Genomic DNA, 55,345 nt, shown 5'->3' on the forward strand with positions numbered 1-55,345 from the left:
TCTACCTGCTCGCCACCAGCAGCGGCTGGAACACCCGCAAGGCATTTGAAGTGTTCTTGCTGGCCAACCGCCTCTACTGGGGCGCCAACACCAACTACCAGCAAGGGGCCTGCGGCGTCAGCCGGGCGACCGCCGATCTGGGTTACAGTCAGGCGGATGTAGCACGGGCCTTCCAGACCGTCGGGGTCGATGCCAGCTGCGGCACCACGCCGCCACCGAGCGACAACGTGCTGCAAAACGGCGTGCCGGTGAGCAACCTCGCCGCCAGCAAGGGTGGCAAGCTCAACTACACCCTGAACGTACCTGCGGGCACCAGGTCGCTGCAGATCAGCAGCAGTGGCGGCACCGGAGATGCCGACCTCTACGTCCGTTTTGGCAGCGCCCCCACCAGCAGCAGTTACGACTGCCGTCCCTACAAGGGGGGCAATAACGAAAGCTGCTCGTTCACCAATCCCAAGGCGGGCACCTGGCATGTGCAGCTGTCAGGGTTTTCCGCGTTCAGTGGCGTGACCCTCAAGGCCAGCTACTGATCCACCCGATGCGGGCCTTGTCCCGCATCGCTCTACTCATTGCGCCACCGTTTCGCCAGCGTGCGGGCGGTGGCCAACACGGTTTCCCGGGCCGGATTGGGCCGCTTGCCACCGCGCCACGCCATCATCACATCCCAATGCTCTTGCGGCAGATTGCGCACATCTAGCCTGACCAGCCGCCCCACCTCCAGATCCCGCTTGATGGCCAGCTCCGGCATCAGGGTGATAAACCCGTGTTCCAGCGCCAGATCCCGCGCCGCACTGGCGGGCTGCACCGCATGCAGGGGGCTGGCGGCCCGCCGCAGCCGCCGCAACTGCTGGATAAAGACGTCACACCCCGGCCCCCAGACCTGAGGCGCCAGCCGCTGGTCGGCAATATCCTCCAGGGTGAGGCCGTGACAACCGGCCAGCGGATGCAATGGCGAGGCGATAGCGATAATGGGGGAGCAGCAGAGCAGCTCCATCTGCAGGCCCGCAACTGGCGGACGCTTGAGTACAAAGCCGATATCGGCCTCGCCGGTCAGCAGCGACTGCATGATCTCGCCGGAGTGATCCGTGGTGCAGCGGATCTCGAACGGCTCATCCACCAGCTCCATCAATAGCGAGCCAAACACCACCGAAGTGAGGGAGGGCAGGCTGGAGAGACGGATACAAGGCAGCGCCGGTGCCCCCTGCAGTGCCAGCCGCCCTTCGCTCAGGATCGCTAGCGCAGAGCGGGCCGATGGCAGAAACTCCTCGCAGGCACGGGTCGGCGTCACCCCGCGTCGATGACGCTGAAACAGCGGCGCCCCGAGGCTCTCCTCCAGCTGGGCAATCCGCTGGCTCACCAGCGGCTGTGACCAGCCACGAATGGCCGCCGCCTGACTGAAGCTGCCCAGCTCGGCCACATCCAGCAGCAGTTGCAGATCGTCCAGATCCATAGACATAAATAATCCTGATATGAAATATAGGTAGTTGTCGTCTACCACTATATCTAAACCCTCTCCAGAATGAAGATATCTTTGAATGAGAGGGCGTTATGGTCGATAGGGCGAGGTTTTGGGGACGCTGGTTTCTGGCGCTGGATACCACACTGGTGATCCTGGGTTTCTTTGTGGTGATGCCGATGATCAGCCTGCGCTTCGTCGATCAACTCGGCTGGGCGGCCGGTCTGGTTGGGCTGGCCCTCGGCCTGCGCCAGCTGACCCAGCAGGGACTGGGGATCTTCGGCGGCTCCCTCGCTGACCGCTTTGGCGCCCGCCCGCTCATCGTCACCGGCATGTTGTTGCGCGCCGTCGGCTTCGCCACCCTGGCCTGGGCCGACAGCGGCGCCATGCTGATCTTCTCCTGCTTCCTCTCCGGACTGGGCGGTTGCCTGTTCGACCCGCCACGGGCCGCACTGGTGATCAAATTTACCCGTCCCCATGAGCGGGGCCGCTTTATCTCCCTGCTGATGATGCTTGAGAGTGCGGGAGCCGTCACCGGTGCCCTGCTCGGCAGCTGGCTGCTGCGCTTTGACTTCACCTACGTCTGCCTGCTGGGTGCCGGGCTCTTCACCCTGGCGGCTCTCTGCAACTGGACCCTGCTGCCCGCCTACCGCCTCTCGGTCAAACCGACTCCGATGCGGGAAGGGTTGGGGCAGGTGCTGGCGGATCGCGCCTTCTGCCGACTGGTGCTGATCCTGAGCGGCTACTACATGCTGTGGGTACAGGTGATGCTTATTTTCCCCATTCTGGTCAAGCAGCTCTCCGGCACCACCACGGCAGTGGGCTGGATGTACAGCCTGGAAACGGCGCTGTCACTGGCGCTGCTCTACCCTATCGCCCGTTTCAGCGAGCGGCGCTATCGGCTGGAGAGCCGGCTGATGGCGGGTATCCTGCTGATGACGGTGGGGATCGGGCTGGTCGCTTTCGTCAGCACCCTCTCCGGTATCTTCGTACTGCTGGCCTGCTTCTATCTGGGGATCATCATCTGCGAACCAGCCCGGGAGACCCTGATGACCCGGCTGGCCAACCCCACAGCCCGCGGCAGCTACATGGGCTTTAGCCGCCTCGGACTGGCGCTGGGGGGCATGACCGGCTATGTGGGCGGCGGCTCCCTCTATGACTTCTCGCTGCAACAGGGACAACCGGCCCTCCCCTGGCTGGTGCTCGGTACCATAGGCGTCGCCACCATGTTGCTGCTGGCCCGCTGCTTCTCCCGCCGCCCGGAGCTGGCTATCAGAGCCGCCGCCTGACGACCGCCCCACCTGCGGCAGCCCAATCAACGGGGCTGCCGCTCACCTCATATTCTGCAAGTCATCACAGCAAAAGGTTGCGAATTACAACTTTTACGCTATTTTAGTTGTCATGCACAACTAAAAAAGGAACCCACGATATGGATCCCCGTCCCCTGCGCGCCCTGTCGCGCGATCTGGTTCGCGAACTCGGCATGCTCTCCCAGCAGTGCGGCAATCTGGCCCTCACCCCCATCGAGGCTCACCTGCTGATCGAGCTGGAAAACGCCCCGGCCACCAACCAGCAGCTGGCAGAAAAGCTGCACATCGACAAATCCAACGCCAGCCGCCCGCTGGCCCGCCTCGCCGAGCGGGAGCTCATCAGCTGGCACCCGCACCCCTCCGATGGGCGCAGCAAGGAGGCCCGCCTCACCGTCAACGGTCAGGGGATGCTGCTGGAGTTGCACCGGGAGATGGACGGGGCGATGGAAGAGATGCTGGCGCAGTTGAGCCTGCCCGAGCGGGAGCTGCTGTGGCAAGGGCTGCGGCTCTATCGCAGCGCCCTCTCCCGCGCCCGTCGCCAGCGGGGCTACCGGATCCGCCCCATCACGGCGGCAGACAATGCCCAGATCGCCTTGGTGATCCGCGCCGTCTCGGCCGAATATGGCCTCACCGCCGACAAGGGCTATGGGGTATCCGATCCCAATCTCGATACCCTCTCCCAGAGCTATCAGGGGGAGAAGAGCCGCTACTGGGTTATCGAAGGGCCGGACGGTTCCATCCTCGGCGGTGGTGGTATCGCGCCATTGGCAGGAGAAGAGGGAGTCTGCGAGCTGCAGAAGATGTACTTTATGCCCGCCCTACGCGGACTGGGCCTTGGCAAACGGCTGGTGTTGCAAGCGCTGGATGCCGCTCGTGGTTTGGGCTACCGACGCTGTTATCTGGAGACGACTGAGGTCTTACGCGAAGCCACCAGCCTCTATGAATCACTGGGCTTTGAACACCTGCCCGGCCCCCTTGGCTGCACCGGCCACGGGGATTGCGAGATCTGTATGGTGTTAGACTTGGCGATCTAAAGTGATAGCGGCAAGCAGAAGTATCCCCTGCTTGCCGCTTTGTTTACTATGGCAGCGCCACTACCCGGAATCGCTCCAGCACCAGCGTGGCGTGCTCATCAAATTCTCTCCCTTCCGCCTTCATCTCGCGTTCGAAGAAGGCCTTGTGCGCCTCGTGCCACCAAGCCAGAGAGCCATCGCCCTCCCCCTCCTCGGCGGCAAACGCAGCATCAATCTCATCGAATGGACACAAGGTGACTGACACCAGTTCAACAAGAGCCTTGGGCAGACCACTCCAGTCGGTCACCACCAGTAGGTCCCCCTGTTCCGGCATCCGCTCGCCCTTCTCCAGATACCAGTAAGCGAGGCTACAGGTTGCTCGCTTGCGGCCTGCTACTACCAGCGCGGCACAGAGGTTGGCATTGTGTGCATCAGCACAGAAGTAGTCCGCCGAGACATGACGAGCCCGTGCTGCCACCGGCAGGGATAACAGATAACTCTCAGCCAGAGCCGAGCAGGCAGGATTCATCGATTCAACCATCACCTCTCCTTGATGCATAAAAAAATCCCGCCATCTGGCGGGATTTGGTAAGCAGTATCAGTGCTCGCGAGTCTGGCGGAACTCCACGTCCGGGTGGCGCTCCTGTGCCAGGCGCAGGTTGACCATGGTCGGTGCGATATAGGTGAGGTTGTCACCGCCATCCAGGGCCAGGTTGACCTCGTTCTTGCGCTTGAACTCTTCGAACTTCTTGACGTCAGTCCCTTCCACCCAGCGGGCGGTGGAGACGTTGACCGCCTCGTAGATGGCCTCGACGTTGTACTCGCTCTTGAGGCGCGAAACCACCACGTCAAACTGCAGCACACCGACCGCGCCGACGATGAGATCGTTGCTGATCAACGGACGGAACACCTGCACCGCCCCCTCTTCGGAGAGCTGGACCAGCCCCTTGAGCAGCTGCTTCTGCTTGAGCGGATCGCGCAGGCGGATGCGGCGGAACAGTTCCGGCGCAAAGTTCGGGATACCGGTGAACTTGAGATCTTCACCCTGGGTGAAGGTGTCGCCGATCTGGATGGTGCCGTGGTTGTGCAGACCGATAATATCACCGGCGAAGGCGTCTTCCGCCTGCTCACGGTCACCGGCCATAAAGGTCACGGCGTCGGAGATGTTCACATCCTTGCCGATACGCACATGGCGCATCTTCATGCCCTTGCTGTAAGTACCTGACACGATACGCATAAAAGCGATACGGTCACGGTGCTTCGGATCCATGTTTGCCTGGATCTTGAACACGAAGCCGGAGAACTTCTCCTCGGTCGCCACCACTTCGCGGCTCTCGGCCTTGCGCGGCATGGGAGACGGCGCCCAGTCAGTCAGGCCATCCAGCATGTGGTCGACACCGAAGTTACCCAGTGCAGTACCGAAGAAGACCGGGGTCATCTCGCCAGCGATAAAGGCATCGTGATCGAACTCGGGAGAGGCGCCCTGCACCAGCTCCAGCTCGTCACGCAGCTGCCGGGCCAGATCTTCGCCGACGGCGGCATCCAGATCCGGGTTGTTCAGCCCCTTGACCACCCGCTTCTCCTGGATGGTATGGCCCTGACCGCTCTGATAGAGATAGGTCTCGTCCTTGTAGAGGTGGTAGACACCCTTGAAGGATTTGCCACAGCCGATAGGCCAGGTGATCGGGGCGCACATGATCTTCAGCTCGCGCTCCACCTCGTCCATCACTTCCATCGGATCGCGCACTTCGCGGTCCAGCTTGTTCATGAAGGTGAGGATGGGGGTATCACGCAGACGGGTCACTTCCATCAGCTTGCGGGTCCGGTCTTCAACACCCTTGGCTGCGTCGATGACCATCAGGCAGCAGTCGACCGCGGTCAGGGTACGGTAGGTATCTTCGGAGAAGTCCTCGTGACCCGGGGTGTCGAGCAGGTTGACCAGACAATCGGCATAGGGGAACTGCATCACCGAGGTGGTGATGGAGATACCACGCTGCTTCTCCATCTCCATCCAGTCGGATTTGGCGTGCTGGCCCGAGCCACGGCCCTTGACGGTACCGGCGCGCTGAATGGCCTGTCCGAACAGCAGGACTTTCTCGGTGATGGTGGTTTTACCCGCATCCGGGTGCGAAATAATCGCAAAAGTGCGTCTCTTGGAGACTTCACTCAGAAATTCAGCTGACATAATTCAACGTTCTTCTATTGAGCGGTGGCATCAGCCACCGTGGGAATAAATCCGGAATGCCGCTCACGGCACATGTATACGCAACGAAAGCCACGCCAGCTGGCGTATTGCCAACCTGGTGGAGAGAGGGAGGAGGGTTGCGTTACATGGGTCTTCTCGCCTGAGTCAAAGCAAAATTGCGCGACATTATACCCGCGCGAGTGAAAAATACCCAGCCTGACAAGAGATGATAATTTGGCCGTCCAGCCGTTACACAGGTTCCAACTGAACAGAAAATCAAACGCTCCGAATCGGATGGCAGCATCCGGACCACGTGGACTTGGCCCCCTCCTCATGCCAGCAACAACCACTCTTGATAAATTTTCATACTTGGACTTTCCCTACCCAGCTACAAATATGTAAATCGTATCTACATAATGGAGAGGTCATTACATGAAACATTCCACCCTGCACAATCAACAGATCGTCATTATCGGTGGTACCTCGGGTCTTGGCCTGGCCACCGCCCAGCAAGCGATCGAGCAAGGCGCCAAGGTCATTATCGGCGGTTCCAGCCGTGAGCAGCTTGCCACTGCGCTGGCTGAACTGGGCCCAAATGCCAGTGGCCATCAACTGGATATTCTCGACGTCGACTCCGTCAATCACTTTTTCAACCAGCTGGATTCGCTGGATCATCTCGTCATCACCGCCGCCGTCATGCGACCAGGCAGCTTTCTCACCGCTGCCATCGAAGACTTGAAAATCAACATGGACAGCCGCTTCTGGGGAAGTGTTCATGCGATCCGCGCCGCAGCACCCAAACTGTCCGAACGCGGCTCCATCGTGCTCACGTCCGGGATGGTGACGCGCCGCCCACAACTAGGTAAGGCACTCCCTGCCGTTGCAGCTGGCGCGGTTGAAACGCTGGCTCACAGTCTGGTTACCGAGCTGACCCCCCGTCGGATCAACGTTATCAACCCAGGCCCCATGCGCACTCCCATGTTGCTTAAAGCGCTGGGCAATGACCCACAAAAAGTGGCTGCCGTGGCGCAAAGCCTGCCGTTGAAACGCTTGGGAGAGGGAGAGGATTATGCGCAGGCCGCACTGTTCCTGATGAGCAACAACAACATGAATGGTGAGGTGCTTCACCTCAATGGCGGCAGCGCCTGGGCATAACGCCCTTCTAACGGTCTTCTGCGCTCGCGCTTGCCAATCTGCCATCTCAGGCAAGAACGAGCGAAGGGGACGAGCATCATCGCCGTATCAGAGTGCTCCCCAATAGCGATGACACCCTGGTGAGTGACAATACCCAGCCCGTCACTCGTCTGTCTCCACCCGGTTGCGCCCCGCCTCTTTCGCACGATACAGCGCATTGTCGGCACGCTGGATCAAGGCCGCCAGATCCTGATCATCGTCTCGCAGAGAGGCACACCCGATACTGATGGTTACCGGGTACGACATGCCGGGCAGCGCCCGGTTGGCGACCAAGTGACGGATCCGCTCAGCCACCCGGCACGCCTCTTCAAGGCTGGTATCCGGAAGCAGGATCAAGAACTCCTCTCCGCCGGTACGCCCCAACTGATCCTGGTGCCGCAGCTGACGATCTGCCGCTCGAGAGACCCATTGCAGCACCCTGTCTCCCTGATGATGGCCCAGGGTATCGTTGATCCGCTTGAAGTGATCGATATCGAACACCAGCAGACAAAATGGCGTGCCCTGCCTGCGAGCCAGCGTCAGCATATCGCTGCCCTGCCGCAGCACCCGACGGCGGTTGTTGATGCCGGTCAGCTCATCGGTAAAGGCCAGACGACGCATCCGACGGTTGCGATCCAGCAGCCACCCCATCGTCAGCAGCGCCAGTACCCCGCAGAGCACCATCACCACCAGCAGCCAGAAGCGACGCTCCTTGACCTGCTCCAGCTCCTGCTGCTGCAGTTTCTGCTCGACTCGCAGTCGCTCGTTCTCCCCCTCCTGACGGGCCAGCTCGAACTCGCCGCGAACCCAGGCAGTGCTCTGTTCCCGTAACAGCTGATCGAGCCGCTGCTCCTGCACAAGATGCTCCCGCAATGCGCTCAGCGCCGCCGGATAGTCGCCTTGCAACTCGAGCGCCCGACTGCGTACCCAGTAGAGCTCGAGCAAAAAACGTACGTGCCCTTCCACCTTCAAAATCGGCTCAATCTTCTCAAGCGCACGCAAGGCTGGCGCCGGTTCCTGCTGTTCGACTCTCAACCTCGCCCGCACCAGCTCGAGATGCGCATGGAGGATGGGGTCAACATCGGGAGAGAGCACCTTCGCCGCTTGTGCCAGCAAGCGTCCGGCATCAGCGGGGCGATTCAGCCCGAGCAGAGCCTCGGCCTGCATCACCATGCGTTCAGCATGCTCAATCAGATATTGAGGCTGATTATAAAAGGCCGCACTGCGTTCAAGCTCGCCCAGCGCATCCTGATAACGCCCGGTCTGCAGATAGACCATCGCCAATTGATCACTTAGCCTTGCCGAGCCAAACCCGTCGTGACTTCTGGCAAAGTGCTCGCTCAACCGGTTGAGGGTGGCGAGCGCTTCGGCATAGAGGCCCATCCGGCGAAATGTGGCTGCAATCTCGAGCTGCGCCTGGTGATACCAGGTGGGCAACCCCAGCTGTTCGTAGATATTGTGCGCCTTGGTGAGATCCATCAGCCCCTGGCCTGAGACCCCCTGAAAAGACAGCATGGCCCCCCGGCGGGCCAGCGCCAGCGCCTCCAGCTTCGGCAAGGCGGCCTCTCTTGCCAGCCGCAGCCCCTCATCGTAATCGTGACGAGCCTTCGCTACCTCGCCGAGCAGCTGATTGAACCAGCCGCGGCAAATCGTCAGCTCCGCCACGGCGGCGTCATCACCCTGCGCGCGCGCAATGGCCAGCATCCGCTCCGCATTGGCGATGGCGGTACGGGACTCCTGCATGTCATCGGCCGATTGGGCCCAGCAAGCCAGACGACTGATCCGCATCTGCTGCGACGGCGGATAGGCGTTGCCGTCCCGCTGCAAACGGGCAAGGCGCTCCCGCAGCAACTCGATCGGCTGGTAGACCCGCTCCATCCCTCCCAGTTCATTTTCCAACTGCTCGGGGGACAAGGGTTTGGCTGCCAGCCCGAACACCGCCAGCAACAGCAGCAAGGCAAGTCGGCTCATACACACTCCGGATCAATGGGAAAGATCATCGGGCAAGCCGATGCCGGAAAATCATCATCTTTTCCCCTGTAACAATGGTTGTAAAGGCTATCACCCGGACAGAGAGCCCGAATGGCAGGCTAGTCACATTTTACTGCGATATCATCGCGTTGGAATGAAAGTGGGGACGCACAGCGAAAAAGAGGGGGCGGGATAACAACCCAAGAGGGGTTGCCCCCTCCCGGTCACTAGTGATGCTGCCAGCGCCGCAGCAGCCGGCCGCGCAAGCCGCAATCGAGCAGCCAGCTGTTGTCAAATACACGCAGCAGCGCCTGCTTGGCGTGGCGGGACATGGCGACGGCGTGAAAACGGGTCTGGCGCTGGCGATAGCGGTTCATCTGATCGAGCAGGGGATGAGGCAGGCTCTGGGCGATAAAGTCGGAGATGACCAGCACATCCGCCTTGGCAAAGGCGGGATCATCGAGCTTGGCCAGCGCTTTTTCCAGGCAGGGCACCAGATCGGTACCGCCGTGAAAACTCATGGAGAGGAAGCGCTCCGCCTTGTCCAGCCCGGTATCTGCAGTGATCTCGAGGGTCGCCACCTCGGTGGAGAAGAGCATCAGGTAGCAGCCGCGCTTCTCATCCATCGCCACCTTGAGCAACGCCAGAAACAGCGCCTTGGCACACTCCTCGGGATATCCCCCCATAGAGCCGGAGGTATCGACGCAGACGATAAAGGGGCCTCGCTGCTGCAACTGCTGCCCCCCCTGCTCCGGAGTGCGCAGCATGATGCGTTGACGCGGCAAGGTGCCACGTGACTGGTAGCTGAGCAGACGCCGCTCCAGATAGCGGCGGTAGAACTCCAGCTCCAGCTCCGGCAGCCCCAGCATCACAGCTTCACTTGGCAGTAACCTCATCAGATCGCTGGCCTGATGGATCCCCACCAGATCGTCCGGCACATCGTCGCTGGGTGCTGGCTCCAACTCCAGCACCTGAACCGGCGGCACAGGTTGCTCCTGCGCCCGCCGATCCCGCTCGCTGCGCCCTAGCAGACCGGCAATCTCCGCCAGCAAAGGCTCGCGCTGCAACATGCGGGCGTATTGCTTGACCAGCACCAGACTGCGCTTGTGCCAGTGCCCTTGCGCCAGATCCCACAAACCACCGGCGGAGATCTGGTTGGGATCGAGGGCATCGGCCAGGGTGCGGCTCGCCAGCAGCTGATCTTCAATCTCCTGACGCTGCTTCTCCCGCTCCGCTTCGGCGATCTGCTGCTGCAGTTGCAGCAGGCTCCCCACCAGACTGGCGCGCCACTTGTCGATAAAGAGCTGGCGCAGCCCCTCGGTGGGGTGGGCCGTCAGCTGACGCACCAAGGAGCGGGCCTCACCGGCGAAGGGGCTGTACTGCTCCAGCGACTCCAGCAAGCCGGGCAGGCGACCAATCAGCTCGGTCATCGGCAGTTGCCGATGCGCCTGATAGAGCAGGTACTCCTGCTCCAGCGCCACCGGCACCGGCTTGTGACGGATCTCCTCACCAAGCTGCTCGCCCCAGCTCTGCAGGCGCTTTTTCAGCAACTTGCCCTGTAGCGGGGAGCGTTTGATAAATTCGGAAATCTTGGGCGAGGCCGCCAGCAGGAGCGCCACCTCACCCGCAAGCTCCCCTTCGCCAATCAGCAGTCCCAGATCCAGCATGCCGATCTCAAGCATGAGCGCTCCTTACTCGTCCAGCCTTGGCAACCGCTCGCGCCACTGGGTCAGCTCGCTGCGCAGCAGTTCGAGATCCCGGTTCAGCACGAAGAAGCTGTCCTCCACCTGCTGCAACCAGCGTGAGTCGATAAAGAGGTGTTGTTGGTGACGCTCGAACAGGCTGCGCTGCTGCTTGAGCTCCTGCATCACCTTGCCAACCTGAACCAGTTGCTCGTCGAGCGACTGCAACCAAGGCGCCAGCACCACCTCGGGGATGGCGTTGCGCTCCATCAGCACCAACGGGATCTGCTGGCGCTGGATATCGAGCACCTGCAGCCGCAGTTCATCGTCCAGCACCAGCTCGTAATGCCCCTCTTTCGGGTTGCCGAACTCATAACCCACCAGCGCCTCACCGGTGGGATGCCAATGGGAGAGCAGGGTGCGATCGAACACCAGGGTGCGGGTGAGACGTTCGGGATCGCTGCCATCCAGCGGCGCTGGGGTGAGCAGATGGAAGTGCACCTGCTTGCCAAAGGGTCTGGCATTGGCAAGCGGGATCTCGATACCCCGGGCCCGCCGGCCAAACCACTGCTTGCGTTGCCGGGCCTTTGTGCAAAGGCGTTGGGCCACGCTCTGTTTGAGCTGTTTGAACTGATCCCGCAACGCCAGCAGCTGACGGGTCATCGCCAGTTGCTGATAGCCGTAGAGACGAGAAAACTCGGTCATCATCTCCAGCAGGGCGGTGCGGGACTCCTCGTCATGCCAGAGACAATCCTTGAACAGCAGCAGATCTACCGGTGCGACCTCATCGCGGCCATTGAAGAAGGCGCTCGCCTTGATGAGCCGTACCGCCTTCTTCCAGCGGCGATCCGACACATAGCAGCGATGGGCCAGCTGGCTGTCGAGCTGCTGGCGCAGCTGATAGATAAGCTCGAAACAGGCATCCGGCAGGCGCACCTGTTCAATCTGGCTCTGCCACTGCTCGTACTCATCCCCCCGGATCTGCAGGGATTCCGGCAAGTTCTGGTGGGCGTGACCATCGCTGGCCAGCATGGATTGAAAGTTGGCTTTCTCCTGCACCCGATCCATCCAGATCCGCACCAGCATCCGGTCGTAGAGCGCTTCCAGCCCGCTGTCCGGCGCCGGCAGCTCGTTGGAGGCAGTCACCAGCAAGCGCATCGGTATGGGGTGCTGGCTGTCTCCGTTGCGAAACTGCCGCTCGTTGATGGCGGTGAGCAGGGTGTTGAGGATGGCAGGGCCCGCCTTCCAGATCTCGTCGAGGAACACCACTTCAGCCTCCGGCAGATAGCCGGTGGTGAGGCGCAGGTATTTGCCATCCTCTTTCAGCGCCTGAATAGAGAGGGGGCCGAACACCTCCTCCGGCGTACTGAAACGGGTCATCAGGTATTCAAAGTGGCGGGCGTCGTGAAAGGCCAGCTTGAGGCGGCGGGCAATCAGGCTCTTGGCAATACCGGGTGGCCCCAGCAAGAAGACACTCTCGCCACTGAGGGCCGCCAGCAGACCGAGGCGCAGGGCATCCTGCCGTTCGTAGAGCCCCTCACCGAGGGCGGCCAGCAGCCGGGGCAATCGCTCCTGGATGGGAATAAGACGCGCAGGATTCTGGGCTTGAGCTAAAGACGACATAGAGAGTGTTCCGAAGCTGGGATGATGTTAGCCCCAAGGCGCGATATCCATTTGCTCGACCTTGGGTTTTGTCTTGTTATGATGTTTATTCTGGTATCTCTTGCCGCACAATACCCGCCTCTGGCAGGGAAAAACGCAAGGGCAGTGCGATACCGTATCGACAGCGTGCTGCGCCCATGCATGGCCAGTGTCGTGATGAGTACCATGCCCGCATGCGCCAGATGATGCGTTGCAAAGGGTGCAGCAAAAGCGGTTCGAGTGTACCCTGCGCAACACAATTTTCCCCAATGCAGATCAAGAGTGAGTCGCCTCAAATGCAAGATCCCGTTCGTCAGAGCATGTTGGCCCGCATGGGCATTCAAAGCTGGCAACTGCGTCGTCCGGCATTGCTGGGCGCAGCACCCGCTCCCGAGCTTGAGCAAAACGCCACACAGCCGGGCCAGACGGCACCGGCCACCAGCGCTCCGCTGCCCAGCGGCAAACTCTGGCTGCTGGCGCCTCAGCTGCCTGCCACCACGCTGCTGGCGGATATCTGCCAGTTGCTCGGCATGACTCCCGACGAGGTCTCACTGCTCAGCGAGCTGCCGCCTGCCGATCTGCAAACGGCGGGCGCCTCCCCTCTGCTCTGGCTGACGGAGGCCAACCCCGCGCGGCCAAATGCGCTGATCTGCCCGCTAACCCCCAGTGCCGCACAAAAGCGCGCCCTGTGGCAACAGCTGCGCCAGCACCTTGCGGCCAGCGCGGCGTGATCCTGCATCATGCCGCCAAGTTCCACTGTGATGCCGCTCTTTTTACCTGATTTTACAAATGCCGCCTCTGCAACCTCTGCTAACCCCAGTGCCCAACATCTTGCCATCCGGAGCCCCCATGCCTGAGTTTCGTCCCCTACTCGAGAGCGATTTCGACCTTGTCTACCCCATCGAGCAAGCCGCTCACAAGGAGCCGTGGAGTGAGGCCAACCTGCTCTCCTGCTTCGGTCCTCGCTATCTCAACGGTTTGATGTTGGTCGATGGTCGCCCGGCGGGCTTCTATATCTCGGATCTGGTGGCCGGTGATAGCTCGCTGATGAATATCTGCGTGCATCCGGCGTTTCAGGGCAAGGGGTTGGGACGGGCGCTGTTGCAGGCCTATCTGGCGCGCAGCAAGCAAGCCGGGGCTGAGGCCTGGTTTCTCGAGGTACGGGCCGGTAACCAGACCGCCATCAACCTCTACGAGAGTGCCGGTTTTGCCGAGTATTGCCGCCGCGCCGACTACTACGGCACCGGCAACGACAGGGAAGATGCGGTGCTGATGTCGCGACTGTTCGATTTCGGCTGATCCAGCCTTTTTGTCCCCCCTCAATCGAGGGGGGCGTTGTCCAGTGCGGGATCCTGCAAGGCCAGAGTGGTATGCACTACCGCCTCGAATCCGGCACCGGAGAGCGGCATATAGAAGCCCCGCTGCCAGGTTTTTCCCGGCATCCAGATCTGGTCGATATCCACCACTATCTTGATGGGCCTGAGGGGCTGCCCCGGCTGCTGGATATAGATGCCGGGCGGTGTGGCGACTTTGGGAAAGCGGCGCAGGATCTGCTCGCTGCCATCCCCCTTGCCCGGGTTGAGCCGCACCTTCACCAGCCGGGCAAGCGGACCAGCCATCTCCTTGCTCTGCCAGAATTTCTTCTCCAGATCGCCGCAGCGGCGGCACTTGGGGGTCTCCAGCACATAGAGCAGCGGATAGCCCAACGCCAGCGCCTGTTGCTGCGCCTGCTGATACCCCTCGGCCCCCTGATACCAGGGATTGGCGGGCCCCTGTGATGACGTTCCGGCAAAGAACCAAAACGCAGCGCCCCCCACCACCATCAGCCCGACCGCGGCCAACGCCCCTTTCACCCACAGATTCATATCGTTAACCCTCTCTCTGCCTCCTAGCAGTATCGGCCAGTCTGCGCAAAGGGAGAGCTATTTGCGCTCTTTGTGATCCAAGACAAACAGCGAACACTTGTAAGCCGTAATGTTGGAGTTTAAACTCTAGCCCGATTTTTAGTGCCCTCGCGGGCGTACAACTGTAATTAAAGGATGTTTAACTGATGCCGAAGCTTCATCTGGTTCGACTGATGCGTGAACGTATTGCCCAGCTTGGCAACAAGGCTGCCCTGCGGGTTCAGCAGGATGGCCAGTGGCGCGCCATCGGCTGGCGTACTCTGGGCCAGGCCATGGACTACTGCGCACAGGCGCTGATCCGTGCCGGCCACCAGCCAACCGAAATGGTCGGCATCTATGCCCGCAACATGCCGGAGTGGACCCAGGCCGATCTCGGCATCCTTGCCGCCCGCGGCGTCAGCGTCCCTATCTACCCCACCAGCACACTCGATCAGCTGCGCTACATCGTCAAAGATGCCGGCATCAAGGTGCTGTTCGTTGGCGAACAACCTCAGTTCGATCAGGCGCTGCAACTGATTGAAAGCGGCGAGATCCGCCAGCTCATCGCCCTCGACGGCAACGTCAACCTGCGCGGCTGTGAGCAGGCGAGCCACTTCCAGACATTTCTGGTCTCCGGCAACCATCAGCCCAGCGAGCAGGAGCTGCGCGAGCGAGAAACCCAGTACCGGATGGATGATCTGCTGACCCTGATCTACACCTCCGGCACCACAGGCGAGCCCAAGGGGGTGATGCTCGACTTCAGCAACATCGCCGCCTGTTTCGAGATGCACAACAGCCGCCTCGACCTCAATCAGCAGGATGTGTCGCTCTGCATGCTGCCGCTCAGCCACGTGTTCGAGCGGGCATGGAGCTACTACGTGCTCTACTGTGGTGCCGAGAACGTCTATATCCGCGATCCGCAGAAGGTGATGGATGTGATTGGCGAGGTGCAGCCGACCGTGATGTGCGCCGTGCCGCGCCTATACGAGAAGGCCTATGCCATGATCCAGGCCAAAGTTGCTCAGGCTCCGGCTCTGCGTCGCGCCCTGTTTGGCTGGGCGACCAAGGTCGGAAAACAGATGGTTGCCACCCGTCAGGCGGGCAAGTCCGCTTCCCTGCTGCTCTACGGCCAGCTCTGGCTCGCCGAGCGACTGGTGTTTCGCAAGCTGCGCGCCCGCTTCGGCGGTCGTACCCGCTTCCTGCCAGTGGCGGGCGCCCGCTTGGCCGACGATGTGAACCTCTTCTTCCAGGCGATGGGGCTCAACCTCAAGTACGGCTACGGCATGACCGAGACCACCGCCACCGTCTGCTGCTACGAAGACAGCCAGTTCAAGCTCGGCTCCATTGGCACGGCACTGAACGGCATCGAGGTGAAGCTGGGTGAGAACAACGAACTGCTGGTGCGCTCCCCGACCGTGATGCGCGGCTACTACAACAAGCCGGACGCCACCGCCGAGGTGATGACCGAGGATGGCTTCCTGCGTACCGGCGATGCCGGTGAGCTCGACAGCCAGGGCAATATCTACTTCACCGAGCGCCTCAAGGAGCTGATGAAGACCTCCAACGGCAAGTACGTGGCACCACAGCTGGTGGAAGGGACCATCGGCAAGGATCGCTTTATCGAGCAGATCGCCATCGTCGCCGATGCCCGCCACTTCGTCTCGGCGCTGATCGTGCCCTGCTTCGAGTCGCTGGAGGAGTACGCCCGCTCCATCAACCTGCAGTACCAGTGCAAGACCGAGCTGCTGCGCCACTCCCGGGTGATGGAGTTTTTCGAAGCCCGCATCGCCGACTTGCAAAAAGAGCTGGCCAAGTTCGAGCAGGTGAAGAAGTTTACCCTGCTGCCGAGCGCCTTCTCCATGGAGCTGGGTGAGCTGACCCCCACCATGAAGCTGCGCCGCAAGATCATCGAGGCCAAGTACCAGAGTGAAATCGAGGCCATGTATAACCATGTCTGAGTACAACCACGTCTGATATCGCTCAGGTTCAGAGAAATCAAAAAGCCGCTCACTCGAGCGGCTTTTTGTTGGCACTTTGGTTGGTACGAACCCGCCTTCAGACCGAAGTGGTAGTGGTACCGAAGTAGTCGGCCAGGAAGTCATCGAACGACAGGCTGTCGCTGCGCTCGCGTTCGCGCTGCTTGGCCAGCGAATCCTTCGCCTCACCGGCAAAGTAGGCCTCATCCCAGTACTGCAGCTCCCCTGCCAGCAGCTCCTCGCGATAGCGGGTCGCCAGCTTGTCACCGTAGCAGCCGTTGTCCTTGCCGCTCTCCAGCAACTCCCTGAGCATGCGGGCGGAGTAGGTGAGCTCGGGGTTGAGCAGCTTCTCGCGATGCATCGCCAGCGTCTCGCGATAGCGGTTGCGGCCGCAGCAGCGATCCAGCAGATCGGCCACCTGAGCCAGCTCGTCGAACAGTTTGAGGCCGTACTCTTTGAGGCCAATGGCATTGCCCTGCTCATCTTCCAGCGTCAGGCCGGGACGACGCCCTTCCAGCACCACCTTGTTCTGGTTGCGGCGGTTGCGGGCAATCTCCTCGTCACTCAGCACCGGAGAGGGGCGCAGCAGGCACCAGACCAGGAACAGGTCGAAGAAGCGGATCTGATCCGCATCGATGCCGAGCGGGGTGAAGGGGTTGACGTCCACGGTGCGCAGCTCGATGTATTCGATGCCGCGCTGATCCAGCGCATCCGAGGGCTTCTCGCCGCTGCGCGGGGTGCGCTTGGGGCGGATCGGGGCGTACAGCTCATTCTCCAACTGCAACACGTTGTCGTTAAGCTGACGATACTCCCCATCCACCTTGACCCCGATCTTGGCAAAGTCGGGATTGTGGGTGTTGATGGCGCGGCGCAGACTGCTGACATAGGCCGGCAGATTGTCGTGGCTGATCTTGAGCCCAGCCTGGGCGCTGTTGGTATAACCCAGATCAGAGAGACGCAGCGCGGTGGCGTAAGGCAGATAGAGGGTACCCTTGCCGGTCTTCTCGAACGGCAGGTTGCTCTTGCGCCCTTTGAGGAAGGATTCGCAGATGGCCGGGGAGGCACCAAACAGATAGGGTACCAGCCAGCCGAAGCGGTAGACGTTGCGAATAAGCCCCATGTACTTGTCGGAGATAAAGCGCTGGCTGCAGCACCCTTCGCACACCAGATCCTGCCACTCGCTCCAGAAGCTGTCTGGCATGGAGAAGTTGAAGTGCACTCCGGCGATCACCTGCATCAGGCTGCCGTAGCGGTTCTTCAAACCCTGACGGTAGAGAGTCTTCATTTTGCCGATATTGGAGCTGCCGTACTGGGCCAGCCGGATGCTCTCTTCCCCACCGACGAAGCAGGGCATGGAGAGCGGCCAAATCCGCTCGTCACCCAGATGCTGAATCACATGGTGATGGATGTCGCCGAGCTGCTCCATCAGGCTGTCGATGGAGTCGGTGGCCGGGGTGATGAACTCCAGCAGGCTCTCCGAGTAGTCGGTGGTGATATTGGGATGGGTCAGGGCCGAGCCCAGCGCCCGGGGATGGTCACTCTGGGCGAGTCGGCCATCCGGCGTGATGCGCAGGCATTCACGTTCGATCCCGCGCCGGATCCCCTTGAGCGCGGTGAGGCGCTCCGGTGATCCCAACGCATTCAGCAACTCGGTGAGCGACAAGCTTGTTGTAGTCATATTCACGGCTCATGTGAGGCCGCCCCATCCGGGGCGGCTCTTGATTTTTATAAAGCGTCAGTTACGGCAACTGCAGCGGATAGATGGGAAGATGAAGCTCCTTCAGGGGTTTTTCAAGCTTTTGCTTGTCTCCCACCACCACGATCACCATGTCGGCCGGATTGAGCCAACGGGCCGCACTGGCCTTCAGCGCATCGGGCGACACCGTTTTGATCAGGTTGTTCTGGGCCTGCACATAGTCCGGTTTCAGGTCATACATCACCATCTGCAGCAGGAAGCCCGCCTTCTGGCCCAAGGTCTCGTAAGAGAGGGCATCCTGCTGGGAGACAGCGCTGCGCATATAGGCCAGCTCGACCGGGGTCGGGCCGCTCTTGCGGTAGTTGTCCATCTCCTTGAGGAACTGGCGGATGGCATCCACAGTCGCATCGGCCCGCACATTGGCGCCGGTGGCGAAGGTGCCCACCTCGCGGTTGGCGGAGAAACCCGAGCTGGCGCCGTAGGTGTAGCCCTTGTCTTCCCGCAGGTTGAGGTTGATGCGGCTGTTGAAGTTGCCACCCAGGTTGAAGTTCATCAGCCCGGCGGTGAAGTAATCCCCCGTGGTATCGAACGGCATGGCGCGACGACCGATGCGGATCACCGACTGAGGCGCCCCCGGCTTGTCGACCAGATAGATGCCAGGCTTGGCCTGCTCACCCTTGAGCTTGAGATCCCCCAGAGTCGGCGTTGCCCCCTTCCACTCGGTCAGGAAGCCAAGTTGCTCCTCTATCTGCTTCTGATCCACATCACCGACCACCACCACTTTGGCGTTGGTGGGGTTGTAGTAGGCCTGATAGAAGTGCTTCACGTCCGCCAGGGTCAGCTTGGCCACATCGGCAGGTACCCCGTCGGTAGGTTGACCGAGGCGGTTTTGCTTGCCGTAGACCAGCTCGCGGAACGCCTGCCCGGCCAGCCACTCGGGCTGTTGCTGGGCCTGTTGCATCCCTTGCAGCAGCTGCGCCTTGACCCGCTCGAAGTCCGCCTCCCGCATGCCCGGGCGCTCCAGCACCTCGCGCACCAGCGCCAGAGTCTGGGGCAGCTTGTCCGCCAGCGAGCTGACGGTGATGAGGTTGTTGTACTGGGCGCTGGAGACATCAATGCTTGAGCCCAGCTTTTGCAGCTCATCGCTCAGCTGAGCCTCGGTCAGGCGCACCGTGCCCTGCCCCATCATGGCGGCGGTCAGATTGGCCAGTCCAAGCTGCCCCTTATCTTCGGCACGAATACCGCCCGGCAGGGCGATCATGATGGAGACCGCGGGGATCTCGTCACTCTTGGTGCCGATGATCTCGATGTTCTTGTCGAGCTTGCCGTGCCAGATGGCGGGCACCTTGACGCTCACCGCCTCGCTCGCCTTGGGCTGCACGCTGCGATCGAAATTGTCTTTTACCGGTCGTTCGGCCAGCGCCTCGTCATGCTTGCTGTAATCCGGCAACTCGCGCTTGGCGGGGGTAAAGTTCGGGGTGGCAACCTGCCACTCTGTCTTGCCCTTGGGCACCACGCTCAGCACCACCGCAGGCTTGTCGGCGATGAACTTGTCGTAGGCGGCCTTCACCTGCTCCGGTGTCACCTTGCCGATGGCATCCAGCGTCTTGAACACATAGTTGGGATCCTGGGCAAACACCTGACCCATGGCGAGCTGGCTCACCTTGCCGGATACGCTATCCAGACCCCAGATGGCGGAGGCGCGGTACTTGGCGATCGCCTTCTCCAGATCTTCCGGCTTGAGGCCGCGCTGGGCGAACTCGCCGATCACCTTGTCCACCTCCCCCTTGAGGGTCTTGAGGCTGCCATCCTGCGACGGATTGGGGTAGGCGTAGACGGTCAGGGTACAGGCCAGCTCTTCGCAGTAGTGGGACGCCCCCACATCGATCGCCTTGCCGGTTTTAACCAGCGACTGGTAGAGCATGGAGCTGGCGGAACCGCCCAGCACGTCGGCAAACATGTCGAGTGCCGGCTCCTGCGGGTCACCAAGGGAGACAGTGGGGTAGCTGATATAGAGCAGCGGCAGGTGCACCTTGTCCTGCAGCGTCACGTAGCGGGTCTCGGGCAGGGTCACCGGCTTTGGCGTCGGCTCGGCCACGTCCGGGCCGCGCGGTATGGAGCCAAAGTACTTCTCGATCCACGCGAGGGCCTGCTTGCTGTCAAAGTCGCCGCCCAGAGTCAGGGTGGCGTTGTTGGGGCCATACCAGCGCAGGAAGAACTGCTTGAGGTCGTTCACATCGACCCGGTCGAGATCTTCCACGTAACCGATAGGCTGCCAGGAGTAGGGGTGAGTGCGCGGATAGAGCGCCTCCCCCACCTTCTCGCTCACCAGCCCGTACGGCTGGTTATCGACCCGCTGGGCCCGCTCGTTCTTGACGGTGGCGCGCTGGATCTCGAACTTCTTCTGGCTCACCGCATCGAGCAGGAAGCCCATCCGATCTGCCTCCAGCCAGAGCACTTTTTCCAGCTGGTTGGCAGGCACGGTCTCGTAGTAGTTGGTGCGATCCTTGTTGGTGGTGCCGTTCATGTCGCCACCGGCCTCGTTGATGATCCGCATATGCTCCTGATCACCGACGTGTTTCGAGCCCTGGAACATCATGTGCTCAAAGAAGTGGGCGAAACCGGACTTGCCGACCGTCTCGCGGGATGAACCGACGTGATAGGTCACATCGAGGTGCACCAGCGGATCGGAGCGGTCAGGGGCCAGGATCACGGTCAGGCCGTTGTCCAGCTTGTACATCTGGTAGGGGATGGCGAGCTTGCCCTCCTCCTTGCCCTGTTCGGCGATCAGGGTCGGTGCCGCCAGCACCGGCAGGGTGAAGCCCAGCAGAATCGTTAAAGGTATGACTTTGTTCACGGTAACCTCGTGAGTGACAAAAACAGGCTAGAAAATATGACTGGCCAGCAGAAAGACCAGGGCATAACGCAACAATTTGCCGAGCCCGATGAGAATGAGAGAGCGCCAGAAGGAGAGGCGCAGCCAGCCGGCCAGCAGACAGAGACCATCGCCGATCACCGGCGTCCAGGCCAGCAGAAGACACCAGTGGCCATGTTGTTTGAGCCAGCCGAGGGCTTTTTGTTCCCCACGCCCTTGAAAATCTTCCGGTTTTTTCTTGAAGGTGGCGAGCCAGCCGAGCCACCAAGTGGTCATGGAGCCGAGGGTATTGCCCAGCGTCGCCCACAGTAGCAGGCTCGCCATGCTCCACTCCCCCTTGGCCGCCATGGCCCCCAGCAGCACTTCGGAGCTGCCGGGCAGCAGGGTGGCTGAGGTGAATGCGCTTAAAAAGAGCCACCCCAGCCCCATCTCCATCATCTCGCTCATCCGGGATAGCCGTCGGCCGCAGGCATCCGCAGCAGCAGCTTGCCGCGCACATGGCCCCCTTCGATGGCCTGATGGGCCAGCGCCCCCTCGGCCAGGGGGAATTCACCGGCGAGGGTGACCTTCACCTCCCCCTGACGCAGCAGCATCAACATCTGACCCAGCTGCTTCTGGTCGGGGTGCACCAGCATGCCGACCACTTCGATCCCCGCCGCAGCCCCAGCATCCTTGATCTGCTGGGCAGTGATGGTGGGCACAGTCACCAAGCGGCCATCCGGTTTGACACAGGCCAGCGCCGCCTTGCCACTCTCGCCACCCACCAGATCCAGCACCAGATCGACCTGACCGGCCTCTGCCACCACAGCAGCTGGCCAGTTTGCGTCGTGGTAATCCACCATCCAGCGCGCCCCCAGAGCGTGCAGGAAGCCATGGTTGTCGGGGCTTGCGGTAGCCACCACCTCGGCGCCATAGGCGCTGGCAAACTGCACCGCCAGATGGCCGACGCCACCGGCACCGGCGAGGATCAAGACCCGCTGACCGCTCTGGAGGCCGCCGTGCTCAAGCAGCCCCTGCCAGGCTGTGAGACCGGCCAGCGGCAGCGCCGCCCCCTGCTGCAGGCTCACCCCGTCGAGCTTGACCAGCTCGCTCTCGCTTGCCACCACAGACTCCCCGTAGCCACCGGCAGCGAGGGGAAAACCGACCATGCCGCACACCCGATCCCCCTCGATCAGCGAGGTCACACCGGGGCCCACCTTCTCTACCACGCCGGAGATGTCATAACCCGGTGTCCAGGGCAGCTTGTCCTTGTTCTGGGCCGCCGCCCAGCCGAGACCGGCGCGAGTTTTGGCATCGATGGGGTTCACCCCCGCAAAGCAGATGCGCACCCGCACTTCGCCATCGGCTGGCACCTTATCGAGGGAAGGGTTGAGCTTGAGTACCGAGGGGTCACCGAATGCGGTAATCTGTAGTTGCGTCATTGCACAATCCATCCTGTTGATTGATCAAGGGTCAACAGAATAACAGCGAGGACACCATGGCTCGAATGTTTCTTATTCCTCTGTTGCTGGCACTGGGGTGGTGGGCGTTTCTGCTCTACTTCCGCATCCCGCTCAAACAGGGGGCCAAGGGGTTTTACTGGATCATCGGCATCGGTGGCGGACTGGCCGCCTTCCTCAGCCTGATGATGGTGCTGACTCACTGAGTGCCACAGCCACTCGATAACGAAAAAGGCCACCGAGTTCCGGTGGCCTTCTCACTATCCGGCTTGCTGCTCCAGCGCCGGATTGAGGTAGTAGTGGCGATTGCTCCCCTGCCCCAACACCCCTTGCGACAGCAGATGGTGGAACACCCGATCCACCTCCTCCAGCGAGAGTGACAGCGCCTGTGCCACCGAGCGCTTGCTGCACTTGAGCTCACCACTCATCAGCGCACCGCGCACCTGCGCCAGCACTTCGGGGGCGGGCTCGGGGGGCATGATGGGCTCTGGCTGGGCTGCCATCGCCAACGCAGCCTGTGCCTCTTCGCGAGCTTGATCCTGCTGCCAGCGCCACATCCGGCGAAAGCGGTTCTCCTCGCCGATCAGACTGACGAAAAAGGCACCGAACACATCGAGCAACACCGAGAGGAAGCAGACCAGCAGGAACTGCACCTGACTGATGCTCATCCCTACCCCGTCCGCCAGACTACTCATCAGCCCCAGCATGGAGGATTGTTCGTTGACCGGCTTGGCATCGCGCTGCTGGCGCAGCTCATCCTGCTGCAAGCGCAGCTTGGTGTTGGCATGCTGCAACGAGGAGACGCCACTGGAAATGCGCTCCAGCTCGATGTATTTGCGGGCCGCCTCTTCGTTGAGCTGGATCTGCCGCTCGATGCTGGCGATCTGCTCGTCGAAACGGGCCAGCTCCCGCTCGTGGCGCGCCTGCTGGCTCAGCACCGTGTTGGTGGCGCTGTTGATGCCACCGATACTACCGCCGATGGAGATGGCCGCCAGCACGCTGTAAAACAGCAGCGACCAGAAGGCACCACTCAGATCCCGCCGCGCCTTGCGCTCGCCGTACTCGTACCAGACGTAAAACTTGCCCAGCTCGAAGATGATGGCCAAGCCGCCGAACAGCCACTTCATCAGCGGGTTGTCATCGATGGAGAGGAACAGCAGCAGGGAGAAGATAATGGAAGCCAGAATGGCCAACCCGGTAAAACTGTATACCGTGGTGAGCGCGAACCATCCCTTGGGATAGCGCAACGCGGAAGCGTCCTGTGTGGTCATGGTGAAACTGTGGTGCAGTGCAGGAAAAGTTGGCTGCCGATTATAGTCGGCAGAGCCGTTCAGAGAAGGGCAAACACCTGAATTCCTTCATATTGCAAACCAGCTGCCCAGAGTGCGACCAAAACGGACAAATCGGCAGCAGAAAAGCGATACAATCCCTCCCTGACTTGATCATGTAGTGAGATGGGGAACAGTTCCGCCCGGGTTCAGCTCCGGTCTGTACACTCATCCACCGTTGCAATTATCCGAGGCCATCATGAACAGTAAGACCACTTTGCTACTCTCCCTTCTTCTGGTTACCGGCAGCGCCGCAGCGACCCAGCAATATCAAGAGAGCAGTGGCTCCGAATTCTCCGTCGATGAGCTTAAATTCAATCTGGACTGGGATGACAAGCAGTTCGGCTGGACCCAGAACGACTGCCTCGACTTGGGGGTCGGCGAAACCTCCCCGGCCGACTGCAGGGCAGTCAAATTCAATCTGGAAGATGAAGAGAACCGCAACCAGCCGCCGCAAACCAACCAGATCCCTGCCAACTCGCAGAGTGGCCAATAACGACAGGAGTACCCTTGCGATGACCCAAGCCAAACACAACCCCGTTATCCAGCGTGGCGCCCTGTGGCTCTCCCTGCTGATGGCGCATGGCATCGCGGTTGCGGCACCGCCAAGCAAAAATAGCGATGGCATCAAGATCTCCGGTGATGACATCAAGATCAATCTCGACTGGGATGACAAAGAGTACGACTGGTGGCAGGACAACTGCCTGGATCTTGGCATTGGCGACAGCCGGATCAAACTCAACTGCGACAAGATGGATGGCAAGTACCGGGATCACTACAACCGCAGTATCCACAGCGGCAATAACCCCGGGCAAGGTCACGACAAACAGAAGGATAAAAACAAGGGCAACGGCAAGAAGAACTGAACGCCCTCTCCTGATGCAACAGGGGCTTGGCGCCCCTGTACTGATTGTTTTACCAATAATTCTCCGCACTGATATTGCCCGGCGCCCGCCGCAGATTCTTGGCCAACCCCAGTGCCAGCAAGGTCTGCTGGGTCTCTTTCACCATCTCCGGATTGCCGCAGATCAGCACCTGACTCAGCTCGGGTGAAAACTCCAACTCCACTCTAGCCTGCAGCTGACCATTGGCAATCGCCGCCGGGATCCGCCCTGCCATTGCATCGGGCCAAGGCTCGCGGCTGACAAAGGGGATATAGCGAAAGCGCGCGCCATATTGCTCGGCAAAGCTGGCAATCAAATCCTGATAGCTCAGCTCTTCGCCTTTGCGCACCCCGTGCACCAACACCAAATTCTCGAAACGGTTGAAGGCCTCACCCTCGGCCAACATGGAGAGGAAGGGGCCGATGGCAGTGCCGGTCGAGAGCAGCCAGAGATCGCGCCCGGCGGGCACCTCATCCAGCGTCAGAAAGCCGGTGGCCTGGGATTGCACCAGCAGGGTATCGCCTGCTTGCAGCGAGCCGAGCGAGGGAGTCAGCTCACCGCTCGGGATCTCGACCAGATAGAACTCGTGGTATGGCGCAGAGGGGGGATTGACGAAGGAGTAGGCGCGTTGAATGCGGCGATCGCCCTGCTCGAGGGCCAGCTTGGTGAATTGGCCTGCCTTGTAGGGAGCCAGCTCGGCCGCTACCCGCAGGGAGAACAGGGTGGGTGTCCATTCGATGCGTTCGATGACGCGGCCTTCTACCCAAGCCATAAGGATCTCCTCCAGTGGAACAGATCTTCACTCTACCCTCGGGCCGGAAAATAAAAAACCCGCGCAAGTGCGCGGGTTTTTTCTGTAAAAGCGAATCGCTATTACAGGGCAACAACCTGGATCTGTACGGTTGCTTTAACGTCAGCGTGCAGCTGAACAGCAACTTCGTAGTCACCGGTGTTACGCAGAACGTTGCCCATGCGGACTTCGCTCTTGGCAACGGCTACGCCGGCAGCAGTGATGGCTTCAGCCACGTCACGGGTACCGATGGAACCGAACAGCTTGCCTTCGTCGCCAGACTTGGAAGCGATAACCACGGTAGCCAGTTCGGCCAGCTTGGCAGCACGCTCTTCAGCAGCAGCTTTGTTGGCAGCCAGTTTGGCTTCCAGCTCAGCGCGACGAGCACCGAAAGCTTCGATGTTGGCCTTGGTGGCCATAACAGCTTTGCCTTGCGGGATCAGGTAGTTACGGGCATAACCAGATTTCACGGAAACTTGGTCACCCAGACCGCCCAGTTTGGCGATTTTGTCGAGCAGGATAACTTGCATTACCTTTCCTCTATAAATTTCGTTGAGTTAGGCTTAAGTGCCGGGCCGATTCTTACTTGTTGTGCAGATCGGTGTACGGCAGCAGAGCCAGGTAACGAGCACGCTTGATGGCGCGTGCCAGCTGACGCTGATACTTGGCGCGGGTACCGGTGATACGGCTCGGTACGATCTTGCCAGATTCAGTGATGTAGTTTTTCAGAGTAACGATATCTTTGTAGTCGATCTCGGTAACGTTCTCGGCGGTGAAGCGGCAGAACTTACGACGACGGAAATAACGTGCCATGGCCTTTATCCTCTAGTCAGTGATCCAGAATTACTCTTCGGAAGCAGCTTCAGTAGCTTCTTCGCGGCGCTCGTCGTCACGACGGGTGAAGCGCTCTTCTTTGGCCTTGGCCATCGGAGAAACTTCAGTCACGGCGTGCTTGGTGCGCATGATCATGTTGCGGATAACGGCATCGTTGAAGCGGAAGTTGGTTTCCAGCTCATCGATAACGGCTTGCTCTGCTTCCACGTTCATCAGAACGTAGTGGGCTTTGTGCAGTTTGTCGATCGGGTAAGCCAACTGACGACGGCCCCAATCTTCCAGGCGATGAATGGTGCCACCGGAGGTGGTGATGGCGCCGGTGTAACGCTCGATCATGCCGGGAACTTGCTCGCTCTGGTCCGGATGAACCATGAAGACGATTTCGTAATGACGCATTTTAGCTCCTTACGGATTAATTCAGCCTCCGCCCAGGTGCAGCCAGACCTCGGAGGCAAGGAACATAAAGGTGTTTAGTCGCTGCTTTTCTAGGGCGGCGTATTGTACGAAATCACATCCCTCACTGCAACTGACTGCCTTAAATGTTTTTCCCGATGGAAATCATCAGAAACAACAATTGATAATGATTATCACTTAGATCTATTCTCTCTCCATATCCCTATGGAGGGTGATGCCATGCAACCCGCACTAACGACTACGATCCCAGCCCGCAAATTCAAACTGACCCTGCTCGGGCCTGCCTTTATCGCCGCCATCGGCTATATCGACCCGGGCAACTTCGCCACCAATATTCAGGCGGGCTCTACCTTTGGCTACCAGTTGCTCTGGGTGGTGGTATGGGCCAACCTGATGGCCATGCTGGTGCAAACCCTCTCGGCCAAGCTCGGTATCGTCACCGGCAAGAATCTGGCGGAGCACATCCGCGACCGACTGCCAAAACCGGCTGTCTGGGCCTACTGGGTGCAGGCAGAGATCATCGCCATGGCCACCGATCTCGCCGAATTTATCGGCGCCGCAGTCGGCTTCAAGCTGCTGCTTGGCGTGACCTTGCTTGAAGGGGCCTGCATCACCGCCGTGGTGACCTGGGGGATCCTGATGTTGCAATCCCGTGGCCAGAAACCGCTGGAGTTCGTGGTCGGCGGCCTGCTGTTGTTTGTCGCGGCGGCCTACATCGTCGAGCTGATCTTCTCCCGCCCCCATCTGCCCAGCCTGCTGGAGGGCGCCCTCTTCCCCGGTTTGCCCAACAGCGATGCCGTCTATCTGGCCGCCGGTGTGCTCGGTGCCACCGTGATGCCCCACGTTATCTATCTGCACTCGGCACTGACCCAGCACACGCAGGATCAGGGCTCGGTCAGCCAGCGGCTGCACACCACCCTGGTCGATGTGGCGATTGCCATGACCATCGCCGGCTTCGTCAATCTGGCGATGATGGCGATGGCGGCTGCCGCGTTCCACAGCTCGGGCCACCAGCAGGTAGCGGAGCTGGAATCCGCCTACCAGACCCTCACTCCGCTGCTGGGTCAGGCTGCCGCCACCCTGTTTGGCCTCTCGCTGGTCGCATCTGGCATCAGCTCTACCGTGGTAGGGACCCTGGCCGGGCAAGTGGTGATGCAGGGCTTTGTCCGCTTTACCATCCCGCTCTGGCTGCGTCGCGCCATCACCATGGCTCCCGCCTTCGTGGTAATCGCTATGGGGCTCAACACCACCGAAATTCTGGTGTTGAGTCAGGTGATCCTGAGCTTTGGCATCGCGCTGGCCCTGATCCCGCTGTTGATGCTGACCGGCGATCGGGCGCTGATGGGGCAACATCGCAACCATCCGGTCACACAAGCCGTCGGCCGCCTTATCGTTGCGCTGGTGATCGGGCTCAATGCCTATCTGCTGGTCGCCATGATCTAGCGAACCGTAAAACCGAGAAGAGAGGCTCATTAACTCTGGTTAATGAGCCTCTTCGCACTTTGGCGTATGCTGCCGCTTTCTCTTCTCATTTATCGTTGCGGGAGCCTTGCCATGGAACATACCCGAGCCAGCTTCGTACTGGGCCATCATCAAGAGCAGGCCAGCGTGGTCTGCTGCCAGCGCGGTGATACCACGTTGCTGGTCACCGACCTCACCCCCTTTCATCCCCAGAGCCACCTCTGGCCCGATCAGCCGGGGGATGTGGGCCATGTTCGCTGGGAAGGGGGCGAAGCAACCATTGGCCCTTGCCGAATGGGCGCCATTAGCCCGGATGGCGAACTGTTCGTCGATACTGCCATTCCGGTCAAACGGGGCGCTGAGGGGTGGCGTTTCGTGGTGGTCCATCCACTGACCGGTGACCACGCACTGGCCGTTGGCAGCCAGGTCGAATTGCAAGTAGATAGCGCTGCCCGCCACGCCCTGAGTCTGGGCCATAGCGGCTGCCATCTGGCGGCGATGGCCCTCAACCGGGTACTCATCCCCTACTGGCGCAAGGAGGTAAGCGAGCGCGATGCACTGGGCCAGCCCGACTTCGATCGTCTTGCTATTCAAAGCTCTCGGGTCGAGCCTTGCGGTTCGCGGGAGCAGTACCGAATCGGCAAGAGCCTGCGCAAGAAAGGGGTCAACAGCGAGGCGCTACTGGCAGATCTGGCGCTGATTGAAGAGAAAGTCAACCAGCAACTGGCCGACTGGATTGCAGCCGGAGGCGAGATCCGCCGCAGCCGCGCTGGCGAGGCGATCATCGATTCCCGTTACTGGCACTGCATGCTGGAAGGCCAGGAGGTGACCATTCCCTGTGGTGGCACCCATGTTGCCTCGCTCGCCGAGTTGGGAGAGGTCAAGGTAAAGCTCACTCAAGTGGAAGAGGGCTTTGCCATGCTGACCCGGGTCACGCCAACCGACGCCTGAGTCGCAGACTTGACCACTCAGGGCTAACGCCCAAGTTGGCAATAGAGAAGTATCGCAAAGAGGGCGCATCATCATGCCCCTCAACGCCCGTCATGACGGGCCGATGCTTCTCTTTTAACCACTCCCTGATTAGAATGCGCCTCCCACAGGAGGCACATCACCCATGAGTAGTACCCAACTACGCACCACCCCGGATCGACTTCGTTATCTGGTTCTCTACGAAGGCATCGGGCTGGCACTGGTCGCACCGCTGATCAGCCAGCTGTTCGGTCAGGGCGTCGCCGAGGTCGGTTCGCTGGCCATCTTCTTCTCCATCGTCGCCACAGCCTGGACCTACGGCTGGAATCTGTTGTTCGACAAGGGGTTGCTCAAACTGTGCGGGCGCACCAACAAGCGACCACTGGATCGCTTCCTGCACGCGTTTGTCTATGAGGCGAGCTTTATGATGCTCTCCCTCCCCTGCGTCATGTTCTGGCTCGATCTGGGGGTCTGGGACGCCCTGATGCTGGATCTCGGCTTCGTTGCCTTCTACCTCGTCTACATCATGGTCTTTACCTGGGCCTATGAGCGGATCTGGCCGCTGCCATCCAACCCGCAAACGGCACAAGGCCTCAGCCGCAACGAGGCTGACAAAAGGAAAAGTCAGGAAGGACTAATAGGCAGGATGGGAGAATCCCATAAAAACAATGCCAGTCAGCAAGCTGACTGGCATTGGACAAAACAGACTTTCGGACTTACTTGACAGCGTCTTTCAGAGCCTTGCCAGCCACGAATGAAGGCACGTTGGCAGCAGCAATCTGGATCTCTTTACCAGTTTGCGGGTTACGACCGGTGCGGCCTGCGCGGTGGGTGACCTTGAAGGTGCCAAAACCGACCAGTTGCACAGCATCGCCTTCTTTCAAGCTCTGGGTAATACCATTGATGATCTCTTCCAGAGCCACTTTGGCCTGAGCTTTGCTCAGATCTGCTTTGGCGGCAATCGCATCGACAAGTTGAGCTTTGTTCATAACATTTCCTTTATGATCGGGCATTTAGCGCTGGGTCACTCTATGCAAAAAAAAACGCACAGGCAAAGCCTTTATCGAGCCGAACGCGTCAAACGCTGGGGTTTTCATCAAGATCTGCGGAAATAGTCACATTCCACACGCGAAAAACCGTGAGCAGGCCTGAAACCTGCTAGCACGCAGACACAATCCACTGACTATTTCTTCGCCACTTAACATTATCCCCCCATGGCTATTGACGCTTGCCCAGATTTTCCCTAGTTATAGGTTGTGTCACTGCTCAAACGGCTCGGAATACCGAACAATCGGCCAGCCTTTGCCCCACGGAGGGATAGGGATTATGTTGACGAAACTGGAACAGACCAAGCAGGCGCTGGCAGGCAAGCATAAAGCTATCGACGACTGGCTGGATGCAAGGCAAGCGTTGCTGGTTGGATACATGCAGCTGGCAGGCCTTACTCCGGCGCGGACCAAGCAACGCAGCCTGCCCAAAACAGAAGAACTGCATCAGTTTTGCGACCGCCTGGTCGACTATGTCAGCGCGGGCCATTTCGAGATCTACCACCACGTCGTCACCGCCTTCGAGCAAGCCAGCGGCGAAACACTGGAGCTGGCCAAGCGCATCTATCCCCATATTCGTAACAGCACTGAATTCGCCCTCGAGTTCAATGACAAATACAGTGATGCCGACGAGGCCCAATTGCTGCTACTGGATGATGATCTCAACGAGTTGGGTCCGGTTCTGGAAGAGCGGTTCAAACAGGAGGACCGCTTGGTCAAGGCGCTTCATGTAGTGGAATCCTTGAGTACCCAGCAAGCCTGAATGCCATTTTCGGAGCAAGTTCAAGATACTGGCAACCAAGGTGGATTACACTCAGAGCAATGACCCTAGCGTCCACACTTATTGCATACAGGAGATGAGCATGTCTGAGCGCCGCCGTTTTGCACGGATCCTCTACTTGACCATGGCAGAACTCACCCAGGGGGAACAGAAGTGGCAGACCCAGCTTGTCGACGTCTCCTTGCAGGGAGCCCTGCTGATCCGCCCCGACGACTGGGAGAGCCGTGACAACAAGGAGTACCAGCTCAGCTTTATCCTGAGCGGTAGCGATATCGAGATCAAAATGCAGGTCGAGCTGACCCACGAAGCCAGCAAGAAGCTGGGTTTCTACTGCCACCACATCGATATCGACAGCGCCACCCATCTCAAGCGGATGATCGAGCTCAACGTCGGCGACGAAGAGCTGCTCCACCGCGAGCTGGAACAACTGCTGAGCGAGCATCTGGAACACAGCCAGCCCTGATGGCAGGTGCCAGCCCATAAAAAAGAGCGCCGAGGCGCTCTTTTTTCGTTGTGCGGTTGTCTCGATTGCAATGCTGAGGGATTACAGCGCCTCGAGTGCCTCAGACAGCTTCTTGACCGGCACCACTTCCATCCCTTCGATGGGGTGCTTGGGGGCATTGGCGTGCGGCACGATGGCTCGACGAAAACCGTGTTTGGCCGCCTCCTGCAACCGCTCCTGGCCGGATGGCACCGGGCGAATTTCACCGGAAAGACCCACTTCGCCGAACACCACCAGATCCTTGGGCAGCGCCTGATCCCGGAAGCTGGAGACCATCGCCAGCAGCAGCGCCAGATCCGCACTGGTCTCCTCGACCTTGACCCCGCCAACCACGTTGATGAAGACATCCTGATCCGCCATCTGCAACCCGCCGTGACGGTGCAGCACCGCCAGCAACATGGCGAGCCTGTTGTGATCCATCCCCACCGCCACCCTGCGCGGGTTGGATAGCTGGGAGTAATCAACCAGCGCCTGCAACTCCACCAGCAGCGGCCGGGTGCCCTCCCAGATCACCATGACGATGGAACCGGGCGCCTGCTCCTGCCCTCGGCTGAGGAAGATGGCGGAGGGGTTGCTCACCTCGCGCATCCCCTGCTCGGTCATGGCAAAAACCCCCAGCTCGTTGACCGCGCCGAAACGGTTCTTGTGGGAGCGCAGAGTCCGAAAACGGGAGTCATGGCCACCATCAAGCAGCACAGAGCAGTCGATGCAGTGTTCCAGCACCTTGGGGCCCGCCAGACTGCCATCCTTGGTCACATGACCCACCATGAAGATGGCCACATGATTCTGCTTGGCATAGCGGGTCAGCAGCGCCGCCGCTTCGCGCACCTGCGAGACAGAACCGGGGGACGATTGCACATCCGCCACATGCATCACCTGAATGGAGTCAATCACCATGATCTGCGGCTGCTCCTGCTGGGCAATCAGGCAGATCTGCTCGACGCTGGTCTCGGAAAGCATCCGCAGCTTGTCGGTGGGCAGCCCAAGGCGGTTGGCCCGCATCGCCACCTGCTGGAGCGACTCCTCGCCGGTGACATAGAGGGTTTTCATCCGCTCAGCGAGACCACACATGGTCTGCAGCAGCAGGGTCGACTTGCCCGCCCCCGGGTTGCCGCCGATCAAAATGGCCGAGCCGGGCACCACACCGCCACCAAGCACCCGATCCAGCTCCTTGAAACCTGAGGTAAAACGGGGAATTTCGGTGGTGGCGATCTCTGCCAGTGTCTGTACCTGACTGCCGACCGCGCCGGCATAACCGGTGTAACGGGCACTCTTGCCAGCGGGGCTCACCGAACCGAGGCGCACCTCGGTGATGGTATTCCACTCCTTGCACTCGCTGCATTGACCTTGCCAGCGTGTGAAGTCGGCACCACATTCGGAACAAACATAAGCAGTTTTATTTTTGGCCATTGATAACTCGGGGACAGGATGAATTCCTGCTTGATATACTTGTTTGCGACCGACAGATCAAACCCAGAATCGGAAAAGTGACTTTCCGTGGCAGGAACAAATGGATTCAGAACACCAGCAACATCTGATTGAACAACTCGTCCCCTTGCTGCGGGAGAAAGATTTCGAGGAGATCTTCAACCGCATGACCCAGGAGGAAAACAGCAACAGCCGTTTTCTGATCAAGATGGAGCTCAAGCGCAAGTGCTCCCCCTGCCGCAGGGTCATCGACATGCGCGATGAGCTTGAGGATGAGTGCCTGGTGCATGAATTCGACGGCATCACTCACTTCATGCCCGCCGATGCGATAGCCCTGTTCCAGTCCCAGTGCTATCTCTACCGCGATATCTATACCCTCGGTGTCTACGAGGCGCTGCAACAGTGGCAAAAACAGCACCACAACGCCCGCGTGGATGCTCAGCTGTCGCCGCCGGCCAGCCCCTTCCGGCAATATGATGTCAACACCATCGCCTTTGCCAGCTACTACGGCCGCCGTCAGGAGCGGATGCACTTCAGCTCGCCGGTGCTGATCAAGTTTCAGGATGGTGAGAAGCTGTTCGCCAAGAGTTCCGATCTCTCGCTGGGTGGCATGCGGGTCTCTGTTCCCTATCTGCCGAATTATCACACCGGCGCCCAAGTGGAGGTCTTCTTTACCGGACTGGAGCGGGACACCCCCAATCCGGTGCTGCATCAGCCGGTCGGCTATCAGATCCTCGGCGAAGAGAGCAAAGAGGGAAAATATTGGCTGCGGCTGGTGCGCTCCGGCGAACAGCCCGCCTTCGATGCCTTCCTCAGCGACTTTATCGACGCCAACAAGATCCGTTATCGGGTCAGCGTCGACTACCTGCTCTCTGCCGCCATCATCAAGGGGTATGAGCAGTTCTACCTGCCGCGGATGACCGGCATGCCGCTCTTCTTCGGCACTGGTGACAGCCCCAATCTCGAGATTGCCCTGCGTACGGAAAACAACCAGCACCTGCTGGAGTATTGGCGCGATGAGAAAAACCGCGATGCCCTCGCGGGGCTTTTCAGCGCAGAGCGGATGAAACGGCTCTGCCCGGCCCCCGGCACCACCACCGAGACCATCATCTACTGCTTTACCCACACGGTGCGCAGCCACATCTACTTCTTCTCCGCCACCGCCGAGGAGCTGCGCCAGAGTGGCCTCACCGCCCTCTTCTTCCAGGTAGGCTCGCGCCGCCCCAGCTGGCGAGTCTACAAGTTCACGCTGGAGGCATGCGATCTGATCGAGGCGGATGTGGGGCAACTGCAAGGGCAGGACAACCCGCAGTTGCAAGATATCCTGCTGCTCGAGCGGCTCAAGCAGATCGGCTATTGCGGCCTGCTGCAGGAGATCGGCCTGGAGTCCCAGCGGGAAGAGTTCCATCAGGAAGGGGTCAGCAACAACGCCAACGAGCTGCAACGCTTTGGTCACGAGCAGGGGGTTGCCCCGTTCGAGATCGAGACCCTGCACTATGTTCAGCTGCGCAAGGAGTCGCGCTACATCCACAAGACCGCGGTCGCCATCCATCACAACGGCAAATCCTGGATCGGCTGGACCCGCGACATCTCGACTCACGGCCTGCAAATCGAGCTGGAAGATGCCTTTATCGGCGAGAAGAACGATGTGGTGACCATCGCCCTGCCCCGCTTGCAGGAGCTCTCCAAGAGCATGGATTTGCAGCGCCTCTCCTACCGGCTGGTCAGTCTCAACATGACCCGCACCGTGCTGCACCTCTGCATCGAAGGGGATTCGGATCGCCATACCGGCCGCCAGTTCTTCAGCCTGCTGATCGAGAGCAACCAGAACAAGCTCAAGGCGGCGCAGGAGCAGCGCCGCTATCGTGGGCTGGCACGGGCACTGCGCAACATCTACACCCACCACTTGTTCAACTCGCCGGTCTACGTCAACAAGCTGAAGGGCGCGCCCAAACCGGCCTCCATCGGCAAGTCTCTGCAACCACGCAGTCTGGAGCGGCTGCTGCAAGCCTGTGCCGAGCTGCCGGAGCAGGAGAACCTCTACCCGCTGTTTCAGGGGGAGTTGCTCAAGGAGCTGTTGATGAACCCGCTACGTGCCATCGAGCGGGAGGACAAACCGAGGGAAGACGAGGTCTATATCGCCAGCATCCAGACCAAGGCCGGCCTGCCCATCTTCAGCAGCCGACTAGCCAGCAGCTTTGCCAATGTCAAAGAGAAGCGTCAGTTCATCGAGCTGGCGCAGCAACAGGGGGAGTTCTACTCGGTGCTGGTCGGCATCTCCCGTACCGGACGGCCCGACACCAACTTCATCGCCAACGAGCTGGACTACATCGCCAAGTTCGCCATCCACAAGGCGCGCAAGCTGGAAGAGGAGCTCTGGAGCGTGGTGGGGGTAGGAGAACTGACCGATACCACCCAGGCAACCCTGTTCCGCTTTGGCATCACGCCGCCGCTGAACTGATGATCCAGAAATAGACAGAAATGAAACAGGGCGCTCGAGGCGCCCTGTTTTTTTGTCATGCCGCCTGCGGGTTGAGCAGCCAGTCGAGGATCTGGGGAAAGTGATCCTCCTGCGCCTGCGGGGCAGTCAGCATATTGATGTGGTCATAATCGAGGCGGTTGCCGTTGTCCCGCCCCAATCGGGTGTGACGCGTGGCCGAACCCATCTCGTCGCTGAAACGGCGCACATCGGTCGGGTGACCCAGCACCTTGTCCGCTTTGGCCGAGATCATCCAGAGCGGTGGCCAGCTGACCCTTGCCGCCGCCTCGTCATAGGCAAAACCGTCGTGAGGATCCTGCCAGGGGCCGCACTTGACCCAGGGGATGGTCTCCTGCAGATAGCGCAGCGGCTCGTCGTCAGCACCGATCTTCAGATTGCGAGCCGCCAGAAAACCACGGCGGCGAGCCAGCCAGGGGGCCAGCCGATTCCAGATCAGATCTACCTTCAGCCAGCGCTCGGGATTGTGCACCGACACTCCGCGCTTGGTGCCAAAAAACAGCAGGCTGGCCACCTGATCCGCCAGCTCAGGGAAGCGCACCAGGGTCGAGGCCATGATGACACCGCCCCAGGAGTGGGCCACCCAGTGCACCTTGAAGCCATGATGGCGCTCGGCAATCCAGCGCTGCAGGGCGGGCAGATCCTCGGTGATCAGCTCATGCTGACCGTGCTCCGCCTGCTCGGCGATGGCAGGAGTGCTGAGCCCCCGCCCCCGCAAATCAGCCACATAGACCTGATAGCCATGACGGGCCAGAAAGCAGGCCAGCCCCTTGCCCGATTCGGTATAGAAGATCCGCCCGTTCTCGATGGCGCCATGCACCATCAGGATCGGCTCTCCATGCACGGCGACCCGGGGTTTGATGTGGCGCACATGCAATTGATGGCCACCACAGGGGATAAACAGAGACTGCTGCAACAATTCCATTTTTATTGGTTTCCTCCTTGAAACACTGTCAGCGCTTGTCCCAGCGTTGCTCGCTACAGGCCCGCGCCGCCAGCAGGCAGATCACCCCCTCCAAATCGTGATGATTGAGGGTGGCCGCCGCCTGCGCCCGCACCAGCGGCTTGGCGTGAATGGCAATGCCAAGGCCCGCGACCCCCATCATCTTGAGATCGTTGGCACCATCGCCGATGGCCACGGTCTGGGCGGCAGCAATGCCGTACTCCTGAGCCAACTGCTGCAACACCTCGGCCTTGACGCTGGCGTCGACGATGCGCCCGCTCACCTTGCCCGTCAGTAGCTCCCCTTCCACCGCCAGCTCGTTGGCGAAGATGGCATCGAGCCCCAGATCGCGCTGCAACTGGCCAGCAAAACGGGTAAAACCGCCGGAGGCGATGGCCACCTTCCAACCCGCCCCTTTGAGGGTATCGACCATCAGCTGCAAGCCCGGCATCCAGGGCATCCATGCCGCCACCTCGTCGAGAATGGTGACCGGCGCCCCTGCCAGAAGGGCCACCCTATTGCGCAGGCTGTCGGAAAACTCGAGCTTGCCCTGCATGGCTGCGGCCGTCACTGCCGCCACCTGCTCGCCAACCCCGGCAAGTCGGGCAATCTCGTCGATGCACTCGATGCGGATCGCGGTGGAGTCCATGTCCATCACCAGCAGGCCGGGCTCGTTCAGGGTCGGCAGGGCGGGCAGATGGCAGAGATCGATCTCCCACTCACCGATCTTGAGCTCGGCCACCAGCTCGGCAGAGAAGCGATCGCAGCCAAGCAGCAGCAACGGCACGCCCACCACCTCGGTGGGAGGATAGAGGGTGGCCGCCAGCCCCTGCGCTGCCAACAATGGAGACAAATGCGCCAGATGGGAGGCGCCCAGCCCCTTGCCAAACAGCACCAACCAGCCGCCAGCATGCGGAGTCTCTGTCGGTTGCAACACATCTGCGCTGAGCTGCCAACAGGGTGAGCCGGACAACAACGCGGGCCAATCGGATAACAGAGGGGGGAGCCGGGACAACAACATAAGGGATACGCCTTCCTTGGTGATCAGGGGGTTAACAATGCTGGCCCAGAGTAGCGTATTGCTTTTTGTACAGGCAAGCGCCAAGATCCCGCCACTCCTTGTTACCATGAGGTCTCGCGCTTGCAGCGTCATCTTCCCATCAAACGTGTTCTCAGCCTGGGTGCCGGTATCCTGCTCGGATGCTGGGTGCTCGGTGTGCTCATTCATATGCAGGGTGAAAGCCAGGCCTCGCTGCACAGCGAAGCGCGCAACCGGGCACAGGCGCTGGTCGCCTATGCCGCCCGCGATATGAAGCGCTGGATCAAGGAGGAGAAGAGCAGCGAGCTGGAGCGGCTGGCACGGGATCTGGCGGCGGAGCCGGAGATCCTCGATGCCACCCTCTACGACGGACGCGGCATTCCCCTCGCCCAGTCTGAGCAGGCGGTGCCGCTGGAGAGCCTGCTGCCCATCGGCAGCGATAACAAGTCACTGCCGGAGCAGGGCAAGGGGCGGATCCAGTTCGTACAGGAGATCCGGGATGGCGAGCAGACCATCGGCTTCCTGCGCATCACCCTGGAAGAGCAGCAGATGCTGGCAGACAAGGACACCCGGCTCAAGGTGGTGCAGGAGAAACAGCGCCTGATGCTGCTGGTCGCCCTGCTGGCCGGAGTGCTCATCTCCTACGGCGTGCGCCGCAACTACATGCGGGTGCGCAAGCACAAGAAAAAGAGTACGCCCCCCGCGCCACCTCCGGAAAATTGATGGCGCAACCAATGAGCAGATACAAAAACGGCGGCCAGAAGGCCGCCGTTTCTTATTCGCAAGGGAATTACTTGTCGCCCAGCAGGACGGAATCCAGTGCGATCTCGATCATGTCGTTGAAGGTCAGCTGACGCTCTTCAGAGGTGGTCTGCTCACCGGTACGGATATGGTCGGAGACGGTGCAGATGGTCAGCGCCTTGGCACCGTACTCTGCGGCCACGCCGTAGATACCGGCGGCTTCCATCTCGACACCCAGGATGCCGTATTTTTCCATGACGTCGAACATGGAGGGGTCCGGGGTGTAGAACAGGTCGGCGGAGAAGATGTTACCGACGCGCACGGCAACGCCCTTGTTCTTGGCGGCCTGCACGGCATTGGCAACCAGATCGAAGTCAGCGATGGCAGCGAAGTCGTGATCCTTGAAGCGCAGACGGTTTACTTTGGAGTCGGTGCAGGCACCCATACCAATCACCACGTCACGCAGTTTCACGTCTTCACGCACGGCACCACAGGAGCCCACACGGATCAGGGTCTTCACACCGTAATCGGTGATCAGCTCTTTGGCGTAGATGGAGCAGGAGGGGATACCCATGCCGTGACCCATTACGGAGATACGACGGCCCTTGTAGGTACCGGTGAAACCGAACATGTTGCGCACGTCGCAGATCTGCTCGACGTTCTCCAGGAAAGTTTCAGCGATGTACTTGGCGCGCAGGGGGTCGCCCGGCATCAGCACGGTATCAGCAAAGGCGCCATCTTTCGCATTGATATGAGGAGTTGCCATTCTCTTGATTCCTTCACACTAGATTGAGTTTTATTGTTTTATAAATTGCCCGCCGCCGAAGTGGCGGGCGGGTAAATTACAGGAAGCTGGTACCGTACGCCAGTTTCGGCAGGCCGTGGTAAGCCGCGATGCTCTGGCCGATATCGGCAAAGGTCTCGCGACGACCAACGGAGCCAGCCTTGACTGGCTTGCCGAAGAACAGCACCGGAATGTATTCGCGGGTGTGGTCGGTCCCACCCCAGGTCGGGTCACAGCCGTGGTCGGCAGTCAGCACCACCACGTCGCCATCCTGCAGCAGCTCAAACAGCTCCGGCAGGCGGGAATCGAAATACTCCAGCGCACCGGCATAACCGGCAACATCACGGCGGTGGCCGTAGGAGGAGTCGAAGTCGACGAAGTTGGTGAAGACGATGGTGTTGTCACCGGCCGCTTTCACCTCTTCCAGCGTGCGATCCCACAACTCGGTCAGACCGGTCCCTTTCACCTGCTTGGTGATGCCCTGCTGGGCATAGATGTCGGCAATCTTGCCGATGGAGACCACCTGACCGCCCGCATCTTTCATGTAATCCAGCACGGTCGGCGCCGGCGGCAGCACTGAGTAGTCGTGACGGTTGCCGGTACGCTTGAAGTTGCCCTTGCCAGTACCTACGAACGGACGCGCAATCACGCGGCCGATGTTGTAGGGCTCCAGCAGCTCACGCACGATATGGCACAGCTCATAGAGCTTCTCGAGGCCGTAGGTCTCTTCGTGGCAGGCAATCTGGAACACGGAGTCGGCAGAGGTGTAGAGGATCGGCTTGCCGGTGCGCATGTGCTCTTCGCCCAGATCGTCCAGCACCTGGGTACCGGAAGCGTGGCAGTTACCGAGATAGCCCGGCAGACCAGCCTTCTCGACGATGGCGTCCAGCAGCTCCTGCGGGAAGCTGTTGTGGTGATCCTTGAAGTAGCCCCACTCGAACAGCACGGGCACACCGGCGATCTCCCAGTGACCGGACGGGGTATCCTTGCCGGAGGAGAGTTCCTGCGCAAAGCCGTAGGCACCGACCACCTCGATATCTTTCTTCAGCCCTTCCGGGAAGTAGCCGGAGGCCTGCTCGCAGGCGTGGCCCAGGCCCAGCTTGTTGAGGTTGGGCAGATTGAGGGCACCGCGGCCTTCAATTTCACCTGCCGCACACGCCTTGGCGATATGGCCAAGGGTGTTGGCGCCCACATCTCCGAACTTGTCGGCGTCGGCAGCAGCGCCAATACCGAAAGAGTCCATCATCAGAATAAAGGTACGTTTCATGGGTCTTCCCCTTGTTACAAATCGGCCAGGGTGATACGGCGGTACACTTCAGGCAGTGCCTCCGGCCGCTCGCCACCAATCCGGACAGCCGCCTGCACCATGCTGGCAGCCTGAGCATATTGCTCTTCAGTCTGAGCGTGGATCATCGCGATCGGCTTGTCAGCATCGACGCTTTGACCCAAGCGGATAAAGTCGGTCAGACCGACCGCATAATCAAGTTTGTCACCGGCAGCGCGGCGACCACCGCCCATGGCGACCACAGCCAGACCCAGCTCGCGGGTATCCATGGCGGTCACGAAGCCGCTATTGGCCGCGAAAACCGGGCGTACGATGGCGGCCTTGGGCAGGTAAGCGTTGTAACGCTCCATAAAATCGGCCGGGCCACCGAGACCTGTCACCATGCGACCGAAGATCTCGGCCGCCTTGCCGTTATCCAGCACCGCCTGCAGCTTGGTGCGGGCATCGCGCTCGTCGCTGGCAAGACCGGCGGAGATCAGCATCTCGGCGCACAGCGCCATGGTCACTTCGTGGATCCGCGGGTTGCGGTATTCACCGGTCAGGTAGCGCACCGCTTCACGCACTTCCACCGCGTTACCGGCGCTGGAGGCCAGCACCTGGTTCATATCGGTCAAGAGCGCAGAGGTGCGGCAACCGGCACCGTTGGCCACGGCCACAATGCTCTTGGCCAGCTCTTCGGACGCTTCGAAGGTCGGCATAAAGGCGCCGGAGCCCACTTTCACATCCATCACCAGTGCTTCGAGCCCGGAGGCGAGCTTCTTGGAGAGGATGGAGCCGGTGATCATGGCGATGGATTCGACGGTGGCGGTGATGTCCCGTACTGCATAGATACGCTTGTCAGCCGGGGCGAGATCGCCGGTCTGACCGATGATGGCCACGCCCGCCTCTTTCACCACTTTCAGGAAACGATCGTTGTCGACCGAGGTCTGGTAGCCGGGAATGGCGTCCAGCTTGTCGAGAGTACCGCCGGTGTGGCCCAGGCCACGGCCGGAGATCATCGGCACGAAACCGCCGCAGGCAGCGACCATCGGGCCAAGCATCAGGGAAACCACATCACCCACACCGCCGGTGGAGTGTTTGTCGACAATCGGGCCACCCAGATTGAGGTGATCCCAGGTCAGCACCATGCCGGAGTCGCGCATGGCGCAGGTCAGGGCTACCCGCTCATCCATGGTCATGTCTTTGAAGTAGACCGCCATCGCCAGCGCGGCGATCTGCCCTTCGCCGATGGTGTTGTTGGTAATGCCCTGAACGAAGAATTGAATTTCTTGGGTACTGAGCGCTTCACCGTTGCGCTTCTTGCGAATAATTTCTTGAGGCAAAAACATCTTTCATTCCCTCCGCCATTGCTGGCGTTACACAAGCCTGAATCCTTGCCCGCACACCGCATGGTGGGGGCTAACAGGGCGGACAGCAGTCCGCCCTCTCATCAACCTATTAGTAACCGCTGGTGTTGGCCGGCTTGTCGCCATGCCCCAGAGTGGCCAGCAGACTGGCCAGCAGGCTGGATGCACCAAAGCGGAAGGTACGGGCGGATACCCAGTCGTTGCCGAGGATCTCTTCGGCCATGGCCAGGTACTGACCGGCAACGGCTGCGTCTTTCACGCCACCAGCAGGCTTGAAGCCGACTTTCGGGTTCTTGGCCTTGATCACTTCCATCATGATCCGCGCCGCTTCCGGGGTCGCATTGACCGGCACCTTGCCGGTGGAGGTCTTGATGAAGTCGGCGCCGGCATCGATACAGATTTCGGAAGCGCGACGGATCAGCGCCTCTTCTTTCAGCTCGCCGGTTTCGATGATCACTTTCAGCAGCACGTTGGCACCGCAGGCCTCTTTACAGGCTTTGACCAAATCAAAACCGATCTGTTCATTGCCGGCCATGAAGGCACGGTACGGGAACACCACGTCCACTTCATCAGCACCGTAGGCGACAGCGGCACGGGTCTCGGCCACGGCGATCTCGATGTCGTCGTTGCCGTGCGGAAAGTTGGTCACGGTCGCAATGCGTACGTCGGCAGCGCCGATCTCACGCAGGGTCTTGCGAGCGATAGGGATAAAACGGGGGTAGATGCAGACGGCGGCGGTCAGGCCAGCCGGTGACTTGGCCTTATGGCACAGGTCGATCACCTTCTGATCGGTGTCGTCATCGTTCAGGGTGGTCAGGTCCATCAGGTTCAGGGCGCGCTGAGCGGCCACTTTCAGATCAGTCATTCTGTTCTCCAAAGTCTCGATTTAATCCAGATAACCGGGCACCACCATACCATCCAGCGATGGATGCACAGGCAGTAATCCCCAGCTATACGGGAATGGAATTACAGTGCGAAGGCACCGGCACTATCGGGATGCTATTCAAAACACCCTGCAGGCACTGCGACTGTAAATAAGGCAAGAGCCCTGTCACTTTCTTACAAAAGTGCGGACTTGGTTCCATGAAGACTTGAGAAAGGCCGACAACATCTGACCCGACTTCCCAATCAATTCCATTTGACCGCCAACACCCGATTTCATCGAGTATTAGTCATTGCCAGCACCCTGCTGGCAACGCCTATTTCAGCCGAGATACCCCCTGTTTGCAAGCCGGATTTGCCAATTTCAGAGGTACCTCACATCTGGCAAATCCAGGTCTAAAAAAGCCTTACGAAAAGAAACGGGTCAGGATCCAGGAGTAGGCCAATCCCCCCAGATAGACCCCGACGATCCCCATTACCCCGGACAAAACGGGAGGCGCCGGGATCGGCAATTTGAGGAAAGAAAACAACAAACCAACTATAAAGCCGGCCACCATCGCCAGTAGCACTTCATTCATATAACCTCCGATTTGACTCATTTTATTATTAGTTTAGATAGGAAAACGGTTGTCACCGCTCCATACGCGAACGCCACGGCAGATGCCGTGGCGTTCGTGTTTATACCCTGTCAGTCAGACGGCTATTACATGCCGGACAGTGCCAGGAAGAAGCCTGCGATAGTGGCAGACATCAGGTTGGACAGAGAGCCAGCCAATACGGCTTTCAGACCAAAGCGTGCAATGGTACCGCGGCGGTTCGGCGCCATGGACCCCAGACCACCCAGCAGGATGGCAACAGAGGAGAGGTTGGCAAAACCACACAGTGCGAAGGAGATGATCGCCTTGGTGTGATCGGACATGGCCACACCGTTGATCAGCACTTCGTCTTTCAGGTACGGAGCGAAGTTCAGGTAAGCCACGAACTCGTTCACTACCAGCTTCTGACCGATGAAGGAACCGGCAACCACGGCTTCATTCCAGGGCACACCGATCAGGAAGGCCAGCGGGGAGAAGATCCAGCCCAACAGCAGTTCCAGAGAGAGTTGCGGATAACCGAACCAGCCACCCACACCGGAGAAGATGCCGTTGATCATGGCGATCAGACCGATGAAGGCCAGCAGCATGGCGCCGACGTTCAGGGCCAGTTGCATACCGGCAGAAGCGCCAGCAGCAGCAGCGTCAATGACGTTGGCAGGCTTGTCATCCAGCTCGGCATCGGCAGAGCTTTCGTCGTAGTTCGGGGTCTCGGTCTCGGGAACCAGCAGCTTGGCGAACAGCAGACCACCCGGTGCAGCCATGAAGGAGGCAGCAATCAGGTACTCCATCTTCACGCCCATGGAGGCGTAACCGGCCAGTACGGAACCGGCAACGGAAGCCAGACCACCACACATGACGGCGAACAGCTCGGAGTCAGTCATCTTGGAGATGTAGGGACGAACCACCAGCGGCGCTTCGGTCTGACCGACGAAGATGTTGGCAGTTGCAGACAGGGATTCGGTGCGGGAAGTACCCAGTACTTTCTGCAGACCGCCGCCCAGCAACTTGATGACCATCTGCATGATGCCCAAGTAGTAGAGCACTGCAATCAGGGAAGAGAAGAAGATGATGACCGGCAGAACACGGAAGGCAAAGACAAAGCCGCCGCCACCGAACACTTCAAACATCTTGTTGCTGACCAGACCGCCAAACAGGAAGTCGATCCCGTTCTGGCCGTAGCTGATCACGCTGGATACCGCGTCGGATACGCCGACCAGGATATCGCGACCAACCGGAACATAGAGTACAAACGCCCCCAGACCGGCTTGAATTGCGAACGCACCGACAACGGTACGAACGTTGATTGCCTTGCGATTGCTGGAGAACAGCACCGCGATAAGGACGAGCGTCGCCATCCCTACCAGACCCATGAACAAATTCATTATTATCTTCCTCTAGTAGCACCTGGCTTGTTAGCGAGTTGTTATTAAACCCAACTAATCAAGGGGAGCGCATTATACTAATTAAAGTCCGATAAAATAGAATGCTGGTCACATTTTATCGTTATCAAAATGTCCAAGTGTCACAAAATTAGACAGCAAACGATTTTTACGCTCATTTTTTTTCCTGACAACTAAATCAGGTGTTGCGAATTTGTTTCATGGCTATTGGTCGTGATGGAAAATATGCTGGGCAGTTTCAAATAACACCTTGGCAACATCTGCCGATGATTCCTCCCGCAAGGTCATCAATATTTCCGCTATTTTCGGCAGCGCTTCCGGGGTATTCCGGGTGCCTTGCTCACCTTGTAAGGGCATATCGGGCGAATCGGTTTCCAGCACCAGGGCCTCGAGCGGCATGGCCCGAAATACCTCTCGCGTCTTGTTTGCCCGTTCAAAACTGATTACCCCGCCCACCCCGAGTCGAAAGCCCAGTTGCCAGAAGGCCTCCGCCTGCTGCAACGAACCGCTGAAAGCATGGATCACCCCGCCACGAGGCGGCTTGAAGCGGCGCAACAGCTTGGCCACAGTGTCATTGGCGCGCACCGAGTGGATCATCAGGGGGAGCCCGGCATCTGCAGCCAGCCGGATCTGAGCCTCAAACAGCGCAAGCTGCCCCTCCTGCGGCACGTGAGAACGGAGGTCCAGCCCACACTCGCCTATGGCCACCAGCCCGGCAGGCTGGCTCATTACCAGCGTTCGCAGCCGCTCCATCACCCCCTCCCGCTGTTCACCGGCATACCAGGGATGAATGCCCAGACCGTAAAAGAGGCCGTCATGTTGCTCTGCCAGTGCCATCACACGAGTCCAGTTATCCTCTGCGATGGCAGGAATGATATACTCCGTCACCCCCAATGCCCGACAACGGGCCAGCAGTGCCTCCCTGTCCTGGTCGAATACCGGAAAGTCGAGATGGCAATGGGTATCTATCAGTTGCATATCACTCACACCTGTTTGCGGTATTTAATGGGTCATTGAACATGATGAACAACAGAAACAACGGCTTTACCCTGATTGAACTGGTGCTGGTGATCATAGTGCTGGGGATCCTGGCCGTCACCGCCCTGCCCCGCTTTATCAATATCAAGGATGATGCCCTGAAAAGCACGGTCTCGGCGACCGCAGGCAGCTTTGCCAGTGCAGTTCAGCTGGCTCATGCTGGCTGGGCAGTAACCACACAAGGACAAGCTCTCGCTCTATATAATCTGGGAAGTTTTGGTGCCAAGAATATGGACATCAATCTCTATGGCTGGCCAGTAGGCTCCGAAGAAGCCAGAGGAAAAGGTATAAACGAGACGTATGACCTGAGCAAATTGCCATCTGACTATATTTCAATTTCCGGCAATGATGACTGCAAGCTTGTCTTCGAGGAGCTACTCGAAACTGAATACACGGTTGAAGCCAGCAATAAAAGCCAAACGTTGCAAGACAAAGCCGACTACCTATCGACTGTTAGCGACAGTTATACAACCGACGAGCATGGCCAAACTCACAACAATTGCAGCTATATTCTGCGTGATTCTATCGGCCGTTTCCCAGATAACCCGAATGGCCTCGGCTTCGAGTACAACAGCGTTACCGGTGCCGTGACCCGCAATTTTGATTGAGCTCAGCCTCTTCTGCGCAAGCTCGCTCTTTGCTTGAATCATCATCATAACGAACCGGTGTGCAGCAGCGCCGGTTCTCCTGAGTGAGCCCCCACTCCTCGCACCACGCGTCGTAACGGGCCAGCCAGTGCAGCAGTATCCCTTTCATCGTCACACCTCTGCCAACAGGTTCAGGTAAAAAACCATCCTAATCAGAGTCGGCAAGGGGAGCAAGTGATCCCCATAACCGCGATCGGGCGGAATAAAAAAGAGCCGGTCAGCATGGCTGACCGGCTCTTTTAACATTACCTGAAGAGGTTACCTAATGAGCGACAGCTCATCAGCCTCACAGACTCTTCAGCTTCTCTTCCGGCAAGGCCAGCTCGTCGTTATGGTTGACGCCGATACCGCGCTCCAGCACATGACGGGCGATGGCGTGCGCCTCTTCCAGCGAGTGCATGCTGTAGGTGCCGCACTGATACTCGTTCAGCTCGGGGATCTTGGCCTGATCCTGCACGGTCAGCACGTCGCTCATGGCCGCCTGCCAGGCTGCGCCAACACGGGCTTCGTCCGGCGCGCCGATCAGGCTCATGTAGAAACCGGTACGACAACCCATGGGGGAGATATCGATGATCTCCACGCCATTGCCGTTCAGGTGATCACGCATAAAACCGGCGAACAGGTGCTCCAGCGTATGGATACCGCGCTCGGAGAGGATCTCCTGATTCGGTACGCAGAAACGCAGGTCGAACACGGTAATGGTGTCCTTGTTCGGGGTCTGCATGGTCTTGGCCACACGCACCGCTGGCGCTTCCATACGGGTGTGGTCAACGGTAAAACTGTCCAATAACGGCATTTCTGACTCCTGATTTGGTTACCAGAACCAGCCCCCACGGGAGAGCTGATCCTTGCATTGACGGTACTGGGCGCCGTAGCGCTGGGCGCGAGCTTCCACTTTGCGAGAGGTCTTCATCAACCACCCCTTGCTGCGATAGCTGCCACGCCGGTAGCCACCCCACCCTTCGTGATAGTTGAGGTACTGGCCATAGGCATCCCACTTGGAGGTGCCATTTAGCCGCTGGGCTTTGTTAGTGTACCAACCCATAAAATCGATGGCGTCGGCAAAATCATCGCGGTCACTCCAGCTGTTGCCGGTTTCTCGCTGGTAATCCGCCCAGGTTTCATCTTTGACCTGAGCATAACCATAAGCCGAACTGGCCCGCCCGGTCGGGATGAAGAGGAAATACTGCATCGGCGGCTGGGCATCATGTACGTAAGAGGACTCCTGATACATCATGGCCATCACCACATGGATCGGCGTCCCCCACTTCTCGTTCATCTTGAGCGCGGCCTTGTGCCAGTCAGGCTTCTCGCGAAAGATCTGGCACAGATTCTCCGGCTGGGCCGGTGGACGGGTACTGCAAGCAGTCAGGCCCGCCAACAGGCTTGCGACCACCACAAAGCGCATCCACCCCATCAAATGAGGCCACACTTCACGCCTCTGGTCAGGTAAAGAGATAGCCAAGGTCAGATCGCGTCTTCGTTCTCTTCGCCGGTACGGATACGAATGACACGCTCCACCTCGCAGACGAAGATCTTGCCATCACCAATCTTGCCGGTACGGGCGGTGTTCTGGATCGCTTCCAGGCAGGCATCGAGATCCTCGTCCTGCACCACCAGCTCCACCTTCACTTTCGGCAGGAAGTCGACCATATATTCGGCGCCGCGATAGAGCTCGGTATGGCCCTTCTGGCGGCCGAAGCCTTTGACTTCGGATACGGTCATGCCGTTGATACCGATCTCGGCCAGGGCCTCGCGCACATCGTCCAGCTTGAACGGTTTGATGATGGCTTCAATCTTCTTCATGGTGACTCCTTACCAGTTCTGTTTGCCGAACCCGGATGTAATGGGGTAACGGCGATCCTTACCAAAGTTGCGAGCCGTGATGCGGGGCCCGACCGCCGCCTGACGGCGCTTGTATTCGTTGAGATCCACCAGGCGGATCACCTTGCGCACCACCGCTTCCTCGAAGCCTTCGGCCACCATGTCGGCGACCGAGGCATCCTCTTCCACGTAACGCTTGAGGATGGCATCGAGGATGTCGTATGGCGGCAGGCTGTCCTGATCCACCTGATCCGGCGCCAGCTCCGCTGAAGGAGGGCGGTCGATAACCCGCTGCGGGATCACGTAGTCGACCGAGTTGCGATATTCGCACAATTTGAACACCAGCGTCTTGGGCACATCTTTCAGCACGTCGAAGCCACCGGCCATGTCACCGTAAAGAGTCGCATAGCCAACCGCCATCTCGCTCTTGTTGCCGGTGGTCAGCACGATGCGATGACGCTTGTTGGAGAGCGCCATCAGCAGCACACCGCGGCAGCGCGCCTGCAGGTTCTCTTCGGTAGTATCACGGGCAGTGCCTGCAAACAGCGGCGCCAGCTGGGCCATAAACCCTTCGAACATCGGCTCGATGGAGATGATGTTGAACTCAACCCCCATTCGCTCGGCCTGCTCCTTGGCATCCTCCACGCTCATCTGGGCGGTATAGCGGAACGGCATCATCACCGCCTGCACCTTGTCGGCCCCGATGGCATCGGCCGCGATGGCCAGCGTCAGCGCCGAGTCGATACCGCCGGAGAGACCCAGTACGGCACCATGGAAACCGTTCTTGGTGACATAGTCGCGCACCGCCAGCACCAGCGCCTGATAGGTCTCGGCCAAGGGTTCCAGCGGCGCAGCGGGCTCCCGCTCCTTCACCGGCTGGCCATCAGCAAAACGTACCAGCGCCAGCTCTTCGGCAAACGGGGCCAGCTTGTGAGTCAACTCGCCCTGGCTGCTGAACACCTTGGAGCAGCCGTCGAAAATCAGCTCGTCCTGACCGCAGACCTGATTGAGGTAGACCAGCGGCAGACCGGTTTGATCGCAGCGCTCGGCCATCAGTTCGCGGCGGATCCAGGGTTTCTCCTGATCATAGGGCGAGGCGTTGATGGTGAGCAGCAGTTCGGCCCCCGCCGCCTTGGCGGCCAGCGCCGGGCCCGGCTGCCACAGATCTTCACAGATGAGCAGCCCTAGCTGGTGACCACGGAACGGCACCACGCAGGTCTCGCTTGCAGCGGTAAAGTAGCGCTTCTCATCGAACACGCCGTAGTTGGGCAAATCCTGCTTGAAGTAACGGGCAATCAGCTGGCCCTGCTCATAGAGGGAAGCCGCGTTGTAGAGCGCCTCTCCTTCACGCCAAGGGTGACCCACCAAAATGGCACAGTTGCCCTGCCATTCGGCAACACGAGCCAACGCGGCTTCGACCCGGATCATCAGATCGGCACGCAACAACAGATCTTCCGGTGGATAACCGGTCAGGGCCAGCTCGGAGCAGACCAGCAGATCGGCACCTTGCTGTTCGGCTTGAGCTGCCGCAGCGAGCACTTTGTCAGTGTTATCTTCGATGGCGCCTACCGTCAGATTCAACTGGGCAAGCATCAGAGAGAGGGCTTTTGCCATGGCGATGCATCTTGAATTCGAAAATGATGGGGAATGATAAAGAAAAGGGGGGCAATCTGCCAGTTCAAGACAGGCGTAACCGTGTGACAGCAACCAGTGAGAAGGATAAGCTGTAGATAGTCACGGAACGACAGGCCTTCGCAGATATGAAAAACGCCGGATTTACCCTGATGGAGTTGATGATAGCCATTGCGCTGGGCGTCATTCTGTTGGGGATTGGTATTCCTTCCCTCTCTAACCTGCTTGGCAGCAATAATTTGGCGACCCAGGAAAAAAGCCTTCTCAACCACTTAAACTATGCCAGACAACAGGCTATCTCCAACCAGCAGACCGTCACGCTTTGCCTGACCACCGTGACACTGAGTAATAACATTGCAGTAGAAGGTTGCATCCCAGCCAATCAGCGTGGAACTAACCGGCTACTCGCCTTTATCGATAGTAATGGCGACCTGAAGCTTAATGGTAACGAAGCAACTATTGCTGCCAGTCCAGAGTTTCCTGCAGAACTGACCATTTCCGCCGATGCACAGGCGCTGCGCTTCAACCCGGTCGGCACCATAACGGAAGTCCCGCCTGATGAAGCCAATATTGAAGTTATATTTTCGCTTTGTATTAGCGGTGAAAATAGTGTGACGATTAATGTAATGCATGCTGGACGTGCCCATAGCCAGGCAAGTGGTGCTGTATGTCCATGACCAGCATTAACTACCGCGAAACACACACGAGCACAAAAGGATCCATTTCAATCCAATAGCTATGCTTAGAGTCTCCTTTGAACAAGGACTCATACGCTATGGCACGAAATGGATTTACCCTGCTTGAGTTTTTAATATCTGCAAGCCTGACAACCATCCTGCTGACCTTGGGACTGCCGTCATTGGCAAATCTGCTGACATCTACCGACAGCGACATCTACACAAGAAACTTGCAGGACCACCTGATCTTCGGCCAACGGCAAGCCATCACACAGCAGCAACCCGTCACAGCATGTCTTGCCATGCCTGTCAGAAACTCCACAAAAGAAGGCTGCGTACTCGCAAATCAAGCAGGCGCCCAACGCATGCTTGTCTTTATCGACGCCAATCAGGATCGCCAATTCGATATTGCAAGTGGCGATATCTTGTTATCAGCAACAGAACCCTTTCTTGAGAAACATACCGTGACGGCCAATCGACAATTTGTGCGATTTAGTCCAGATGGCACTGCGATTGGCACCAACATGACACTCCGGTTTTGTATCGACCAGGCACCCCGAGTCGATATCATCGTTTCCCCATCCGGCAGAAGCAGAAGCGAAAAAAAGGGGCTGAGTTGTTCTTAGCCCCTTTACCCTACTCAATAACCAACATTATCTGGGTTGGATTTCATCTTGTTTTTTTGCATCAGCCAACGAAAAGGTGGCCGCCAAAGGAACGCACTCGATTACCTCTGTGACAAGATGCACGACCCCATCAATCTCATAACCTTTCTGTTTAAAGACCCTGACCAGATTTGCCTTGCTCGTATCAGCAACCGGTTGCTGCAACACCATCTGCACGCCACCTTCCAGAGTGACGTAACATTTTATGTCTTCCGTTTGAGCATGAACCAACAAGGGCAAACCCACACACCAGAGTAGAATGCGTTTCATCCCTGTTCTCCTTCATAGAGATAGATTTTCTTGGGAGACATATCCATTTTTGCCTCCTCCGCACCTTGTGAGCATTCTCCTTCGCCGGTACAACGTTCTGACTCTCCCTGTCCATCATCTTTGAGGATGACCTCATTGCCCGGAGCACCACCTATAATCCTGATCCGGCCATCATCACCACCATGAATTACCAGATCATCAGCGACCTTATTTTGCACTTCGACATAACGCTGAATAACCTCCTGATTGTTACTATCCAGCACATATTTGAACGATGTGCCGTAGTGCATATCAATCATATACTGGCGCATAGTACCGATGGATTGGATGGTACACTGCTGGAAGTCCTGAACCTGAGGCAGGAAAGAGGTGAAGTAAAGCTTGCCTTGCAACACCAAACCAGCTCCCATTGATTTTTCGCCGCTTTCATTGAGCCAGAATTTCCATCCTAGCTTACTGGTAAGAGCCTTTGTTGTATTAACAATCTGCTCTTCATTTAAACCAATGAAGGGATCACTGGTCACATCATAAAGATTCTCTAATGTAATGGCAGAAGGACTTTCATCAGTATCTGGATCTATGCCAAACAAAGTCGGATTGACATTGTAATCACGCAGCATCACATACACATTTTTGGTGGTCGATTCCGAAGAGGGGCGGTTTCTATCACCACTGCCTATCAATACGGCATCAAACGGGCGCTCACTGTAGAGATATTTTGTCCCATCATACTTCCAGCCTTTATTGATGGTACGCACCAGTACGGGCTGGGTAAAGAAACGGCGATCATCTTCCAACTTCTTGGCAGTTCCACTTAAATGTGCATTTCCCAAACTGGCGAACTTGATGGCCGTCCATTTGGATTTATCTTCTCCTTTCATATCGATACGCCAGATCTGGCCACCGGTATCTCCTGCATAGATCCGATCTGTAATACCATCTCCATCGCTATCCAGCACGGAGACAGAGCCAGGCATACTATAAACCATGCCAGCGACCTGCTTGTTTTTTGCACTGCTTTCATCCGGGGTAAAGCTGAACAACAGAGCCCCCGTTTCAGCATCAACGATATAGATCCCCAGTCCCTCGCTATCCTCAGCACCTTGCCCCAAATAGCTTTTTGCCTGATCGTACCCCCCCGAGAAAATCAAGACAGGCTTATATGTTTTTTTACCATTGACTACTGTGGCATAGCCTGGAATAAATGCGACCTCGGGGATAGACCAAGTTTGACCGAGCTTGCTAAAGCCAGTGCTATTTTTATCCAGCCGCCACATGAGCGAGGGTGAGTCGGGATTTGATATATTTAAGGCATAATAGGCCTTGCCACCACCACGCAGCCCGGTAAATAACCACACCTTGTCACCTTGTGACGACTTGATATGACCATCTTTAACTTGTTCATTGATTAGCACAGTAGGTGATGAATCCACCCCATAAAGATGCACCGATGATTCAAGATTTTCCTGCAAGGCTTTCTGATTGGCAATAAATTGATAGGGCATGATTGCCCAGCTTTCATCAACAGTCGTGCCACCATCTTTAAACATATGTAAAAAACCACTATTAGTACCCATCACTATCCGAAGATCTGGAGTGCAAAAAGTTTGCCCCTCCGTTTTAGTACATCCATAATTGATGACCAAAGGCCGAGAATGAAGAGGATCCCCTAAAATATCCTCCCTAATATCTGTTTTTGAACCATCTTTATTCTCATCAAAAGCATCAATACCCTTGGTCCAGCTCAGTATGCTATCTATGTTATCTATGCTATTTAGATTCATGACTGTACGTAGCTGGGTTGCACCGCCAGCCATACTTTCAAGGGCTGCCTTGCTATTGCTACCAAGAAAGACACTCAATGTATTTGTTGAAGGAGGAATAATATAGATGCTTCTATCTGTTTTAGCTGCCAGCATCTCTTGTACCCCCCCCTCGGCAACCTTGTTACCATCGCTGGTTGAAGACCAGAAAGTTTTAGCTGACTCAAGGATAGTGCCGTTGATACCAATCGCTGGCATACCACTTTGATCAACCACGTAACCTTTCTCTGGTGCAAGTACCAGTTTTTTCAAGTTTCCCTTCCATCTCGGACCTGAACCAGGTTCAAACATGGCGTAGTAGATATTATTAAGGCTACGTGTGCGGTCAAAGTTATTGGTGGCAATCGCCGGAGAAACAAGCGATGTGTTCATTTTTAAGATTGCTAATAATGATGATTTTAATGCCTCATTAAGCTGGGTAGAATCTGTTGCTGGATAATATTTACCACCACCACGTCGAGCAGCTTCAGCCAATAAATTACCGGCACCCTTTATTGCTTCATCACCGAATCCTACTGTGAATGTAGTAATCGTCTGCTTACCAGAGGAGGATGGATTGACATCATTGTTTTTCATATAACCGGCTAGCGCAGCTAGATAACTTTTAGCATTATTAGAACCATAGCCAACGGTACTGCTATAACTAGTTTTATTTGGGTCAATAGACTTATTTAACAACCCCACCACAAGGTCATTAGCAGCAGAGTCTGAAGTGGGCTCACCATCTGTCATATAAATAATATAAGCATCACTGGAACATTTATCATAAGGTGATTTATATTTTTTGGGTGATATCTCAGCATTTGTATCTCGCGGTGGTTGGCGCGAATAATCATCATCCCCAAAATAGACATCATGCCCACCAAAATAAAGGTATGCTTCATACATGGTTTCACACAATGGGGTATTGGTCTCAGCGGTAAGGCTGCTTGATTTGTCGATGATGTCTTGCGAGCCAGTTTTACCATTAGTTAAAACCACGTCATTACCTATTATGTCTCTTATAATTCTGCCGCCATTATTACTACCATCGGTATTCCTGTTAAAAACAGCCAAACCGAAATCAACAGCTGGTGTTGAACGCACCAATTCCTTAAGAGCTTGTTTAGCAACGGTTAATCTGGAAACTGATATTTTTGCTGGAGCATGATACCAGCGAAGATAATTAGCTGTGTACATTGTTAGACTTTCAGAACCACCAGTGATAGGGGGAACAGGTGATGAACTATCACTCCATGGCTTACTATAGTTAATACTATTAGTATTAATGGGATAACCTGATATCGATGCATAGGAACCATTATAACCACTATTGTCATTATTCTTGGCGGTTATATCTTGTTGGCATTCAACAATCTTAACAGCATCTTCATCATAGTTTTTTAATGGTTTCCATTCTCCTTTTTTCTTAGATCCTGTTCCAGAAACCACATAATTCCAAAACACTGATGAAAATAACCCACTCTCATTTAAAACATTAGTTGATGTGCCACATGCATTTATATCTTTATGAAAGCGTTTTGAATAGCCTGAATAGAGTATATTGGGTGGCGTCCCATTGGTAGCATAATATATATAATTATTGCTTCCATCATCGTATTGCAACCTTGGATATGAAAATTCAGGGTCATACTCATCTTTTGCCATCAACGTAGTCGACCCCATACTACCTGAATTATCGAATATAAAGAGAACCTTTGGCCGAAAATCCCCGGCTTTGGCAAAGTCATAAATAAATAACTCGGTATCATCGGAATAACCAGTACCTACCGCCAAAGATGCCCCTGATATTCCGCAACACAATACCAGCAAGCTTGTAAACAAACAGTTCCTTATGTTCATCACCCGCTCCCTAATTGGCACTGAGCAAGGGTTGTTCTACCCCGGCAGTAAAGGTCATTTGGCTATTCACCTTGCCATAAGCACTGGATGTGGTGGCTTCAGCATAACGACAAGCTGGCGTTACATTCTGGCTACTGGCTTCAAATTTTCGTTTGCATACACTTTCTGTATTGACTGTCAAAGTAGTAGCAGGAGTGGTAGTGCCTATTGCCGCCGAAGTACCAATTGCCTGCGTTGCAATTTGTGTTGAGAGAGAAGTATCGCTCAATGCAGACTCCAGAGTACCTTCAACTTCATGCTCCGCTCGTTGCAAACTGGCACTAGAACCCGCCATCTTCAGACTCATACCACTGGATTGCATGACGACTACCGCAATCAGAGTCAAGGGAACCAGAATAACCAGTGCAACAATCAATGCTACACCTTGGTTTTTTTTAACCAATCTCATGTTCCACCTCGGGTGGTTATTTGTTGATTGCGTAATGCAATACTGCTTTCCAAGAGCAGACGGCGATAACCATCACCACCACCATTAACCGTAATATTACCGAGTTGATAGCTATTGTTATTCTTATAGCGACTTGATTCCCGAGCGGCTCTAATCAGTAAGAAAAGCCGAGCCCCCAATACTCGCCCCTCATTCCAGCGCTGTGTTGTCATTTGGTCCGTTGACATAT

At 58.2% G+C, this 55,345-nt stretch carries 55 protein-coding genes (2 of these 55 running past the window's edge); 20 read left to right on the forward strand and 35 right to left on the reverse strand.

Going from position 1 to position 55,345, the window contains the following annotated elements; all coding sequences use genetic code 11:
• Positions 1-530, forward strand: partial view of a M4 family metallopeptidase gene (locus tag ACTG20_RS19615; protein WP_194495166.1) — the 3' portion only. Its footprint begins 1,246 nt before the window's first position; only the last 530 of its 1,776 coding nucleotides appear in the window; its start codon lies off the left edge, out of view; its stop codon occupies positions 528-530.
• A 32-nt stretch (positions 531-562) separates the two neighbouring features.
• On the opposite strand, the gene ACTG20_RS19620 is transcribed toward ACTG20_RS19615, so the two are convergent.
• The gene (locus tag ACTG20_RS19620; protein ID WP_005349020.1) at positions 563-1,456 is read right to left on the reverse strand and encodes a LysR family transcriptional regulator; all 894 of its coding nucleotides are present in this window, start codon (positions 1,454-1,456) and stop codon (positions 563-565) included.
• A 92-nt stretch (positions 1,457-1,548) separates the two neighbouring features.
• Between ACTG20_RS19620 and mdtH the strand changes: the two genes are divergently transcribed.
• Positions 1,549-2,745 (forward strand): multidrug efflux MFS transporter MdtH, encoded by a 1,197-nt coding sequence (gene mdtH / locus ACTG20_RS19625; protein ID WP_005340523.1) that lies wholly within the window; start codon positions 1,549-1,551, stop codon positions 2,743-2,745.
• A 140-nt stretch (positions 2,746-2,885) separates the two neighbouring features.
• Positions 2,886-3,800 carry a bifunctional helix-turn-helix transcriptional regulator/GNAT family N-acetyltransferase gene (locus ACTG20_RS19630; RefSeq protein ID WP_194495164.1) on the forward strand — a complete coding sequence of 305 codons (915 nt, stop codon included), beginning with the start codon at positions 2,886-2,888 and terminating at the stop codon, positions 3,798-3,800.
• 46 nt (positions 3,801-3,846) lie between these two features.
• Here the strand turns inward: ACTG20_RS19630 and ACTG20_RS19635 are convergent, their stop codons facing one another.
• The gene (locus ACTG20_RS19635) at positions 3,847-4,320 is read right to left on the reverse strand and encodes an ASCH domain-containing protein (protein ID WP_088870136.1); all 474 of its coding nucleotides are present in this window, start codon (positions 4,318-4,320) and stop codon (positions 3,847-3,849) included.
• 57 nt (positions 4,321-4,377) lie between these two features.
• Positions 4,378-5,967, reverse strand: coding sequence for a peptide chain release factor 3 (prfC, locus tag ACTG20_RS19640; RefSeq protein ID WP_085942070.1), 1,590 nt, complete (start codon positions 5,965-5,967; stop codon positions 4,378-4,380).
• Between the two features lie 429 nt (positions 5,968-6,396).
• Between prfC and ACTG20_RS19645 the strand changes: the two genes are divergently transcribed.
• Positions 6,397-7,119 (forward strand): SDR family oxidoreductase, encoded by a 723-nt coding sequence (locus tag ACTG20_RS19645; protein WP_108541512.1) that lies wholly within the window; start codon positions 6,397-6,399, stop codon positions 7,117-7,119.
• Positions 7,120-7,260: 141 nt separating this feature from the next.
• Here ACTG20_RS19645 and ACTG20_RS19650 read toward each other — a convergent pair whose 3' ends face one another.
• The 3 genes from ACTG20_RS19650 to ACTG20_RS19660 all read right to left on the reverse strand — a co-directional run bounded on the left by ACTG20_RS19650 (position 7,261) and on the right by ACTG20_RS19660 (position 12,413).
• Positions 7,261-9,108 carry a tetratricopeptide repeat-containing diguanylate cyclase gene (locus ACTG20_RS19650; protein WP_194495162.1) on the reverse strand — a complete coding sequence of 616 codons (1,848 nt, stop codon included), beginning with the start codon at positions 9,106-9,108 and terminating at the stop codon, positions 7,261-7,263.
• Positions 9,109-9,335: 227 nt separating this feature from the next.
• Complete coding sequence (gene viaA / locus ACTG20_RS19655; protein ID WP_075116288.1) at positions 9,336-10,790, reverse strand: ATPase RavA stimulator ViaA; 1,455 nt, start codon at positions 10,788-10,790, stop codon at positions 9,336-9,338.
• Positions 10,791-10,799: 9 nt separating this feature from the next.
• Complete coding sequence (locus ACTG20_RS19660; RefSeq protein WP_194495160.1) at positions 10,800-12,413, reverse strand: ATPase RavA domain-containing protein; 1,614 nt, start codon at positions 12,411-12,413, stop codon at positions 10,800-10,802.
• Between the two features lie 314 nt (positions 12,414-12,727).
• On the opposite strand from ACTG20_RS19660, the gene ACTG20_RS19665 reads away from it, so the two are divergent.
• Both ACTG20_RS19665 and rimI read left to right on the forward strand, forming a co-directional pair.
• Positions 12,728-13,162 carry a DNA polymerase III subunit psi gene (locus ACTG20_RS19665; RefSeq protein WP_194495158.1) on the forward strand — a complete coding sequence of 145 codons (435 nt, stop codon included), beginning with the start codon at positions 12,728-12,730 and terminating at the stop codon, positions 13,160-13,162.
• 118 nt (positions 13,163-13,280) lie between these two features.
• Positions 13,281-13,730 carry a ribosomal protein S18-alanine N-acetyltransferase gene (gene rimI, locus ACTG20_RS19670; protein ID WP_005340505.1) on the forward strand — a complete coding sequence of 150 codons (450 nt, stop codon included), beginning with the start codon at positions 13,281-13,283 and terminating at the stop codon, positions 13,728-13,730.
• 20 nt (positions 13,731-13,750) lie between these two features.
• Here the strand turns inward: rimI and ACTG20_RS19675 are convergent, their stop codons facing one another.
• Entirely contained in the window at positions 13,751-14,254 is a 504-nt protein-coding gene (locus ACTG20_RS19675; protein ID WP_371155262.1) for a hypothetical protein, read from the reverse strand.
• A 227-nt stretch (positions 14,255-14,481) separates the two neighbouring features.
• Between ACTG20_RS19675 and ACTG20_RS19680 the strand changes: the two genes are divergently transcribed.
• Positions 14,482-16,272, forward strand: a complete 1,791-nt coding sequence (locus ACTG20_RS19680) for an AMP-dependent synthetase/ligase (protein ID WP_439987343.1) — start codon at positions 14,482-14,484, stop codon at positions 16,270-16,272.
• A 97-nt stretch (positions 16,273-16,369) separates the two neighbouring features.
• On the opposite strand, the gene gshA is transcribed toward ACTG20_RS19680, so the two are convergent.
• From gshA to ACTG20_RS19700, 4 genes are all read right to left on the reverse strand, one after another.
• Positions 16,370-17,968: a glutamate--cysteine ligase gene (gene gshA / locus ACTG20_RS19685; protein ID WP_194495154.1), complete on the reverse strand. Its 1,599-nt coding sequence runs from the start codon at positions 17,966-17,968 to the stop codon at positions 16,370-16,372.
• Positions 17,969-18,029: 61 nt separating this feature from the next.
• Positions 18,030-20,843, reverse strand: a complete 2,814-nt coding sequence (locus tag ACTG20_RS19690) for a M16 family metallopeptidase (RefSeq protein WP_194495152.1) — start codon at positions 20,841-20,843, stop codon at positions 18,030-18,032.
• 27 nt (positions 20,844-20,870) lie between these two features.
• Positions 20,871-21,308 carry a YqaA family protein gene (locus ACTG20_RS19695; RefSeq protein ID WP_194495150.1) on the reverse strand — a complete coding sequence of 146 codons (438 nt, stop codon included), beginning with the start codon at positions 21,306-21,308 and terminating at the stop codon, positions 20,871-20,873.
• Complete coding sequence (locus ACTG20_RS19700; RefSeq protein ID WP_194495148.1) at positions 21,305-22,282, reverse strand: NADP-dependent oxidoreductase; 978 nt, start codon at positions 22,280-22,282, stop codon at positions 21,305-21,307. The genes ACTG20_RS19695 and ACTG20_RS19700 overlap by 4 nt, the downstream gene beginning before the upstream one ends.
• A gap of 56 nt (positions 22,283-22,338) precedes the next feature.
• On the opposite strand from ACTG20_RS19700, the gene ACTG20_RS19705 reads away from it, so the two are divergent.
• Positions 22,339-22,506, forward strand: coding sequence for a hypothetical protein (locus ACTG20_RS19705; RefSeq protein WP_005308905.1), 168 nt, complete (start codon positions 22,339-22,341; stop codon positions 22,504-22,506).
• Between the two features lie 54 nt (positions 22,507-22,560).
• Here ACTG20_RS19705 and ACTG20_RS19710 read toward each other — a convergent pair whose 3' ends face one another.
• Entirely contained in the window at positions 22,561-23,571 is a 1,011-nt protein-coding gene (locus tag ACTG20_RS19710; RefSeq protein ID WP_194495146.1) for a Preprotein translocase subunit SecY, read from the reverse strand.
• A 256-nt stretch (positions 23,572-23,827) separates the two neighbouring features.
• Here ACTG20_RS19710 and ACTG20_RS19715 point away from each other — a divergent pair, with 256 nt between their 5' ends.
• Positions 23,828-24,124, forward strand: coding sequence for a hypothetical protein (locus tag ACTG20_RS19715; RefSeq protein ID WP_159158183.1), 297 nt, complete (start codon positions 23,828-23,830; stop codon positions 24,122-24,124).
• A 19-nt stretch (positions 24,125-24,143) separates the two neighbouring features.
• Positions 24,144-24,494, forward strand: a complete 351-nt coding sequence (locus ACTG20_RS19720) for a hypothetical protein (RefSeq protein ID WP_064338790.1) — start codon at positions 24,144-24,146, stop codon at positions 24,492-24,494.
• Between the two features lie 49 nt (positions 24,495-24,543).
• Here the strand turns inward: ACTG20_RS19720 and ACTG20_RS19725 are convergent, their stop codons facing one another.
• The 4 genes from ACTG20_RS19725 to rpsF all read right to left on the reverse strand — a co-directional run bounded on the left by ACTG20_RS19725 (position 24,544) and on the right by rpsF (position 26,532).
• Positions 24,544-25,284 carry a ferredoxin--NADP reductase gene (locus tag ACTG20_RS19725; protein WP_194495144.1) on the reverse strand — a complete coding sequence of 247 codons (741 nt, stop codon included), beginning with the start codon at positions 25,282-25,284 and terminating at the stop codon, positions 24,544-24,546.
• Positions 25,285-25,385: 101 nt separating this feature from the next.
• Positions 25,386-25,832, reverse strand: a complete 447-nt coding sequence (rplI, locus tag ACTG20_RS19730) for a 50S ribosomal protein L9 (protein ID WP_005340490.1) — start codon at positions 25,830-25,832, stop codon at positions 25,386-25,388.
• Between the two features lie 52 nt (positions 25,833-25,884).
• Positions 25,885-26,115, reverse strand: a complete 231-nt coding sequence (gene rpsR, locus ACTG20_RS19735; RefSeq protein ID WP_005308890.1) for a 30S ribosomal protein S18 — start codon at positions 26,113-26,115, stop codon at positions 25,885-25,887.
• A gap of 30 nt (positions 26,116-26,145) precedes the next feature.
• Positions 26,146-26,532, reverse strand: a complete 387-nt coding sequence (gene rpsF, locus ACTG20_RS19740; RefSeq protein ID WP_005308887.1) for a 30S ribosomal protein S6 — start codon at positions 26,530-26,532, stop codon at positions 26,146-26,148.
• Positions 26,533-26,769: 237 nt separating this feature from the next.
• On the opposite strand from rpsF, the gene ACTG20_RS19745 reads away from it, so the two are divergent.
• The 3 genes from ACTG20_RS19745 (at position 26,770) to ACTG20_RS19755 (ending at position 29,704) form a co-directional block, all read left to right on the forward strand.
• The gene (locus ACTG20_RS19745; protein ID WP_194495142.1) at positions 26,770-27,993 is read left to right on the forward strand and encodes an Nramp family divalent metal transporter; all 1,224 of its coding nucleotides are present in this window, start codon (positions 26,770-26,772) and stop codon (positions 27,991-27,993) included.
• 111 nt (positions 27,994-28,104) lie between these two features.
• Positions 28,105-28,962, forward strand: a complete 858-nt coding sequence (locus ACTG20_RS19750; protein ID WP_194495141.1) for a hypothetical protein — start codon at positions 28,105-28,107, stop codon at positions 28,960-28,962.
• Positions 28,963-29,125: 163 nt separating this feature from the next.
• Positions 29,126-29,704, forward strand: coding sequence for a PACE efflux transporter (locus ACTG20_RS19755; RefSeq protein ID WP_234915291.1), 579 nt, complete (start codon positions 29,126-29,128; stop codon positions 29,702-29,704).
• Here ACTG20_RS19755 and hupA read toward each other — a convergent pair.
• Entirely contained in the window at positions 29,697-29,969 is a 273-nt protein-coding gene (gene hupA, locus ACTG20_RS19760; protein ID WP_005340484.1) for a nucleoid-associated protein HU-alpha, read from the reverse strand. The two genes, ACTG20_RS19755 and hupA, sit on opposite strands and share 8 nt — an antisense overlap.
• A 337-nt stretch (positions 29,970-30,306) precedes the next feature.
• On the opposite strand from hupA, the gene ACTG20_RS19765 reads away from it, so the two are divergent.
• Positions 30,307-30,789 carry an Rsd/AlgQ family anti-sigma factor gene (locus ACTG20_RS19765; RefSeq protein WP_005348975.1) on the forward strand — a complete coding sequence of 161 codons (483 nt, stop codon included), beginning with the start codon at positions 30,307-30,309 and terminating at the stop codon, positions 30,787-30,789.
• 100 nt (positions 30,790-30,889) lie between these two features.
• The gene (locus ACTG20_RS19770; protein WP_005340482.1) at positions 30,890-31,270 is read left to right on the forward strand and encodes a PilZ domain-containing protein; all 381 of its coding nucleotides are present in this window, start codon (positions 30,890-30,892) and stop codon (positions 31,268-31,270) included.
• Between the two features lie 81 nt (positions 31,271-31,351).
• On the opposite strand, the gene radA is transcribed toward ACTG20_RS19770, so the two are convergent.
• Positions 31,352-32,719 (reverse strand): DNA repair protein RadA, encoded by a 1,368-nt coding sequence (gene radA, locus ACTG20_RS19775; RefSeq protein WP_005340481.1) that lies wholly within the window; start codon positions 32,717-32,719, stop codon positions 31,352-31,354.
• A gap of 100 nt (positions 32,720-32,819) precedes the next feature.
• Between radA and ACTG20_RS19780 the strand changes: the two genes are divergently transcribed.
• Positions 32,820-35,198 (forward strand): PilZ domain-containing protein, encoded by a 2,379-nt coding sequence (locus tag ACTG20_RS19780; protein WP_439987346.1) that lies wholly within the window; start codon positions 32,820-32,822, stop codon positions 35,196-35,198.
• A gap of 55 nt (positions 35,199-35,253) precedes the next feature.
• On the opposite strand, the gene ACTG20_RS19785 is transcribed toward ACTG20_RS19780, so the two are convergent.
• Together ACTG20_RS19785 and serB are read right to left on the reverse strand one after the other, a co-directional pair.
• Entirely contained in the window at positions 35,254-36,159 is a 906-nt protein-coding gene (locus ACTG20_RS19785; RefSeq protein WP_194495137.1) for an alpha/beta hydrolase family protein, read from the reverse strand.
• Between the two features lie 28 nt (positions 36,160-36,187).
• Complete coding sequence (serB, locus tag ACTG20_RS19790) at positions 36,188-37,198, reverse strand: phosphoserine phosphatase SerB (protein ID WP_194495135.1); 1,011 nt, start codon at positions 37,196-37,198, stop codon at positions 36,188-36,190.
• Between the two features lie 120 nt (positions 37,199-37,318).
• On the opposite strand from serB, the gene ACTG20_RS19795 reads away from it, so the two are divergent.
• Positions 37,319-37,939: a YtjB family periplasmic protein gene (locus tag ACTG20_RS19795; RefSeq protein WP_005348965.1), complete on the forward strand. Its 621-nt coding sequence runs from the start codon at positions 37,319-37,321 to the stop codon at positions 37,937-37,939.
• 67 nt (positions 37,940-38,006) lie between these two features.
• Here the strand turns inward: ACTG20_RS19795 and deoD are convergent, their stop codons facing one another.
• From deoD to ACTG20_RS19830, 7 genes are all read right to left on the reverse strand, one after another.
• Entirely contained in the window at positions 38,007-38,723 is a 717-nt protein-coding gene (deoD, locus tag ACTG20_RS19800) for a purine-nucleoside phosphorylase (protein ID WP_005340471.1), read from the reverse strand.
• Between the two features lie 76 nt (positions 38,724-38,799).
• Positions 38,800-40,008 carry a phosphopentomutase gene (locus tag ACTG20_RS19805; RefSeq protein WP_139408470.1) on the reverse strand — a complete coding sequence of 403 codons (1,209 nt, stop codon included), beginning with the start codon at positions 40,006-40,008 and terminating at the stop codon, positions 38,800-38,802.
• A gap of 14 nt (positions 40,009-40,022) precedes the next feature.
• Positions 40,023-41,354 carry a thymidine phosphorylase gene (gene deoA, locus ACTG20_RS19810; RefSeq protein ID WP_150390249.1) on the reverse strand — a complete coding sequence of 444 codons (1,332 nt, stop codon included), beginning with the start codon at positions 41,352-41,354 and terminating at the stop codon, positions 40,023-40,025.
• A gap of 109 nt (positions 41,355-41,463) precedes the next feature.
• Entirely contained in the window at positions 41,464-42,237 is a 774-nt protein-coding gene (gene deoC / locus ACTG20_RS19815; protein WP_005340468.1) for a deoxyribose-phosphate aldolase, read from the reverse strand.
• Positions 42,238-42,661: 424 nt separating this feature from the next.
• Positions 42,662-42,832: a XapX domain-containing protein gene (locus ACTG20_RS19820; protein ID WP_005340467.1), complete on the reverse strand. Its 171-nt coding sequence runs from the start codon at positions 42,830-42,832 to the stop codon at positions 42,662-42,664.
• Between the two features lie 125 nt (positions 42,833-42,957).
• Positions 42,958-44,232, reverse strand: a complete 1,275-nt coding sequence (locus tag ACTG20_RS19825; protein ID WP_019445565.1) for a NupC/NupG family nucleoside CNT transporter — start codon at positions 44,230-44,232, stop codon at positions 42,958-42,960.
• A gap of 222 nt (positions 44,233-44,454) precedes the next feature.
• Positions 44,455-45,228 carry a TatD family hydrolase gene (locus ACTG20_RS19830; protein ID WP_194495131.1) on the reverse strand — a complete coding sequence of 258 codons (774 nt, stop codon included), beginning with the start codon at positions 45,226-45,228 and terminating at the stop codon, positions 44,455-44,457.
• A gap of 41 nt (positions 45,229-45,269) precedes the next feature.
• On the opposite strand from ACTG20_RS19830, the gene ACTG20_RS19835 reads away from it, so the two are divergent.
• Positions 45,270-45,896, forward strand: a complete 627-nt coding sequence (locus ACTG20_RS19835) for a type II secretion system protein (RefSeq protein ID WP_194495129.1) — start codon at positions 45,270-45,272, stop codon at positions 45,894-45,896.
• Between the two features lie 325 nt (positions 45,897-46,221).
• Here ACTG20_RS19835 and luxS read toward each other — a convergent pair whose 3' ends face one another.
• The 4 genes from luxS to ACTG20_RS19855 are packed head-to-tail and all read right to left on the reverse strand — an operon-like array spanning position 46,222 to position 49,373.
• Positions 46,222-46,731 (reverse strand): S-ribosylhomocysteine lyase, encoded by a 510-nt coding sequence (gene luxS / locus ACTG20_RS19840; RefSeq protein WP_005340462.1) that lies wholly within the window; start codon positions 46,729-46,731, stop codon positions 46,222-46,224.
• Positions 46,732-46,749: 18 nt separating this feature from the next.
• A complete protein-coding gene (locus ACTG20_RS19845) occupies positions 46,750-47,343 on the reverse strand; it encodes a transglycosylase SLT domain-containing protein (protein ID WP_272502552.1) in 594 nt (197 codons plus the stop codon).
• 59 nt (positions 47,344-47,402) lie between these two features.
• A complete protein-coding gene (glnB, locus tag ACTG20_RS19850; protein ID WP_005308848.1) occupies positions 47,403-47,741 on the reverse strand; it encodes a nitrogen regulatory protein P-II in 339 nt (112 codons plus the stop codon).
• 9 nt (positions 47,742-47,750) lie between these two features.
• Positions 47,751-49,373: an NAD+ synthase gene (locus ACTG20_RS19855; protein ID WP_194495127.1), complete on the reverse strand. Its 1,623-nt coding sequence runs from the start codon at positions 49,371-49,373 to the stop codon at positions 47,751-47,753.
• 146 nt (positions 49,374-49,519) lie between these two features.
• On the opposite strand from ACTG20_RS19855, the gene ACTG20_RS19860 reads away from it, so the two are divergent.
• Together ACTG20_RS19860 and ACTG20_RS19865 are read left to right on the forward strand one after the other, a co-directional pair.
• Positions 49,520-50,068 carry a GspH/FimT family pseudopilin gene (locus ACTG20_RS19860; RefSeq protein ID WP_194495125.1) on the forward strand — a complete coding sequence of 183 codons (549 nt, stop codon included), beginning with the start codon at positions 49,520-49,522 and terminating at the stop codon, positions 50,066-50,068.
• 98 nt (positions 50,069-50,166) lie between these two features.
• Positions 50,167-50,694 carry a GspH/FimT family protein gene (locus ACTG20_RS19865; RefSeq protein ID WP_194495123.1) on the forward strand — a complete coding sequence of 176 codons (528 nt, stop codon included), beginning with the start codon at positions 50,167-50,169 and terminating at the stop codon, positions 50,692-50,694.
• Between the two features lie 27 nt (positions 50,695-50,721).
• On the opposite strand, the gene tapY2 is transcribed toward ACTG20_RS19865, so the two are convergent.
• The 4 genes in view from tapY2 to ACTG20_RS19885 are tightly spaced (at most 10 nt apart) and all read right to left on the reverse strand, a layout consistent with a single transcriptional unit that may run on beyond the window.
• A complete protein-coding gene (gene tapY2 / locus ACTG20_RS19870; RefSeq protein WP_139442993.1) occupies positions 50,722-51,003 on the reverse strand; it encodes a type IVa secretion system protein TapY2 in 282 nt (93 codons plus the stop codon).
• Positions 51,000-54,668: a pilus assembly protein gene (locus ACTG20_RS19875; protein WP_439987348.1), complete on the reverse strand. Its 3,669-nt coding sequence runs from the start codon at positions 54,666-54,668 to the stop codon at positions 51,000-51,002. The genes tapY2 and ACTG20_RS19875 overlap by 4 nt, the downstream gene beginning before the upstream one ends.
• A 10-nt stretch (positions 54,669-54,678) precedes the next feature.
• The gene (gene tppD, locus ACTG20_RS19880) at positions 54,679-55,116 is read right to left on the reverse strand and encodes a type IVa pilus pseudopilin TppD (RefSeq protein WP_074042661.1); all 438 of its coding nucleotides are present in this window, start codon (positions 55,114-55,116) and stop codon (positions 54,679-54,681) included.
• Positions 55,113-55,345: the 3' end of a PilW family protein gene (locus tag ACTG20_RS19885; RefSeq protein WP_080768699.1), read on the reverse strand. 763 nt of this gene lie beyond the right edge of the window; only the last 233 of its 996 coding nucleotides appear in the window; its start codon lies beyond the right edge, outside the window — the gene reads right to left on this strand; it ends in the stop codon at positions 55,113-55,115. The genes tppD and ACTG20_RS19885 overlap by 4 nt, the downstream gene beginning before the upstream one ends.

The sequence above is a fragment of the Aeromonas sp. 84A genome, assembly GCF_051919345.1.
Lineage (GTDB): Bacteria > Pseudomonadota > Gammaproteobacteria > Enterobacterales > Aeromonadaceae > Aeromonas > Aeromonas veronii.

What these genes read in the sequence shown, in the direction of transcription:
- ACTG20_RS19620 (WP_005349020.1), bottom strand. Translation starts at nt 1,456, where the DNA reads ATGTCTATGGATCTGGACGATCTGCAACTGCTGCTGGATGTGGCCGAG.
- mdtH (WP_005340523.1), top strand. Translation starts at nt 1,549, where the DNA reads ATGGTCGATAGGGCGAGGTTTTGGGGACGCTGGTTTCTGGCGCTGGAT.
- ACTG20_RS19630 (WP_194495164.1), top strand. Translation starts at nt 2,886, where the DNA reads ATGGATCCCCGTCCCCTGCGCGCCCTGTCGCGCGATCTGGTTCGCGAA.
- ACTG20_RS19635 (WP_088870136.1), bottom strand. Translation starts at nt 4,320, where the DNA reads ATGGTTGAATCGATGAATCCTGCCTGCTCGGCTCTGGCTGAGAGTTAT.
- ACTG20_RS19645 (WP_108541512.1), top strand. Translation starts at nt 6,397, where the DNA reads ATGAAACATTCCACCCTGCACAATCAACAGATCGTCATTATCGGTGGT.
- ACTG20_RS19650 (WP_194495162.1), bottom strand. Translation starts at nt 9,108, where the DNA reads ATGAGCCGACTTGCCTTGCTGCTGTTGCTGGCGGTGTTCGGGCTGGCA.
- viaA (WP_075116288.1), bottom strand. Translation starts at nt 10,790, where the DNA reads ATGCTTGAGATCGGCATGCTGGATCTGGGACTGCTGATTGGCGAAGGG.
- ACTG20_RS19660 (WP_194495160.1), bottom strand. Translation starts at nt 12,413, where the DNA reads ATGTCGTCTTTAGCTCAAGCCCAGAATCCTGCGCGTCTTATTCCCATC.
- ACTG20_RS19665 (WP_194495158.1), top strand. Translation starts at nt 12,728, where the DNA reads ATGCAAGATCCCGTTCGTCAGAGCATGTTGGCCCGCATGGGCATTCAA.
- rimI (WP_005340505.1), top strand. Translation starts at nt 13,281, where the DNA reads ATGCCTGAGTTTCGTCCCCTACTCGAGAGCGATTTCGACCTTGTCTAC.
- ACTG20_RS19675 (WP_371155262.1), bottom strand. Translation starts at nt 14,254, where the DNA reads ATGGTGGTGGGGGGCGCTGCGTTTTGGTTCTTTGCCGGAACGTCATCA.
- ACTG20_RS19680 (WP_439987343.1), top strand. Translation starts at nt 14,482, where the DNA reads ATGCCGAAGCTTCATCTGGTTCGACTGATGCGTGAACGTATTGCCCAG.
- gshA (WP_194495154.1), bottom strand. Translation starts at nt 17,968, where the DNA reads ATGACTACAACAAGCTTGTCGCTCACCGAGTTGCTGAATGCGTTGGGA.
- ACTG20_RS19695 (WP_194495150.1), bottom strand. Translation starts at nt 21,308, where the DNA reads ATGAGCGAGATGATGGAGATGGGGCTGGGGTGGCTCTTTTTAAGCGCA.
- ACTG20_RS19700 (WP_194495148.1), bottom strand. Translation starts at nt 22,282, where the DNA reads ATGACGCAACTACAGATTACCGCATTCGGTGACCCCTCGGTACTCAAG.
- ACTG20_RS19705 (WP_005308905.1), top strand. Translation starts at nt 22,339, where the DNA reads ATGGCTCGAATGTTTCTTATTCCTCTGTTGCTGGCACTGGGGTGGTGG.
- ACTG20_RS19710 (WP_194495146.1), bottom strand. Translation starts at nt 23,571, where the DNA reads ATGACCACACAGGACGCTTCCGCGTTGCGCTATCCCAAGGGATGGTTC.
- ACTG20_RS19715 (WP_159158183.1), top strand. Translation starts at nt 23,828, where the DNA reads ATGAACAGTAAGACCACTTTGCTACTCTCCCTTCTTCTGGTTACCGGC.
- ACTG20_RS19720 (WP_064338790.1), top strand. Translation starts at nt 24,144, where the DNA reads ATGACCCAAGCCAAACACAACCCCGTTATCCAGCGTGGCGCCCTGTGG.
- ACTG20_RS19725 (WP_194495144.1), bottom strand. Translation starts at nt 25,284, where the DNA reads ATGGCTTGGGTAGAAGGCCGCGTCATCGAACGCATCGAATGGACACCC.
- rplI (WP_005340490.1), bottom strand. Translation starts at nt 25,832, where the DNA reads ATGCAAGTTATCCTGCTCGACAAAATCGCCAAACTGGGCGGTCTGGGT.
- rpsR (WP_005308890.1), bottom strand. Translation starts at nt 26,115, where the DNA reads ATGGCACGTTATTTCCGTCGTCGTAAGTTCTGCCGCTTCACCGCCGAG.
- rpsF (WP_005308887.1), bottom strand. Translation starts at nt 26,532, where the DNA reads ATGCGTCATTACGAAATCGTCTTCATGGTTCATCCGGACCAGAGCGAG.
- ACTG20_RS19745 (WP_194495142.1), top strand. Translation starts at nt 26,770, where the DNA reads ATGCAACCCGCACTAACGACTACGATCCCAGCCCGCAAATTCAAACTG.
- ACTG20_RS19750 (WP_194495141.1), top strand. Translation starts at nt 28,105, where the DNA reads ATGGAACATACCCGAGCCAGCTTCGTACTGGGCCATCATCAAGAGCAG.
- ACTG20_RS19755 (WP_234915291.1), top strand. Translation starts at nt 29,126, where the DNA reads ATGAGTAGTACCCAACTACGCACCACCCCGGATCGACTTCGTTATCTG.
- hupA (WP_005340484.1), bottom strand. Translation starts at nt 29,969, where the DNA reads ATGAACAAAGCTCAACTTGTCGATGCGATTGCCGCCAAAGCAGATCTG.
- ACTG20_RS19765 (WP_005348975.1), top strand. Translation starts at nt 30,307, where the DNA reads ATGTTGACGAAACTGGAACAGACCAAGCAGGCGCTGGCAGGCAAGCAT.
- ACTG20_RS19770 (WP_005340482.1), top strand. Translation starts at nt 30,890, where the DNA reads ATGTCTGAGCGCCGCCGTTTTGCACGGATCCTCTACTTGACCATGGCA.
- radA (WP_005340481.1), bottom strand. Translation starts at nt 32,719, where the DNA reads ATGGCCAAAAATAAAACTGCTTATGTTTGTTCCGAATGTGGTGCCGAC.
- ACTG20_RS19780 (WP_439987346.1), top strand. Translation starts at nt 32,820, where the DNA reads ATGGATTCAGAACACCAGCAACATCTGATTGAACAACTCGTCCCCTTG.
- ACTG20_RS19785 (WP_194495137.1), bottom strand. Translation starts at nt 36,159, where the DNA reads ATGGAATTGTTGCAGCAGTCTCTGTTTATCCCCTGTGGTGGCCATCAA.
- serB (WP_194495135.1), bottom strand. Translation starts at nt 37,198, where the DNA reads ATGTTGTTGTCCCGGCTCCCCCCTCTGTTATCCGATTGGCCCGCGTTG.
- deoD (WP_005340471.1), bottom strand. Translation starts at nt 38,723, where the DNA reads ATGGCAACTCCTCATATCAATGCGAAAGATGGCGCCTTTGCTGATACC.
- ACTG20_RS19805 (WP_139408470.1), bottom strand. Translation starts at nt 40,008, where the DNA reads ATGAAACGTACCTTTATTCTGATGATGGACTCTTTCGGTATTGGCGCT.
- deoA (WP_150390249.1), bottom strand. Translation starts at nt 41,354, where the DNA reads ATGTTTTTGCCTCAAGAAATTATTCGCAAGAAGCGCAACGGTGAAGCG.
- deoC (WP_005340468.1), bottom strand. Translation starts at nt 42,237, where the DNA reads ATGACTGATCTGAAAGTGGCCGCTCAGCGCGCCCTGAACCTGATGGAC.
- ACTG20_RS19820 (WP_005340467.1), bottom strand. Translation starts at nt 42,832, where the DNA reads ATGAATGAAGTGCTACTGGCGATGGTGGCCGGCTTTATAGTTGGTTTG.
- ACTG20_RS19825 (WP_019445565.1), bottom strand. Translation starts at nt 44,232, where the DNA reads ATGAATTTGTTCATGGGTCTGGTAGGGATGGCGACGCTCGTCCTTATC.
- ACTG20_RS19830 (WP_194495131.1), bottom strand. Translation starts at nt 45,228, where the DNA reads ATGCAACTGATAGATACCCATTGCCATCTCGACTTTCCGGTATTCGAC.
- ACTG20_RS19835 (WP_194495129.1), top strand. Translation starts at nt 45,270, where the DNA reads ATGATGAACAACAGAAACAACGGCTTTACCCTGATTGAACTGGTGCTG.
- luxS (WP_005340462.1), bottom strand. Translation starts at nt 46,731, where the DNA reads ATGCCGTTATTGGACAGTTTTACCGTTGACCACACCCGTATGGAAGCG.
- ACTG20_RS19845 (WP_272502552.1), bottom strand. Translation starts at nt 47,343, where the DNA reads ATGCGCTTTGTGGTGGTCGCAAGCCTGTTGGCGGGCCTGACTGCTTGC.
- glnB (WP_005308848.1), bottom strand. Translation starts at nt 47,741, where the DNA reads ATGAAGAAGATTGAAGCCATCATCAAACCGTTCAAGCTGGACGATGTG.
- ACTG20_RS19855 (WP_194495127.1), bottom strand. Translation starts at nt 49,373, where the DNA reads ATGGCAAAAGCCCTCTCTCTGATGCTTGCCCAGTTGAATCTGACGGTA.
- ACTG20_RS19860 (WP_194495125.1), top strand. Translation starts at nt 49,520, where the DNA reads ATGAAAAACGCCGGATTTACCCTGATGGAGTTGATGATAGCCATTGCG.
- ACTG20_RS19865 (WP_194495123.1), top strand. Translation starts at nt 50,167, where the DNA reads ATGGCACGAAATGGATTTACCCTGCTTGAGTTTTTAATATCTGCAAGC.
- tapY2 (WP_139442993.1), bottom strand. Translation starts at nt 51,003, where the DNA reads ATGAAACGCATTCTACTCTGGTGTGTGGGTTTGCCCTTGTTGGTTCAT.
- ACTG20_RS19875 (WP_439987348.1), bottom strand. Translation starts at nt 54,668, where the DNA reads ATGAACATAAGGAACTGTTTGTTTACAAGCTTGCTGGTATTGTGTTGC.
- tppD (WP_074042661.1), bottom strand. Translation starts at nt 55,116, where the DNA reads ATGAGATTGGTTAAAAAAAACCAAGGTGTAGCATTGATTGTTGCACTG.